Origin of the sequence: Rhodococcus cerastii (assembly GCF_033042195.1) — a bacterium.
Classification (GTDB): Bacteria; Actinomycetota; Actinomycetes; order Mycobacteriales; family Mycobacteriaceae; genus Rhodococcoides.
The window spans coordinates 57,672-114,915 of record NZ_JAWLKF010000004.1 but is presented as its reverse complement, the minus strand read 5'-3'; the positions used below and the strand labels follow the sequence as shown (position 1 = coordinate 114,915).

At 65.8% G+C, this 57,244-nt stretch carries 57 protein-coding genes (2 of these 57 only partly in view); 31 read left to right on the top strand and 26 right to left on the bottom strand.

Annotation, left to right across the window (positions count from 1 at the left end):
• The 4 genes from R3P93_RS09835 to R3P93_RS09820 form a co-directional block, all read right to left on the bottom strand.
• Nucleotides 1-937, bottom strand: the 5' portion of a protein-coding gene (locus R3P93_RS09835; RefSeq protein WP_317532929.1) for an ATP-binding protein. The gene continues 248 nt to the left of window position 1, outside the view; the window shows 937 of its 1,185 coding nt (coding positions 1-937); its start codon is at nt 935-937; the stop codon falls past the left edge of the window.
• Nucleotides 938-970: 33 nt separating this feature from the next.
• On the bottom strand, nt 971-1,675 hold the full coding sequence (locus R3P93_RS09830) for a TMEM165/GDT1 family protein (RefSeq protein ID WP_068045022.1): 705 nt from the start codon (nt 1,673-1,675) through the stop codon (nt 971-973).
• A 208-nt stretch (nt 1,676-1,883) separates the two neighbouring features.
• A complete protein-coding gene (locus tag R3P93_RS09825; RefSeq protein ID WP_094669704.1) occupies nt 1,884-2,411 on the bottom strand; it encodes a peptidase in 528 nt (175 codons plus the stop codon).
• A 202-nt stretch (nt 2,412-2,613) separates the two neighbouring features.
• The gene (locus R3P93_RS09820) at nt 2,614-3,237 is read right to left on the bottom strand and encodes a superoxide dismutase (protein WP_045197953.1); all 624 of its coding nucleotides are present in this window, start codon (nt 3,235-3,237) and stop codon (nt 2,614-2,616) included.
• Nucleotides 3,238-3,497: 260 nt separating this feature from the next.
• Here R3P93_RS09820 and R3P93_RS09815 point away from each other — a divergent pair, with 260 nt between their 5' ends.
• Nucleotides 3,498-4,637 carry an acyltransferase family protein gene (locus R3P93_RS09815; RefSeq protein WP_068045010.1) on the top strand — a complete coding sequence of 380 codons (1,140 nt, stop codon included), beginning with the start codon at nt 3,498-3,500 and terminating at the stop codon, nt 4,635-4,637.
• Between the two features lie 92 nt (nt 4,638-4,729).
• Here R3P93_RS09815 and R3P93_RS09810 read toward each other — a convergent pair whose 3' ends face one another.
• A complete protein-coding gene (locus tag R3P93_RS09810) occupies nt 4,730-5,656 on the bottom strand; it encodes an LLM class F420-dependent oxidoreductase (RefSeq protein WP_317533076.1) in 927 nt (308 codons plus the stop codon).
• Nucleotides 5,657-5,978: 322 nt separating this feature from the next.
• On the opposite strand from R3P93_RS09810, the gene R3P93_RS09805 reads away from it, so the two are divergent.
• Genes R3P93_RS09805 through R3P93_RS09790 form a run of 4 tightly spaced genes read left to right on the top strand, consistent with a single transcriptional unit; the run spans nt 5,979 to nt 9,050 of the window.
• Nucleotides 5,979-6,329 carry a rhodanese-like domain-containing protein gene (locus tag R3P93_RS09805; RefSeq protein WP_094638519.1) on the top strand — a complete coding sequence of 117 codons (351 nt, stop codon included), beginning with the start codon at nt 5,979-5,981 and terminating at the stop codon, nt 6,327-6,329.
• Nucleotides 6,330-7,358, top strand: coding sequence for a DUF4328 domain-containing protein (locus R3P93_RS09800; RefSeq protein ID WP_317532928.1), 1,029 nt, complete (start codon nt 6,330-6,332; stop codon nt 7,356-7,358).
• On the top strand, nt 7,355-8,128 hold the full coding sequence (locus R3P93_RS09795; RefSeq protein ID WP_068045617.1) for a glycerophosphodiester phosphodiesterase: 774 nt from the start codon (nt 7,355-7,357) through the stop codon (nt 8,126-8,128). Before R3P93_RS09800 ends, R3P93_RS09795 begins: the two co-directional genes overlap by 4 nt.
• A 10-nt stretch (nt 8,129-8,138) precedes the next feature.
• A complete protein-coding gene (locus tag R3P93_RS09790; protein WP_317532927.1) occupies nt 8,139-9,050 on the top strand; it encodes a DUF5926 family protein in 912 nt (303 codons plus the stop codon).
• A 108-nt stretch (nt 9,051-9,158) separates the two neighbouring features.
• Here R3P93_RS09790 and R3P93_RS09785 read toward each other — a convergent pair whose 3' ends face one another.
• From R3P93_RS09785 to R3P93_RS09765, 5 genes are all read right to left on the bottom strand, one after another.
• Nucleotides 9,159-9,713 carry a ferritin gene (locus R3P93_RS09785; RefSeq protein WP_032396487.1) on the bottom strand — a complete coding sequence of 185 codons (555 nt, stop codon included), beginning with the start codon at nt 9,711-9,713 and terminating at the stop codon, nt 9,159-9,161.
• Between the two features lie 112 nt (nt 9,714-9,825).
• Complete coding sequence (locus R3P93_RS09780) at nt 9,826-10,386, bottom strand: ferritin (RefSeq protein ID WP_094638522.1); 561 nt, start codon at nt 10,384-10,386, stop codon at nt 9,826-9,828.
• A gap of 25 nt (nt 10,387-10,411) precedes the next feature.
• Nucleotides 10,412-11,668, bottom strand: coding sequence for an LCP family glycopolymer transferase (locus R3P93_RS09775; protein WP_394855284.1), 1,257 nt, complete (start codon nt 11,666-11,668; stop codon nt 10,412-10,414).
• A 478-nt stretch (nt 11,669-12,146) separates the two neighbouring features.
• A complete protein-coding gene (locus R3P93_RS09770) occupies nt 12,147-12,956 on the bottom strand; it encodes a CPBP family intramembrane glutamic endopeptidase (RefSeq protein WP_394855277.1) in 810 nt (269 codons plus the stop codon).
• 33 nt (nt 12,957-12,989) lie between these two features.
• Entirely contained in the window at nt 12,990-13,760 is a 771-nt protein-coding gene (locus tag R3P93_RS09765) for a DUF2470 domain-containing protein (RefSeq protein WP_094638523.1), read from the bottom strand.
• Nucleotides 13,761-13,861: 101 nt separating this feature from the next.
• Between R3P93_RS09765 and R3P93_RS09760 the strand changes: the two genes are divergently transcribed.
• From R3P93_RS09760 to R3P93_RS09750, 3 genes are read left to right on the top strand one after another with little or no spacing between them, the layout of a single operon-like run.
• Nucleotides 13,862-14,569 (top strand): hypothetical protein, encoded by a 708-nt coding sequence (locus R3P93_RS09760; protein ID WP_068045604.1) that lies wholly within the window; start codon nt 13,862-13,864, stop codon nt 14,567-14,569.
• Between the two features lie 24 nt (nt 14,570-14,593).
• Complete coding sequence (gene pheA / locus R3P93_RS09755) at nt 14,594-15,526, top strand: prephenate dehydratase (protein WP_269596091.1); 933 nt, start codon at nt 14,594-14,596, stop codon at nt 15,524-15,526.
• Nucleotides 15,523-16,188 (top strand): histidine phosphatase family protein, encoded by a 666-nt coding sequence (locus R3P93_RS09750; protein WP_317532925.1) that lies wholly within the window; start codon nt 15,523-15,525, stop codon nt 16,186-16,188. Before pheA ends, R3P93_RS09750 begins: the two co-directional genes overlap by 4 nt.
• On the opposite strand, the gene R3P93_RS09745 is transcribed toward R3P93_RS09750, so the two are convergent.
• The 4 genes from R3P93_RS09745 to R3P93_RS09730 form a co-directional block, all read right to left on the bottom strand.
• Nucleotides 16,185-17,009, bottom strand: a complete 825-nt coding sequence (locus tag R3P93_RS09745; RefSeq protein WP_317532924.1) for an ESX secretion-associated protein EspG — start codon at nt 17,007-17,009, stop codon at nt 16,185-16,187. The two genes, R3P93_RS09750 and R3P93_RS09745, sit on opposite strands and share 4 nt — an antisense overlap.
• Nucleotides 17,006-18,196, bottom strand: coding sequence for a PPE domain-containing protein (locus R3P93_RS09740; RefSeq protein ID WP_317532923.1), 1,191 nt, complete (start codon nt 18,194-18,196; stop codon nt 17,006-17,008). Before R3P93_RS09740 ends, R3P93_RS09745 begins: the two co-directional genes overlap by 4 nt.
• A gap of 63 nt (nt 18,197-18,259) precedes the next feature.
• Entirely contained in the window at nt 18,260-18,571 is a 312-nt protein-coding gene (locus R3P93_RS09735; RefSeq protein WP_032381057.1) for a PE family protein, read from the bottom strand.
• An 88-nt stretch (nt 18,572-18,659) separates the two neighbouring features.
• Nucleotides 18,660-19,226 carry a histidine phosphatase family protein gene (locus tag R3P93_RS09730; RefSeq protein WP_179272057.1) on the bottom strand — a complete coding sequence of 189 codons (567 nt, stop codon included), beginning with the start codon at nt 19,224-19,226 and terminating at the stop codon, nt 18,660-18,662.
• A gap of 261 nt (nt 19,227-19,487) precedes the next feature.
• Here R3P93_RS09730 and R3P93_RS09725 point away from each other — a divergent pair, with 261 nt between their 5' ends.
• Together R3P93_RS09725 and R3P93_RS09720 are read left to right on the top strand one after the other, a co-directional pair.
• The gene (locus R3P93_RS09725) at nt 19,488-19,682 is read left to right on the top strand and encodes a CbtB domain-containing protein (protein ID WP_032396459.1); all 195 of its coding nucleotides are present in this window, start codon (nt 19,488-19,490) and stop codon (nt 19,680-19,682) included.
• A complete protein-coding gene (locus tag R3P93_RS09720; protein WP_094638529.1) occupies nt 19,673-20,464 on the top strand; it encodes a CbtA family protein in 792 nt (263 codons plus the stop codon). The genes R3P93_RS09725 and R3P93_RS09720 overlap by 10 nt, the downstream gene beginning before the upstream one ends.
• 129 nt (nt 20,465-20,593) lie before the next feature.
• Here R3P93_RS09720 and R3P93_RS09715 read toward each other — a convergent pair whose 3' ends face one another.
• Nucleotides 20,594-20,926: a metallopeptidase family protein gene (locus R3P93_RS09715; protein WP_300525071.1), complete on the bottom strand. Its 333-nt coding sequence runs from the start codon at nt 20,924-20,926 to the stop codon at nt 20,594-20,596.
• A 13-nt stretch (nt 20,927-20,939) separates the two neighbouring features.
• Nucleotides 20,940-22,025 (bottom strand): septum formation family protein, encoded by a 1,086-nt coding sequence (locus tag R3P93_RS09710; RefSeq protein WP_317532922.1) that lies wholly within the window; start codon nt 22,023-22,025, stop codon nt 20,940-20,942.
• Between the two features lie 34 nt (nt 22,026-22,059).
• On the opposite strand from R3P93_RS09710, the gene R3P93_RS09705 reads away from it, so the two are divergent.
• Together R3P93_RS09705 and serS are read left to right on the top strand one after the other, a co-directional pair.
• Nucleotides 22,060-22,452 carry an ankyrin repeat domain-containing protein gene (locus R3P93_RS09705; RefSeq protein ID WP_121871792.1) on the top strand — a complete coding sequence of 131 codons (393 nt, stop codon included), beginning with the start codon at nt 22,060-22,062 and terminating at the stop codon, nt 22,450-22,452.
• A gap of 11 nt (nt 22,453-22,463) precedes the next feature.
• Nucleotides 22,464-23,717, top strand: coding sequence for a serine--tRNA ligase (serS, locus tag R3P93_RS09700; RefSeq protein ID WP_317532921.1), 1,254 nt, complete (start codon nt 22,464-22,466; stop codon nt 23,715-23,717).
• A gap of 43 nt (nt 23,718-23,760) precedes the next feature.
• Here the strand turns inward: serS and R3P93_RS09695 are convergent, their stop codons facing one another.
• Nucleotides 23,761-24,630 carry a hypothetical protein gene (locus tag R3P93_RS09695; protein ID WP_317532920.1) on the bottom strand — a complete coding sequence of 290 codons (870 nt, stop codon included), beginning with the start codon at nt 24,628-24,630 and terminating at the stop codon, nt 23,761-23,763.
• 86 nt (nt 24,631-24,716) lie between these two features.
• Between R3P93_RS09695 and R3P93_RS09690 the strand changes: the two genes are divergently transcribed.
• Together R3P93_RS09690 and R3P93_RS09685 are read left to right on the top strand one after the other, a co-directional pair.
• On the top strand, nt 24,717-25,457 hold the full coding sequence (locus R3P93_RS09690) for a lysophospholipid acyltransferase family protein (protein WP_317532919.1): 741 nt from the start codon (nt 24,717-24,719) through the stop codon (nt 25,455-25,457).
• Between the two features lie 9 nt (nt 25,458-25,466).
• The gene (locus R3P93_RS09685; RefSeq protein WP_317532918.1) at nt 25,467-25,952 is read left to right on the top strand and encodes a GNAT family N-acetyltransferase; all 486 of its coding nucleotides are present in this window, start codon (nt 25,467-25,469) and stop codon (nt 25,950-25,952) included.
• Here R3P93_RS09685 and R3P93_RS09680 read toward each other — a convergent pair whose 3' ends face one another.
• Nucleotides 25,953-27,371: a HAMP domain-containing sensor histidine kinase gene (locus R3P93_RS09680; protein WP_317532917.1), complete on the bottom strand. Its 1,419-nt coding sequence runs from the start codon at nt 27,369-27,371 to the stop codon at nt 25,953-25,955.
• Nucleotides 27,368-28,051, bottom strand: a complete 684-nt coding sequence (locus tag R3P93_RS09675; protein WP_317532916.1) for a response regulator transcription factor — start codon at nt 28,049-28,051, stop codon at nt 27,368-27,370. The genes R3P93_RS09680 and R3P93_RS09675 overlap by 4 nt, the downstream gene beginning before the upstream one ends.
• 127 nt (nt 28,052-28,178) lie before the next feature.
• On the opposite strand from R3P93_RS09675, the gene R3P93_RS09670 reads away from it, so the two are divergent.
• On the top strand, nt 28,179-28,793 hold the full coding sequence (locus R3P93_RS09670; RefSeq protein ID WP_317532915.1) for a hypothetical protein: 615 nt from the start codon (nt 28,179-28,181) through the stop codon (nt 28,791-28,793).
• 64 nt (nt 28,794-28,857) lie between these two features.
• Here the strand turns inward: R3P93_RS09670 and R3P93_RS09665 are convergent, their stop codons facing one another.
• The 6 genes from R3P93_RS09665 to R3P93_RS09640 all read right to left on the bottom strand — a co-directional run bounded on the left by R3P93_RS09665 (nt 28,858) and on the right by R3P93_RS09640 (nt 34,747).
• The gene (locus R3P93_RS09665) at nt 28,858-30,276 is read right to left on the bottom strand and encodes an HNH endonuclease signature motif containing protein (protein WP_317532914.1); all 1,419 of its coding nucleotides are present in this window, start codon (nt 30,274-30,276) and stop codon (nt 28,858-28,860) included.
• 140 nt (nt 30,277-30,416) lie between these two features.
• A complete protein-coding gene (locus R3P93_RS09660) occupies nt 30,417-30,992 on the bottom strand; it encodes a DinB family protein (protein ID WP_317532913.1) in 576 nt (191 codons plus the stop codon).
• Nucleotides 30,993-30,997: 5 nt separating this feature from the next.
• The gene (locus R3P93_RS09655) at nt 30,998-31,741 is read right to left on the bottom strand and encodes a CPBP family intramembrane glutamic endopeptidase (RefSeq protein ID WP_317532912.1); all 744 of its coding nucleotides are present in this window, start codon (nt 31,739-31,741) and stop codon (nt 30,998-31,000) included.
• Nucleotides 31,742-31,760: 19 nt separating this feature from the next.
• A complete protein-coding gene (locus R3P93_RS09650) occupies nt 31,761-33,032 on the bottom strand; it encodes a YhgE/Pip domain-containing protein (RefSeq protein WP_317533074.1) in 1,272 nt (423 codons plus the stop codon).
• A 113-nt stretch (nt 33,033-33,145) separates the two neighbouring features.
• The gene (gene msrA, locus R3P93_RS09645) at nt 33,146-33,658 is read right to left on the bottom strand and encodes a peptide-methionine (S)-S-oxide reductase MsrA (protein WP_317532911.1); all 513 of its coding nucleotides are present in this window, start codon (nt 33,656-33,658) and stop codon (nt 33,146-33,148) included.
• Nucleotides 33,659-33,715: 57 nt separating this feature from the next.
• Nucleotides 33,716-34,747 carry an NADP-dependent oxidoreductase gene (locus R3P93_RS09640; protein WP_317532910.1) on the bottom strand — a complete coding sequence of 344 codons (1,032 nt, stop codon included), beginning with the start codon at nt 34,745-34,747 and terminating at the stop codon, nt 33,716-33,718.
• A 75-nt stretch (nt 34,748-34,822) separates the two neighbouring features.
• Here R3P93_RS09640 and R3P93_RS09635 point away from each other — a divergent pair, with 75 nt between their 5' ends.
• Nucleotides 34,823-35,659: an HAD family hydrolase gene (locus tag R3P93_RS09635; RefSeq protein ID WP_094638937.1), complete on the top strand. Its 837-nt coding sequence runs from the start codon at nt 34,823-34,825 to the stop codon at nt 35,657-35,659.
• Nucleotides 35,660-35,738: 79 nt separating this feature from the next.
• Here the strand turns inward: R3P93_RS09635 and R3P93_RS09630 are convergent, their stop codons facing one another.
• Nucleotides 35,739-37,973: an N-acetylmuramoyl-L-alanine amidase gene (locus tag R3P93_RS09630; protein ID WP_317532909.1), complete on the bottom strand. Its 2,235-nt coding sequence runs from the start codon at nt 37,971-37,973 to the stop codon at nt 35,739-35,741.
• A gap of 181 nt (nt 37,974-38,154) precedes the next feature.
• On the opposite strand from R3P93_RS09630, the gene cobM reads away from it, so the two are divergent.
• From cobM to pks13, 15 genes are all read left to right on the top strand, one after another.
• A complete protein-coding gene (gene cobM / locus R3P93_RS09625; RefSeq protein WP_317532908.1) occupies nt 38,155-38,898 on the top strand; it encodes a precorrin-4 C(11)-methyltransferase in 744 nt (247 codons plus the stop codon).
• Complete coding sequence (cobF, locus tag R3P93_RS09620) at nt 38,892-39,644, top strand: precorrin-6A synthase (deacetylating) (protein ID WP_317533073.1); 753 nt, start codon at nt 38,892-38,894, stop codon at nt 39,642-39,644. The genes cobM and cobF overlap by 7 nt, the downstream gene beginning before the upstream one ends.
• A 55-nt stretch (nt 39,645-39,699) precedes the next feature.
• Entirely contained in the window at nt 39,700-40,932 is a 1,233-nt protein-coding gene (gene glf / locus R3P93_RS09615; protein WP_317532907.1) for a UDP-galactopyranose mutase, read from the top strand.
• Entirely contained in the window at nt 40,929-42,836 is a 1,908-nt protein-coding gene (locus R3P93_RS09610; protein ID WP_317532906.1) for a glycosyltransferase, read from the top strand. The genes glf and R3P93_RS09610 overlap by 4 nt, the downstream gene beginning before the upstream one ends.
• Nucleotides 42,814-43,350, top strand: coding sequence for a phosphatase PAP2 family protein (locus tag R3P93_RS09605; protein ID WP_052049813.1), 537 nt, complete (start codon nt 42,814-42,816; stop codon nt 43,348-43,350). Before R3P93_RS09610 ends, R3P93_RS09605 begins: the two co-directional genes overlap by 23 nt.
• Nucleotides 43,347-44,252 carry a decaprenyl-phosphate phosphoribosyltransferase gene (locus R3P93_RS09600; protein ID WP_068054311.1) on the top strand — a complete coding sequence of 302 codons (906 nt, stop codon included), beginning with the start codon at nt 43,347-43,349 and terminating at the stop codon, nt 44,250-44,252. The genes R3P93_RS09605 and R3P93_RS09600 overlap by 4 nt, the downstream gene beginning before the upstream one ends.
• Nucleotides 44,230-46,095: a flagellar motor control protein ZomB gene (zomB, locus tag R3P93_RS09595; protein ID WP_094638931.1), complete on the top strand. Its 1,866-nt coding sequence runs from the start codon at nt 44,230-44,232 to the stop codon at nt 46,093-46,095. The genes R3P93_RS09600 and zomB overlap by 23 nt, the downstream gene beginning before the upstream one ends.
• Before the next feature lie 219 nt (nt 46,096-46,314).
• The gene (locus R3P93_RS09590; RefSeq protein ID WP_176460222.1) at nt 46,315-47,325 is read left to right on the top strand and encodes an alpha/beta hydrolase; all 1,011 of its coding nucleotides are present in this window, start codon (nt 46,315-46,317) and stop codon (nt 47,323-47,325) included.
• Between the two features lie 327 nt (nt 47,326-47,652).
• Nucleotides 47,653-48,666, top strand: coding sequence for an alpha/beta hydrolase (locus R3P93_RS09585; RefSeq protein ID WP_068054320.1), 1,014 nt, complete (start codon nt 47,653-47,655; stop codon nt 48,664-48,666).
• Between the two features lie 216 nt (nt 48,667-48,882).
• The gene (locus tag R3P93_RS09580) at nt 48,883-50,784 is read left to right on the top strand and encodes an alpha/beta hydrolase-fold protein (RefSeq protein WP_094687485.1); all 1,902 of its coding nucleotides are present in this window, start codon (nt 48,883-48,885) and stop codon (nt 50,782-50,784) included.
• 83 nt (nt 50,785-50,867) lie between these two features.
• On the top strand, nt 50,868-51,413 hold the full coding sequence (locus tag R3P93_RS09575; protein WP_068054323.1) for a DUF732 domain-containing protein: 546 nt from the start codon (nt 50,868-50,870) through the stop codon (nt 51,411-51,413).
• 12 nt (nt 51,414-51,425) lie between these two features.
• Entirely contained in the window at nt 51,426-52,379 is a 954-nt protein-coding gene (locus R3P93_RS09570; protein WP_094638929.1) for a cutinase family protein, read from the top strand.
• Between the two features lie 207 nt (nt 52,380-52,586).
• Nucleotides 52,587-53,585 carry an LLM class F420-dependent oxidoreductase gene (locus R3P93_RS09565; protein WP_068054330.1) on the top strand — a complete coding sequence of 333 codons (999 nt, stop codon included), beginning with the start codon at nt 52,587-52,589 and terminating at the stop codon, nt 53,583-53,585.
• A gap of 181 nt (nt 53,586-53,766) precedes the next feature.
• Nucleotides 53,767-55,665 (top strand): long-chain-fatty-acid--AMP ligase FadD32, encoded by a 1,899-nt coding sequence (fadD32, locus tag R3P93_RS09560; protein WP_149407724.1) that lies wholly within the window; start codon nt 53,767-53,769, stop codon nt 55,663-55,665.
• Between the two features lie 43 nt (nt 55,666-55,708).
• On the top strand, nt 55,709-57,244 hold the 5' portion of the coding sequence (gene pks13, locus R3P93_RS09555) for a polyketide synthase Pks13 (RefSeq protein ID WP_317532905.1). 3,525 nt of this gene lie beyond the right edge of the window; 1,536 of the gene's 5,061 nt are visible here — the first part of the coding sequence; it begins with the start codon at nt 55,709-55,711; its stop codon lies off the right edge, out of view.

Below are 57,244 nucleotides of genomic sequence, written 5' to 3'. Positions count from 1 at the left end.
CTGCCAGTGCCGCGGCGATGGCGCGTACCGTCTCGGCCGGGTAGTGCTCTGTCCGCTCGAGCGCGCCCTCGTGCACGGTGAAGTCGATCGCTTCGTCGACTGTCGTTGCGGCAGAACGAAGCTGAGCCAGAGTCTCGTCGGCCGAGAACGCTTCCGAGACGGTGCCGGTGGTCAGGTCATCGAGATGTAGCAGAGTCGAGCGCGCCTGACGCGCCAGGCTGGGCGTGCGGCCATGGCGGGCAACAGCCAGCAGCGAAGACATGACCTCGTCGTGGATCAGCGCGTCGAACCGTTCGCGCTCGACTTCACGCGCGGTGGCCGCAGCCGCCCGGGCTGCGTCGTCGTGTGTGGTCGAGATCGTCGCGTCGAGAATGCGTCCGGTGCGCACCGCGGCGAGTGTCGCGGCAACGAACACCGTGCAGAACATCATCGCGAAGAAGATCTCCGCAATGATGTTGCTGCGGGGGAACGGTTCTCGCACAGCCTGGTTGGCCAGCTGCACAAGAACGACGCTGACGCTCATGTGGATGAACGCCGGGACGGGGTGCCACACCGTGGCGGCGGCGAGTGCCGCCAGGCCGGGAAACACCGAGAGAAACGTCCCGGCTTGATCGAAGGTGGCACCGTCCCACGCCACCCACCACAGCAGGGCCATGATCGGGAACGCCAACGCGGCCACGGAACCGGCAACGCGAATGACCCCGATGCGCGGGTGAAAGGTGGAGGCCGCGAACGCGAATCCGGTGCCGAACACGACCGCAACGGTGACCGGAGTCCACCAACCGGGAACCACCTCGCTGCTCCGTTCGATATCCGGGATCAACAGCAGCAGATAGATGAGATAGCCGGTACCGACGAAACGGCCGAAGATTCTGATCAGCCGGTCGGTCGAGTGGTGCGCCGCGTCGGTCGTACTCACCTGCTGCTCGTTGTTCATGCACCCCTCCCGGGAGAGGAGTGTAAACCAAGGTCAGGCGTGTTCGGTGCTGGTCTGCTGCGCCGATTCCCGCGCTGCCCTGATGCGGGAGCGTCGAACGAACACGGCGACGACGACGGCGGAGATCGCGACAACTGCTCCGGCAGCGATGTAGGGAGCTGCGGTGCCGGGCATCAGGCCCTCGAAGAACAGGACAGCACCGAAGACGAAGAACAGGATGGCCGCGCCGTACTGGATCATGCGCTCCGGCAGGTGCTTTCCGAGTACCGCGCCGACCACGATGGCGAGTGCATCGGCAGCGACCATGCCGACGGTAGAGCCGATCCACACGCCCACCCAGTCGTTGTCGGCGGCGAGAGTGACGGTGGCCAGCATCGTCTTGTCGCCGAGCTCGGCCAGGAAGAACGCCGACGCGATCGCGAGGAACGCAGATTTGGTGACCCGAGAGGCCTTCGCGCCCTCGTCGTCGGACAGGGAGTCGCCGCGTAGCGTCCAGAGGCCGAAGATGACGAACGCGATGCCGCCGACGATGGAGATCGCCTCGGTGGGGATCGATACACCGAGGAAGTGGCCGACCGCGACCGAGACCAGGTGCACCACGGTGGTGGCAACGGTGATGCCGCCGATGACGACGTACCACTTGTAGCGCAGGGCGAACGTCATGGCCATGAGCTGGGACTTGTCACCCAGCTCGGCGACGAAAATGACAGCGAAACTCAACAGTAATGCGGACAGCACAGCGGACTCCTCGGTCGTCGACAGGACCGAAGGTCTCGCCCACCGGAACTGGCCGGTTCAGGTGCCGGGTTGCATTCGAGCAACCAGTATGTCGACACGGTGATTGGGGGCTACTCCCCTTCGCTGCACACGACTGTAGGGGCGTCGTCGTGAATTGTCCAATGCGACAATAAGTTTGGGTTCCCGAAAATTCGTGTGCGGACAGCGGTCAGGATGCGAGGAGCATCGCCAAAACTGCGGTGTCGGGATCGCTGATGGGATCGAGACCGACCCGACTGACCATCGACGTCACGGTGCCGTCGGACTCCGCCTCCACCCAGGCCGCCCGATGGTCGAGTCCGAGATGTGGAAGGCCGGGGAGCAGAACGCAGCCGGACGCCGCGCCGACACATTCCGGGAGCGTCGGTGTCGTCTCCGACGGTGGATGCAGCATCAGCAGGGCGGCAGGTTGATGCGCGGCGAACCGTCCGGGAGCCAACGCGAAGTCACCGATCACCGGCCCCTCGGCGACGACCAAGCCGACCGTCCCCGGCGCGGGGTCGTCGGGCAATTCCTCACGCACCCCGAACACCGTCGACGTCGCCAACAGGCCCGGCATCGACGCCACCCGTACAGCGAGGGCGAGAAACTGCGCCCATTCCTTGGTGGTGTCCGGCCAGCGCCCGGAAATCACGAAACCGCGCAGCAGACCGGCGGCATGAAACGGTGAAACACCGATGAGATCTCGCTCGTCCATCTCGATTGTTCCTCCCAGACAGGTACAGGGCTCGAAGCCGGGTACACGACGTTGGGTAGGAAGAGAATGACGCGAAAACGGCTGGCACACAAGATGGGGAGAGTGCCAGCGAACTCCCTTCGAAGCGTGAATGGACCACTGCACCCGTCTGAGCGGGGCAGTGGTCCATCGACGCTGTCGGTGAAGCCGGTGGTGCGAGGACCTACGGGAAGATCAGACCCGGGGTCTTCGACGTTGCGGCCTCGAAACGAGCCTGGACGTCGGCCCAGTTGACGACGTTCCAGAACGCCTTCACGTAATCGGCCTTGACGTTCTTGTACTGCAGGTAGAAGGCGTGCTCCCACATATCGACCTGGAGCAGCGGGATGATGCCGAGCGGCACGTTGGCCTGCTGATCGTAGAGCTGGAAGGTGAGCAGCTTCTTGCCGAGCGAGTCGTAGCCCAGAACTGCCCAGCCGGAGCCCTGCAGGCCGTTGGCGGCAGCGGTGAACTGTGCGCGGAACTTGTCGAACGAACCGAACTGGTCGTCGATCGCGGCAGCGAGCTCGCCCTCGGGCTTGTCGCCACCGTTGGGCGAGAGGTTCTTCCACCAGATGGAGTGATTGACGTGGCCACCGAGGTGGAACGCGAGATTCTTCTCCAGCAGGAAAATGGCTGCATGATCGTCGTTGTCACGCGCGGCGGCGAGCTTTTCGACCGCGGTGTTCGCGCCTGCGACGTAGGTCGCGTGATGCTTGGAATGGTGAAGCTCGTTGATCTCGCCCGAGATGTGCGGCTCGAGGGCGGAGTAATCGAAATCAAGGTCGGGCAAGGTGTACTCGGACACGTGGTTCCCTTCTCTAACGACGCCGTACCCATCGTGTGATGCGGGCACGTTCGTCCTACTGCGGATCTTTCGTAGGGTTCAACCCAATCTCATTCCTACCCCCAGTGCAACAGTTGTAACCGAGATGCTTTTCTCGGAATAAATTCGTGTGAACGAGACAGGCAAATAATTCGGCTGTGAATCTGCTCCGAATATCACGAATCAGTTGCGGAGCGGCCGCGGATTGGTCCTACAGATGAACGGAACCTAAACTCGCGGGTGTGGAAGGGGACCGACCGAGCCAGAATACGGTCGACAAGTCCGCCGCCACGCAGCCGGTCGACGCGCCCCGAGTCCAGATGGACGGTGCCGACCTCCTCCGCGTCATCGCCGTCCTCGCGGTGCTGTACTCACACATTTCGTTCTATCTGCTCGACGACATCGGCGGTGGCTGGTGGATGATCGACGTCGTCAACACCGTCCTCATCGAGGACGCGGGCCTCAACATGCACCTCTCGTTCGTCGGAGTCAGTATCTTCATGCTGCTCACCGGCCTGCTGATCACCCGATCCGCCATGCGGCAATCGCGTCGGGACTTCATGGTCGCGCGCCTCGCCCGCCTCGTCCCGGCGCTCTGGTTCGCCGTCGCCATGGCCGTCATCCTGGTCAAACTCGGCCTCAACGGAATGTTCAGCGGCCAACCCGGCATCACCAACGGCGAAGCGTTCCTCAGCTTCTTCCTCGGCGGCTTCTTCCTGCGACCCGAAGTCGCCGTCCTCGGCGTCACCTGGACCCTCGTCGTCCAGATCGTGTTCTACCTCTACTGCATCTCGATGCGCGGAACGCTGAACACCAGACCCATCGTGGTGCCACTCGTCGGAGCTGCACTGTGCGCCCTGGTGATCGTCTACAACCTCTACCTACCGCAGCCCTACACAGTCCCGTTCCTGACCAAGGTCGCGGGCGTACTCCCCACGCTGTTTCTCGGCCAGATCGCCTACCTCGGATGGGCACGACTGATCACCTGGCGATGGGTCGTCGTCGGCGTCATCGCCCAGATCGAAGTGATCCGACTCGCCATCGAAGTCCACACCTTCTGGATGGGCGACACCTACCTCTGGACACTGCTCGTCGTCACCGGAACGGTCCTGATACTCGCCCGATACAACGGACCCATCACTCGCTGGCCCGTCATCCGATGGATCGGCACCCGCAGCTACGCGATCTACCTGATCCACACCCTCGTGCTGTACCGCATCTACGCAACCGTCGAACCACACCTGGGCCCCAGCGCCGCCGTCCTGGCATTCCTGGCCGGTACCGCCGCACTCGCCGAAATCATGTACCGATGGATCGAACTGCCCGCGGCACGACATATCAGCACTCACTACGCCCGCCTGCGCGCCCGATCCGCCACCTGACCGACCCCCTGGGTACTCAATGTGACATTCAGTGGACTTTTGGGCAGTCAATGTCACGTTGAGTGGACTCAGGGGGCGGGTTTCGGCGGGGGTCAGAGCTGTGGGAGAACTTCGGATGCGACGAGTTCGAGGTGATCGAGGTCGGTGAGATCCATGGTCTGCAGGTACACGCGGGTGGCTCCGACAGCTCCGAAGCGACCGATTTTGTCGACGAGTTCAGCGGGGCTTCCAGCGGCACCGTTCTCGCGTAGTTCGGATACCTCGCGGCCGATGGCAGCGGCGCGACGTGTGATTTCTTCTTCGGTGCGGCCGCAGCAGAGGACGAGGGCGTTGGAGTAGACGAGGGAGTCGGGATCGCGATCGGCTGCTGTGCAGGCTGCGCGGACGCGACCGAACTGTGTCTCGGTATCGGCCAGCGAGGCGAAGGGGATGTTGAACTCGTCGGCGTATTTCGCGGCGAGTGCCGGGGTGCGCTTCTTGCCTCCGCCGCCGATGACGATGGGCGGGTGCGGCGTCTGCACCGGCTTGGGGAGCGCGGGGGAGTTCGTGACGGGGTAGTGCGTGCCCGCGTGTGAGAACGTCTCGCCGGCGGGGGCGTCCCAGAGTCCGGTGATGACGGCGAGTTGCTCTTCGAGGCGGTCGAAACGTTCACCGAGCGGAGGGAACGGGATGCCGTAGGCCTTGTGCTCGTCCTCGAACCAGCCGGCACCGAGACCGAGGTCCACGCGGCCGCCGCTCATGGCGTCGACCTGGGCGACGCTGATGGCCAGGGGGCCCGGGTAGCGGAAGGTCGCGGAGGTGACGAGTGTGCCGAGCCGAATGGTCGAGGTCTCGCGGGCCAGCCCGGCCAGGGTGATCCACGCGTCGGTGGGCCCTGGGCCGCCGTCACCGCTCATCGCGAGGTAGTGGTCGGATCGGAAGAATGCGCCGTAGCCGAACTCCTCGGCAGCTTTCGCGACGCGCAGCAGTTCGTCGTACGTGGCACCCTGTTGCGGTTCGGTGAAGACGCGTAGCTCGATGGACGGGAGGGGAGCCTGCGGAACGACCTGCGGTGAGTTAGTCATGTTCGCCAGCCTAAACAGCGGCTTCGCAGGACCGCAGACGATGGCTGTGTCAAATCACCATCGATCCACAGGCCGAGTTGGTATTCGATACACCGGGGGACCGACTCGACGCTCTGACCTGTGGATAGAAACCGGCACAGACCCCGATTCTGTGGATCGATCTGTGGATACTGTGGATAACTTCTGTGACTGCAGTGACGTAGGTCATAGCGAGGTGGCGCTTCGGTCGCGAGGACACGGGTGGCAGCCCCGCGCGGACGCGTGACAAGATCGAGGTGTGTCGCATCCCGAGCAGCCGCCTGCCGTCACCGTCGATCGCCTGCCGGTGCCGTTCCCTACGACGGCCATCCTGCTCGACGTGCGCGAGGACGACGAGTGGCAAGCCGGACACGCTCCGGACGCAGTGCACATCCCGATGGGCGACATTCCGTCCCGCGCCGGTGAGGTCGACAACCAATCCGAGGTGTACGTGGTCTGCAAAGCCGGTGGTCGCTCGGCTCGCGTCGTCGAATATCTCAACCGCGTGGGCTACGACGCGATCAACGTCGACGGTGGGATGCTCGCCTGGCAGGCCGCTGGTCGACCGATCCAGAGCGAGAACGACGCCCACGAAGCGAGAATCATCTAGATGTCGGCACCGCAGGGGCGCGCTCAGGCGTTCCAGGTCTGTGCCCGCTGCAGCACCCGTTGGGCTGTCGGCGCACGGCCTGGCATCTGGTGCCCCCGCTGCCACGGCGTGCTGCTCTCGCCGGTGTCCACCAGGGCACCCGCGCAGGGTGCCCGAAACTTCCGATGGGTAGCCCGACCGGCGACCTCGTCGACGAAAGCCGCACGCCGCGGCCGATCCGCAGCACCGACCCCGACGCCGCACTACGCCTCGACGCCCACCTGGGGATTGCGCGACATCCCGCGCGATCCCGAGGCCGATCGCCGCGTAGGTCGCGTCGAGCGGTACGCCGCGAACGCGCAGAACCTGGTCCTCGTCACCGCGATGTTGCTGGCGCTCGCTGCGTTCGCCGAAGTGTTCCGGTACGGCATCCTGCTGCACAACCGCGTGCGACTGATCTCGCCGATCACCCTCGCCGTGTCCGACGCGTTGGTGTATTTCGCCCAGGTCGGCGCGCTCGTCATCGGTCTGGCCGCGCTGATCACTTCGTCCTGCTGGCTGATCGACCAGCGCAGACTCGCCTTCACTGCCGCCGGCTCCACCGACCCGCGATCGGTGCGCCCGATGCTGCTGTTGTCGATGCTGCCTCTTGTCCGCATCGTGATGCCGGGGGTCTACCTCACCGAGGTGGTCCGTCTCCGCGGCGGTGCCGATGCCGACGTGCACCGCGAGCTGACACTGGTTCGGATCTGGTGGGCGGTCTGGGCAGCGAGCAACGCGCTGGTCATCGTCCAATTGCTGTGGAACCTGCGCGATTCACTTCAGGCCCGCGCCGACGGAGTTCTGCTGTCGGCAGTCGTGGCCTTGGTGGCCGCGGTCTCGGCCGTGCTGACCCTGGCCGTGATGCGCCGACTCGAAGGCCGCACACTGCGCGGCTCCGCGATGTCGCGTCCGACCCGCTGGGTGATCGCCACCGGCACCGCGTCGAAGTCGAACCAGCGCGAACAGAACCAGCCCGAACACGAATCCGAGACGGTGACGGCGTCGTGAGTCCCGATCGCCGTGGGCCACTGGTTGTCGCGCATCGAGGTGCGTCGGCGGCGAAGAAGGAGCACACTCTCGCGGCCTACGACCTCGCGCTGCGCGAGGGAGCGGACGGCGTCGAATGCGATGTGCGGCTCACCAGGGACGGCCACATCGTGTGCGTGCACGATCGCCGCGTCGATCGCACCTCGAACGGCACCGGCATCGTCAGCGAGATGGACTTCGCCGATCTGGCACGACTGAACTACGGCGACGACGACGAACCCGCCGAACTCCTGACGTTGCACGACCTCATTGCTCTCGTCCTGGACTGGACCAGCAAGCCGGTCAAACTCTTCATCGAAACCAAGCATCCCGTGCGATACGGCTCGCTGATCGAAAGCACGGTGCTCGCCGAGCTGCACAAGTTCGGCATCGGCGCGCCCGCGTCGGCCGACCACTCGCGGGCGGTCATCATGTCGTTCGCGCCCTCGGCCGTCTGGCGCGTACGGAGGTCGGCTCCGATGCTTCCGACGGTGCTCCTCGGCGACAGCTCGCACTACCTCGGTGGGGGAGCGGCGACGACCGTCGGGGCCACCGCAGTCGGCCCGTCGATTCGCGCGCTGCGCGAGCACCCGGCCATCATCGACCGCGCAGCCGCGTCCGGCCGGGCCAGCTACGTGTGGACCGTCGACGAGAAAGAGGACGTGGACCTGTGCCGCGAGCTCGGCGTCGGGTGGATCGCCACCAACCATCCCGGCCGAACGCGAGCCTGGCTCGAATCGAAGAACGTGTAGGTTTTCGGGCGTGGGTAAGAGCAAAAGAAACAGTGGACCGAAGCAGGACAGCAACCGAGCAGCGAAGCTCGCGCAGCGAGAAGCGGAACGCGCGAGCATCGAATCGGCGTCGGCTCGCCCGTTCGAGGGCCTCGCCGCCGAATGCGACCTGGTAGCGCTGCGCGAGTTCGTCCCGTCGGCGACGGCCACCGCGCCGATCACCGTGGACGGTCGCACCATCACGCTGGCCACGGTGCTACCCGGTGCCGTCGCGGCACTGGTGCGCGAAGACGCCGATACCGTCGAGGGATTCGTCGGCCTTCAGGTGCAGAATCAGTCGAAAGACGTTGCGGCAGATATCAGTAGCGCGCTCGGCTGGGCGTCCACCGCGTCCGCGGGCGAGTCGCTCGAAGCCGCGAAGATCACCGACAGCACGCCCGCGTTGACCGAGGTGCTCGACGCCTCCGCGCTGCTCGAGATCACCGTTCATCAGGACTTCAACTGGTGGATTCCCGAAAGTGCCACTCCCGCAGCCGATGTGACTGCAACCGTGGAACGTGCGAACCAGGCGATCATGCCCTCCGCGCGGATCGAGGCCGACGGCGTCGTCGCGGCCTGGTGGGTGGATGCAGGCGACAAGGCACACATCCGGTGGGTTCGTCCGGAGAACGAAGACGACGTGATGCTCGCGTTGGCGCGCCTGCATGCCGCGGGTTATCTGAACCTGGGTGAAGGTTCGCGCTACGCCGGTTCGTTCCGCACGCACGGGCTGCTGGTGCCGGTGTTCGATCTCGATCCCGAGATGCATCCCACCGAATGGGCAGGCCCTACAAAGGAATTCGGCGAGAAACTGAGCGAGGCACTGGCTGTCGACGCTCCGCTCACGGCGGCGCAGTTGCGTTCGCGTGACGGCTTACGCGGCCGCCAGGTCACTCTGCGCTAGAACTCACTCTGCGCTAGAACGCGAAACGGGTGGCCACTCGAACAAGGAATCCTCGTTCGAGTGGCCACCCGTATGAGCGCGTCATCCGCGCAGAGTTGCGGTGCGAACCTACAGCGATCCGCCGGCGACGGTGGGTGCGCCCGAGTCGGCGGTCACGCTGGTGTTCATCTCACGGGCGACGAACTGCTCGAGGTCGAACAGGTTGTGGCCCGCACGATCGGCGATGTTGAGCAGCGTCTTCATGCTGGCAACTTCCTCGACCTGCTCCTTGAGGAACCACTGCATGAACTGCTCGCCGAGGTAGTCGCCCTCTTCGCGTGCGGTGCTCGCCAGAGCGATGATCTGCTCGGTGACGGTCTCCTCCTGTGCCAGCGCCAGGGCGATGGCCTCACGCGGATCGGTGAAGACGGACTTCGACGCGTCGACGCCGGTCAGCTCGACCGTGATGTCGCGATCGAGGAAGTACTGCACGATCATCATCGCGTGGTTGCGCTCTTCGACCGACTGCGCATAGAAGTGCTTGGCCAGCTGCGGCAGATCGACATTCGCGAAGTAGACCGCGGTGGCGATGTACTGCTGCGAGGCGTTGAACTCGTTGCGAATCTGGTCGCGGAGAAGTGCGTGGAACTTGGTGTGGCTGGTTTCTTTGATGTCTACGCTCATGCTCAGGACAATATGCCTGGTCAGAAGCGTTGTCATCCAAGTCGATCCTTATTGAGGCGAACGTTGCCTAATACAGTCGATCCTAAATGTCCGCTCTGAGCAGGGCTGCAAACTACGCTCTTCCGGCTTCTTTGGGGGCATTGGTGGCGCGGATCACCGTGGAACCGATCTCGCGAGCGACGTACTGCTCGATGTCGAACAGGTTCGATCCGGCTCGGCGGACGATGTTGAGCAGGCTCTGCATCGCCGCCACCTCCTCGACCTGCTCGGTGAGGAACCAGTGGGTGAACTGCTCGCCGATGTAGTCGCCCTCGGCCCGGGCAGCACGTGCCAACGCGCTGATCTGCTCGGTCACCGTCGACTCCTGGGCCAACGCCAGTTCCACCGGTTCGACGACCGACTGAAACTCCGTCACCACGTCGTCGATGCCCGACGCATCGACCTCGAGTCGGTTGTCGATGAGAAAGCGGATCATCATCATGGCGTGTCGACGCTCCTCGGCGGACTGAGCGTAGAAACGCGTGGCCAGCTGTGGCAGATCGTTGCGGTCGAACCACACCGCGATCGCGACGTACTGCTGCGAAGCAGTGAACTCGTGCCGCACCTGGGCGCGCAGCAGATCGTGGAACGACGTACCGGGTGTTGCGGCGGGCTGGGCAGACGGCGATGTCATGGTCCACAACTTACATTCAGGGTCGTCAGGGCCCGCCGGTCAGCAGTTCCGGAGGTATTTCGCGATCCTGCGCGATGGCGTCGAAGAACGCCGGAGCGCGAGTGTCGTCCCACAGCAGTACGTTTCCGACGTCGGAGTCCTGGAATCCGCCGACGGGAACCGTCGTGGTCACCGGACCGCTGCGCATCGCCCAGGCGAGTGCGGCGAGGTTCCAGATGTGATCTCCCTCGTCGACGCTCAACGACGACGCGGTATCGGACACCAACGGCCACAACTTGAACGGGTTGAGGAAAGTCGAAGCGCTGGTTGCCTTTTCCAAGAGGGCGGACATGAACGCCCGCTGATTGTTCATCCGGTCGATATCGGCCAGTGCCGTCGCGCGGGAGCGCACGAATCCGAGCGCCTCGGCTCCGGTGAGATCCTGGCAGCCGGCGGCGATGTTGATGCCCGCCAACGGATCGTCGATCGCATTCTGCACGCACACGTTGACTCCACCGACCGCGTCGACGATACCGGCGAAGCCGCCGAATCCGATCTCGGCGTAGTGATCGATGTGCACACCGGTTGCACCCTCGACCGTCTGGACCAGCAGTGGCGGCCCGCCGAATGCGAAGGCCGCGTTGAGCTTGTCCTGGCCGTTGCCCGGAATCGACACGTACGAATCGCGCGGCAGGCTGACCATCGTCGGCGCGCCGCTGCCCTCGGGGATGTGGATGAGAATGATCGTGTCGGTGCGGCTCGGGCCCACCTCGCCGCCGGTTGCGAGCGCGGCTTCCTGCTCCGGCGTCAGGCCCGCTCGCGAATCCGACCCGACGAGAAGCCAGTTGGTGCCGGGGGTGTCGCCGATGCGCCCGGGATACGAGGTGAGGGCGTCCACGCGCGTCAACGAGCTGTCGACGTAGTAGACGACGCCGCCGATTCCCAGCACCAGGACCAGCAACACGATCAGGAAGCGTCGACCCCAGCGTCTGCGCTTCCGCGGCTTCGCGACCTTCGGCGGCCGAGAGTCACGTTGCGGCCGAACGGGTTCGGGTCGACGCAGAGCCCGCTGCGCCGGTGCTGCCGGTTGCCTGCGCTCCTCGGTGAACGGCTCCGGTTGCTGCCGCGGGGCGTACCCGGTGCGGCCCGGTGGACCGTCCTGGGAACGCGAGTACTGACGCGTCGATTCGGATGGCGTGGGTGTGTCGGACTTCGCCGATCCGGGTTCGGGAGCCTGCGACCACGCCTGCTGTGCGGCGGCCGAGCGCGCCGGACCGGCAGTGGGCCTGCCGTCGCGGCGGATGAACTCGGTGCCCTCCGGCGGCGGACCCTGTGGGCGGGGACGGTGCTGTGCCGGACGCTCGGGCGGAGGTCCCTGACGGCGCGGGGGCCCAGGTTCGTACTGACGCGGGCCCCGATCCGGTGGCGGCTGGCCGGGACGATATCCGCGTGGGGGTGGCTGCTGTCGGCCGGGCGGCACCTGACCTGGGGGCGGCTGCGGTGGTCGCGATTGGCTCGGCGGTTGCGGGCCTCGTGGTTGCTGGCCGGGCGGTGGTCGACGAGGCGGTGGTTGAGAAGGCGGTGGCTGGCGCGGCGGTTGGCCCCCGGTCGGGCGCGGTGCGGGTCCTGGCGCTGGGTCCGGCCGACCGTGACGACTCCGTTCTGATCGGTCGGGCGGCGTTCGCCGTTCCGGCGCGCCGTGCCGTCCGTAGCGATCGTCGTCGTTCACGGGTCGACTGTAACCGTCGCCACGGAAACACCCGGGTTCCTCGCGTGCCGATTCACGGGAGCCACGACAGATGTTCGCGCAGGAGGGCGTACCCGACGAAGGCCACGATGTCGATAAGAGCGTGTGCGATCAGCAGTGGCCACAGTCTGCCGGTGCGCTGCCAGTAGCGGCCGAACACCAGACCCATGAGGAAGTTTCCGACCCCACCGCCCACGCCCTGGTAGAAGTGATAGCTGCCGCGCAGCAGCGACGAGCACAGCAGGGACGCGTTCTCGCTCAGTCCGAGTCTGCGTAGGCGAGAGATCAGGTACGCCACGACGATGATCTCCTCGGCACCGGAGTTGGCCAGCGCGTACAGAATCAGTGCCGGGACGCGCCACCAGTGGTCGTCGAGGGCGCTGGGAACGACGTTGAGGTTGAATCCGAGGGCGTTGCCCACGAGGTACAGCGCCAGGCCGGGCAGCCCGATCAGTGCGGCCAATCCGACGCCGTGACCGAGGCCGATCTTCAGCCGCGGCCGGGCCAGCCCGATCGCGCGGGGTGCCAGATCTGCTCGCCACAGCAGGTACAACCCCAGTGCGCCCCAGGCGCACAGACGCAGGATGCTCAGCAGCTGGAACAGCAGATCGATCAGGCTGAAACTCGACCGTGACGAGTTCAGCGCCACGGTCTGATCGGACAGGGCAGCGGTCTGCAGCGCGTCCTCGACGAGCGAGAGGATGCTGCTCATACCGCTCAGCCCGAACGTGACCAGAAGGACGATCGCGATCTCGACCTTGATCGTGGTGCGTTCGCGGGCATCGGGCGGTGGAGCCGTGCTCGCGGGCGGCGGTGGCGTCAACCAGCTCTTGAAGTCGATCACCGCACGAGTCTGCCCTGTTTCTCCGAACGTGCGTCAGCCGCGGGCGCGTAGTCCGTTCAGAAACGGGCAACCGGCGAGCACGCGCAGCGCGCGACTGAGCGAGAGGACGTCCTCGACGGGCTCGGCGAACCCCAGCCGGACGTCGTTGTCGCCGCATTCGCCTTCGATCCGCAGCCGAATGCCGTAGCGATCGATGCCGAGCGGCCGGATTCGGCCCTGCCGGAGCGACGGCGGGAGGCGTCGGGCCAATTGGGCGAGCAGGTCCGGGTGGTCGGAGTCGAGGTGCTCGAGCCAGCTGGTCTCCATCTCCCAAAAGGGATCGGGTTCGGCTTCCAGCAGCGTGTCGACGTCGACCGGCTCGGCTCCGGTGCTGTCGGCGACCACGGCGGAGGTGACGATCAGCCGCATCAGCGAGGTGGTGTGCCCGACGTCGAGGAGAGCGGGATGCGGATGTTCGGCGGCCACCGCTCCGGCCATCGGGCGCATCAGCGAGTCCGGGACCGGGCGTAGATCGCCGCGAAGCCACACCAGCGAACGCACCGGTTCACGCAGCGCGAGCGGCGCGTGATCGGTGAGTTCGAGGACGGCGGGGATGCCGGCACGGGAGGACTGCCAGGTGTGCGCGTCGTCGAGGGAGTCGGTGGGGACGGCCAGGATCATCTCGCCGTTGGGTCGCAGATGATGCAGGGACGTGATCACCGGGTCGCTGCCGTCGATGGCCAGGGCGGCGCCCTCGGCGCGCATGCAGGCACTGCGTACACGTTCGGCAGTGGTCGGTCCGGTGGTGGTGGTTGCGCCGAGCATGGGCTCCTCCGATGCGATCGGTCAGGCGAGTAGGTGAGGCAAACCTAAGTTAGCGTGGTGTGGCGAGGATCGCAAGACCGTCCCGGGTCTACCGTGAAGGCGTGCCGATTCCGCTGACCCTCGGTGTGCCCCACCGACCCGACCCGAACGCGCTCGTCCACGAGCTGCTGCAGCCGATATGCGCCGACGCATCCTCGCTGGCCGCAGCTCCGCGTGGAGCCGAGTACGGACCGCCCGTCGTCCGGGCATCGACCCTGCTCACGCTGTCCGACTCGGACGACCACGGACGCATCGTGGTGGACCTCGACATCGACCCCGACGAGCTCCGAGCAGGGAGGACCTGCGGTTACGAGGCCGTCCGGTTCGACGTCGACGCCCCGGCCGAGCACCTCGCCGACGCGCTCGGGCTGCGATTGCCCTCGCCGCTGGTCGTCTTCCCGATGTTCGACGCGATCGACGTGGCCGAGACCGCGGAGGCCGTCGTCCTCGCCCACCGGACCCCGGGCATCCGCGTCGGAGACACCCCGCGGCGCATCGCCGACGTACTCGCCGTGGTCTCGCATGCAGATGTGGGCCTCGTCGCCCGCGCCGACTCCGGCGACGAGGTGCTCGCGATCCTCGCCGCGACGGTGGCGTCGCTACGCGGAGACGACATCGCCGCGGCGCTTGCTGCCCCGAACGTCGCCGCACTGCGAGCTCTCATCCCCGAGGCCGCCGAGGCGGTGCGCGAGGTGCTGCTCGGAATCGAGATCGTCGACGCCGCCCGCGCCCGCGCCCGGCTCGTCGACGTCGGTTTGATCGCTTCGTAGGCGTCCACAACGTAACCTCGAGACGTGCCTCGCATCGCTTACTTCGGCCCATCGGGAACGTTCACGGAGATGGCGCTGGCGCAGTTCGAAAAGCTCGGAACCTTCGGCGCGGTCGGTCTGGACGGCGCGGTCGAGCGGGTGTCGGCGTCGAACCCACCCGCTGCGCTCGAGGCCGTGCGATCGGGCGCGGCCGACGCCGCCGTGGTCCCCATCGAAAGCTCCATCGAGGGAGCGGTCCCACCGACGCTCGACGCGTTGTCGGAGGGCCGCCGGCTGCAGATCGTCGCCGAGACGGAGATCGAGGTGGCCTTCACCATTCTCGGTGGTCCCGGCGTCACCCTCGACTCGGCCCGCACGATCAGCGCGTATCCGATCGCGCTCAATCAGGTGCGCCAGTGGCTGCAGACCGCCATGCCCGACGCCGTGGTGCAGTCCGCGTCGTCCAATGCCGGTGCAGCAGAAGACGTTGCAGCCGGAATGGTCGATGCTGCGGTGTCGACGCGGCTCGCCGGTGAGCGCTTGAAGTTGTCGCAGTTGGCCGACGGGGTCATCGACGTGGAGGGCGCGCGGACTCGTTTCGTGCTGGTGACGGCGCCGCAGTCGGTGCCTGCGCGCACCGGTGCAGACCGAACGTCGGTGGTCCTCGAGCCGCCGAACGATCCGGGCACGCTGCCGGCAGCGTTGGCCGAGTTCGGAATTCGCAACATCGACCTGACCTTCATCGAATCACGGCCCACCCGTTCGCGATTCGGAACGTACAGGTTCTTCATCGACTGCGCCGGGCACATCGACGACCCGCTCGTCGCGGAGATGTTGGCCGCATTCCACCGCAAGATGCCCCTCCGGTTCCTCGGATCCTGGCCCACCGCAACAGGAACGGGCGGTTCGGTGCCGCCGCCGATCGACGAACACGTGCAGTGGGTCGCAGACATTCGTGCCGGACGCGGTGATCTGTGATGGGCAAATTGATTCTGGTTCGGCACGGTCAGACGACAGCGAACGTCGCGAAGATACTGGACACCTCGCCGCCGGGAGCCGAGCTCACCGAGCTGGGGCACCAGCAGGCCGACGCGTATGCGCAGACCTGGATCGGACGCCCGCCCGCGGTGCTGGTGTCCTCGGTTGCGTTGCGTGCCAAGCAGACTGCGGGTTACATCGAACGAGCGACCGGGGTTCCCTTGGTAGTGACCGAGGGAGTTCAGGAGACCTTCGCCGGAGATCTGGAGGACCGCGACGATGCGGATGCGCACCGGCAGTTCACCGATATCTTCAGTCGCTGGCACGCCGGAGATCTGGCGGCGACCGTGCCCGGCGGCGACAGCGGACATTCGGTGTTGGAGCGTTACGTCCCGGTGCTCGACGGCCTCCGCGCGCAGTATCTGAGTGACGAGACAGCGGGCGACGTCGTTGTCGTCAGTCACGGTGCCGCAATCCGACTGGTTGCGGCGGTACTGGCAGGTGTCGAGGGCACGTTCGCGGCCGACAACCACCTCGACAACACGCACACCGTCGAGCTGCTGCCACTGCCCGACGGTGGATGGTCCTGCACCAGGTGGGGCACGTTCCTGCCGCCGTTCGAGGGCAAGGGCAGCAACAAGGCGGACAACCCGATCAGCTAGCGCAGATGCTCACCGGCCGATGCGATCAGCTCGGTCAGGGCAGCGGTCACTCTGCGATCCGTTGCCCCGGTCAGTGAGCTCCACGAAGTGCCGTCGGCGGCGAGGGTCGAGGTGGCGAGAATGCGTCCGGCTCTGGTGTCGAACAGGGCCACGGGTCTCCCGGCCATGTGACGGGTGCCGTGCCTACGGGCGACGACGGTGATCTCGGTTCTGCCGGCGCAGGTGGCCATCGCCGACGCCAGAGCCACGGCGCGCTCGTGCGCTACGCCGATACCGCGCAGCCGAGACGCGGTTGCTCCGACGTCGGTCGGTGCCGCGTCGAGTGCTTCGGCCAGCAGATCGGTCGGCGCGTTGATGCTGCCCGGGTCGAACGACGCGGCCGAGCCGATCGCCGACGCGAGGTCCCGGGCCGGATCACCGTGGACGGCGCGGATGGTGACCACGTCGTCTCGCCGCACCGCCGACACCGCGATCCGATCGTCGGATGCAACGCAGATGCGAATGGTCGGAACGGGCTCTGGGTTCTCGACGTCGAAGACACGAGCCGAGACGTACCAGTGAGGTTGTTCGAGAACCCGCAGCCACTGCTCGAGATCCTCGTGGACGCGGCCCTCGGTGATCAGGCCGGCGTTGTTCAGTGCGCTGCGCCCGTGCTCGAGCGCACGATCTCGGGCACCGACGTCGTCGAAGCGCGGGAACACGTCCAGGACCACGGGTAGTTCGGCGATCGACAGTTCGTCGACCAGGAAATCCATCTCGTCCACACCGAGTGCGGCGATCGGCAGTGTGTGGCCCACCGGCACGGTTCCCAAGTCGATCAACGGCCGTTCCCGCTGGTATCCGTGTGCGGCAGGGTCGGGTCCGCGCCGATGACGGACGGTGCCACGGTCCGACCGTCGGAGAAGTGCTCGAATTGCTTGAGGTAGTCCGGGGTCTCGTGTTCGTCGTCCTCGGCCTGCCCGCGCGGGCCGGAGGCAGGAGCGCCTGCCGCGCCCGTTCCGCGCTGAGCGAGGCCGGCATCGGCCGAGGTGGTTGCGCCGAACGCGGACGGACCGCTTAGGCCTGCACCGGCCTGCATCGAGCCACCACCGGCGGGACCCAACGCCGAACCGGGCATTCCGACGCCGCCGCCGATGCCACCGGGCCCGGCTGCTCCACCTGCCCCGCCGCCGAACGACACCGGACGCGTGGACGCCGGACCGACAGCGAGAGATGCCGAACCACCGGGTGCGAAACCGTTCCCGCCGCTCGCTCCCGATCCACCGGACAACGCACTCGACCCGATGGTGGACGCAGCGGTGGCGACGGTCGAGACGCCGGTGCTGGCGATGGAGGTGGCAGCACTACCGATCTGACCGGCCGCCGCTGCCACGCCGGGGTTCTGGGTCGCGGCCATCAATCCGCCGATCGCGGCCTGGACCGGAGACGTCATCAGCGCTCCGTTCGCGAACTTGCCGAGGCCGCTCCCGGAATCGGAGACGATGGCCGGCGGCTGATCGAACGTGGTCTTGACGATGCGGTGCGAGGAGACCAGCTCGAAGCCCTCCATCACCATCGCAGCTCGGATGTCGAGCAGTCGATCGGCCACCTCGGCAGCCTCGTAGCTGCCGTTCATCACGCCGCCCGTCGAGGCGGCGGTGACCTTGGCGGCCTGAACGGCTCCGATTTCCACGAGCGAGGGCATGGTCGCCAACGCGACACCGTACGAGGTTCCTGCGGCCGGGGCCTCGACCGAGAGCGCCGCCGCCTTGACTGCCGTGGCGGCGGTCCAGGTCGCGAAACGGCCGAGCGCAGCCTGAGCCAGCAGTGCCGACTCGCCCTCCCAGCCTGCGGTCAGAGCCGCGGTGACAGCCGCAATGCTCGCCGATGCCTCGGTGAACGCCGCAGCGACCGAACCCCACGCGCCGCCGGCGACGTGCAACGGCACCGGTCCCGGCCCGAGCAATCGCGTCGAGTTTCCCGTCGCCGTGCGTGGCAGCCACACCACACCTGTCACTCCGAGCGTCATCCTCTGGCCCCCATGATGTTCGAGCGTTGTGTCGAATTTTCTGTTGCGGTCGAGTTCGGTGCGTCAGATTCCGGGTAGACCGGGCAGCCCCCCGGCCGTGTCGTCGTCGGTGGCCACGTAGTCCGCGGCTTGTTTCCGTAGTTCCTCGGCCGCCCGGTGCAACTCCGAAATGCCCTGCGCTGCAGCAGGTCCGAAGGTATCGGCCGCGGTGCCGAAGAACCGTTCGGTGAGCAGCGAGACCTCGTCGGTACCGGGCGGCAGTGGCCGCACGGGGATTGCCGTTGCAGTGACAGCCGCCTGCAAGCGAGCGGCGACCGCATCGAGTTCGGAGGCAGCAAGCTGTAGGGCCACCGGATCCACCTTGATGACGGTCATGAGCCACGCTCCCTGATCGAAGAACTTTGCGCTGTCGGTAGGTAAGACGCCGCCGTGTTCGGTTCGGTTCCCTCCGCGCGAGAAAAATTCAGACGAACTTCTGGGCCACCGCGCCGACAGTCCAGACGCCGCCCCGATGGCTGACGGACGTGCGCGTCAGCGGGGAAACGTCGATTCGCCAAAACGAGCGGATCGGGGCGTCCAACACCAGCACCACCACGGCTCGGACGACGGCAGGAGAGGTCACCGCCAGAGTGCGGCCCGGCGTCGATCCAACAGCGCTCAGCCACTTCTCGACGCGAGAGAACAACGCGTCGAGGGATTCTCCGCCCGGAGGAACGAACGCCGGATCGCTCAGCCAGGCCATCGCGTCGGCGTCGGGCAGGTCGGTCATCTCGAGACCGGACCACCGGCCGTAGTCGATGTCGGCCAACGCGGGCTCGACGGAGATCTCTGTTCCGAACACCTGCGCGGTGGAGATCGAGCGGGTTTCCGGGCCGGACAGGACGCGGTCGGCGCGGGGAAGGTCGGTTACCGCCTCGAGATCGCGCAGGCCCGCGTCGTCGAGTGGTTCGTCGCCGGGAAACCGGCCGGTGCGCATGGCGTCGGTTCGCGCGTGAGCGACCAACATCAGTCGGGTCACGGGAGCGGGCACTGCGTCATTGTGGCACCGCAGCTTTGTGGCATCGAGCTGCAGTCGGTCGGGACAGCGATTGACACAGAGTCCGGAGCGATGCCACAGTTCGCTGGTAATACGCGATGTACGCAGGTAATCCGGTGAAAATCCGGAGCGGTTGCGCCACTGTGATCGACGTCGGCGAAATGCCCGAATTCGAGAGTCAGAAAACTCGTTCATCGCATGGCCGTCCCCGTTTTCGAGCGGGGACTACGGGACGCACAATCCCAGGAGGACACCATGGCAATCATTCACGCACCCAGTAATACGACGGAGTCGGCTGCTCTTGCCGTCATCGTCGCCGCAACGATTCTGCTCGCTTTCGTCGTGCTCTACCTCGTCGGTTTCGATCAGGGCGCGATCTCCCGCAGTGGCATGTACATGCACGAGTTGATGCACGACGGCCGCCACCTGCTGGGCCTGCCATGCCACTGACCGACATCCACGGCCCGACGCTGCAGGGCACATTCGTCCAACTACTGGTGCGAGGTCTGCTCGCCGGACTTCTCGCAGGCCTGCTCGCCGGAGCAGTCGCCTACGTCGTCGGTGAACCGCACATCGACTCGGCCATCGCCATCGAGGAAGCGGCCGGAGCCGACGCTCATCACGCCGACGCCGATGCGGCCGCGCACTCCCACGGCGAGGACGCACTGGTCAGTCGAGACGGACAACGCGTCGGACTGTTCCTCGCCACCGGACTCGCCGGCCTGGCGCTCGGCGCGATCTTCGCCTCGGCGCTGCACTACGGGCGACGCTTCACCGCACTGCCGGGCTCGATTCTCGCGCTCGTCGGAGCCGGTGCCGGATGGTTGGCCATCGAAGCGGTGCCCTTCTTCAAGTATCCGGCCAACCCACCGGCCGTCGGCGATCCCGAGACCATCACCCAACGCACTTGGCTGTGGTTGGCGTCGGTGATTCTGGGTCTGCTGGCGGTCGCATTGGCCGTCTACGCGGCGAAGGCGGTGGCATCGCAGCATTCGGTGGCGATTCGCGTCGGAGCGCCGTTGCTGGCGTTCCTGGTTGTGGTCGGCGTCGGCTACGCGCTGCTGCCCACCGTCAACGAGGTGGGCGCGGACTTCCCGGCAACCCTGCTGTGGGAATTCCGACTGTCGTCCCTGGCCACCCAGGCAACCCTGTGGCTGGCCTTGGGATTGGGATTCGCATTACTCACCGATCGCGCTGCTCGATCCACTCGCCGAGAGACAGTCGCGGCGTAGCCCGGCGTTCGCTTCGGCCCCCACGTTGGGATGAATGCGCCATTCAGGCCATCTGAGTGACTGAAACCCACATTCATCCCAACCTGGGGGTGCGTTCGGGGTGAGCGGGCGGGCGACGAGTGAGTGCTGTCAGCCGAATCCGAGTTGATGCAGTCGCTCGTCGTCGATGCCGAAGTGATGTCCGATTTCGTGGGCGACGGTGATCGCAATTTCCCGTCGCGCCTCGTGTTCGTCGTCGACCATTTCGAGGATCGGTTTGCGGTAGATCGTGATGACGTCCGGTAGGTGGCCGCTGTATTCGTAGCGCTCGGTCAGTGCGATGCCCTCGTACAGTCCGAGGATGTCCTCGGTCGGGTGCTCTTCCTCGACGAGAACGACCACGTTGTTCATGAAGTCGGTGAGCTCACGCGGCAGAGTGTCGAGGGCGTCGGACACTGCTTCCTCGAAGTCGACGCGCGTCATGTGCGTGGGAATGTCACCCTCCGGTGGTGATCGGTGCGGCACCGGGCAGCGGTGTCGGCAGTGCGCGGCCGTCGGGAGCGGAGGGCGGCGGGACGGGGGCTGCACCGTTGATGAGGATGTCGCCCTTGGCGGTGCCGACGATGGTCGCGAAACCGCCGGAATCGAGTTCGGCACCCACCGAGCACGTCACCTGGCGACTTCCGGCCAGCCAACTCGCGACATCGATCGTGTCCCAGAACAGGGTCAGCGTCTTGTCGCGCAACGCGGTGTCCGAGCCGAGGTAGCCGTTGACCGCGTCGGTGCACGTCCGCTCGAGGTACGCATCCTGGTCGCCCTCCGACGGGTGCCCGCCGGGGAACTGCTGCGTCAGGTTGATCACCGACGCCACCTCGTACGCGTGCGGAGCGGCGCAGTCCACCGGATCGGCAGGCACGTTCTGGTTGATGCCGACGCAGGTGCCGGTGGGCCAGACCTTCGACTGGTCCTGGTCGAGAATCGAGCCGGTCATCTCCATCAGCGCACCGGTGTTCGACGGCATCTGCACCCCGCAGCGCAGCGTCCGCTCACCCTTGGCCCACCCGGCCTGGCTGGGGAACATCAGCCCGACGCCGAAGCGCCCGTTGGGATCGAACTTGGCTCCGACGTAGTCGTCGACGGCTGCCGCGCAGTGTTCGTCGCGCAATTCGCTGAACCGGATGGATCCGGGATACGGCGAGCCCGGTCCGAATTCGACGCCCGGGTAGACGCTCATGTCGATGTCGCGAGCCACCTCGAAGCGGTGGGGATCGGCGCACGATACTTCGGCGAGATCCTGTCGGTCCGTCTCCGGATCGTCGGTGGGCGTCCACTGCAGGCATGCGCCCGGATCGGCAGCACCGAAGGAGGACGCCGAAACGGGCCCATCGGTCGCGGGCCCACTGGCCGTCGCATGGGTGGTGATCTTCTCGGGCGTCGAGAACCCGTCGGAAAGAAAAACCGTCGCCCCCGCGGCCAGCACCGCACCGACCGCAACCATGGCGAGCCCACGTCGAGCTGTGGTTGCAGACAGTGTTCGCCGAGACTTCTCGCTCGGCGGGGAGTCTGTTTCGTATCCGGACATCGCCCTCCATCATGCCCGAGTATGTTCGGTCCTCATGAGCGACCCAACAGGTGACGACGACCTCAGCGAGCTCGCCGGCCGACTGTTCGCGATGGCCCGCACCGGTGACGCGGCCGCTCTGGCGAGTTACGTCGACGCCGGTGTTCCGGTGAATCTGCACAACGAATCGGGCGACACGCTGGTCATGCTCGCCGCCTACCACGGGCACGCCGACGCAGTGCGGGTGCTGGTCGAGCGCGGTGCCGATGTGAACAAGCCCAACGACAAGGGGCAGACCCCACTTGCGGGCGCGGTCTTCAAAGGTGAGGACGACGTGGTGCGCGTGCTCGTCGACGGTGGAGCCGATCCGCACGGCGGCCACCCGTCGGCAATCGATGCCGCCACGATGTTCGGACGCGAGGACTACCTGGGGTTGCTCGGCAAGTAAGGTTCCCTCTCGTGATCGACCTGAAATTCCTTCGCGAAAACCCCGATGCCGTGCGTGCCTCGCAGCGCACCCGAGGCGAGGACCCCGCTCTCGTCGACGCACTTCTCGATGCCGACGCATCCCGCCGGGCCGCGGTTCTGGCCGGCGATCAGCTGCGTGCCGAGCAGAAGGCGTTGGGAAAGCAGGTCGGTAAGGCTTCCGCCGAGGACCGTCCGGGTCTGCTCGCCGGAGCATCGGAGCTGGCTGCCAAAGTGAAGGCGGCCCAAGCTGCCGAAGCCGAGGCCGACGCGGCTCTCGACACCGCCCACCGCGCGATCTCCAACATCGTTCAGGACGGCACGCCCGCAGGCGGCGAGGACGACTTCGTGCTGCTCGAGACCGTCGGGCAGATCCCGGAGTTCGATTTCGAGCCCAAGGATCACCTCGAGCTCGGTGAGTCGCTGAACCTGATCGACATGGAACGCGGAGCCAAGGTCTCGGGCTCGCGCTTCTATTTCATGACCGGCTACGGCGCTTTGCTGCAGCAGGGATTGCTCCAGCTCGCCGCGCAGAAGGCCGTCAAGAACGGTTTCACCATGATGATCCCGCCGGTGCTGGTGCGGCCGGAGATCATGTCGGGAACCGGTTTCCTCGGCGCACACGCAGACGAGATCTATCGCCTCGAAGCCGACGATCTCTACCTCGTCGGAACCTCGGAAGTCGCCCTCGCGGGCTACCACTCGGGCGAGATCATCGACCTCGCCGACGGCCCCAAGCGGTACGCCGGATGGTCGTCGTGCTTCCGCCGCGAAGCGGGCAGCTACGGCAAGGACACCCGCGGCATCATCCGAGTCCACCAGTTCGACAAGATCGAGATGTTCTCCTACATCAAGCCCGAGGACGCAGCCGCCGAACACCAGAAGCTGCTGGAGTACGAGAAGGAAATGCTCGCAGCCGTCGAGTTGCCCTACCGCGTCATCGACACCGCAGGCGGCGACCTCGGCTCCTCGGCCGCTCGCAAATTCGATTGCGAGGCATGGGTTCCCACCCAGAAGGCCTATCGCGAGCTGACCTCGACCTCGAACTGCACGACCTTCCAGGCCCGACGCCTCGGCGTGCGCTACCGCGACGAGAACGGCAAGCCCCAGACCGCGGCGACCCTCAACGGAACCCTCGCCACCACCCGCTGGATCGTCGCGATCCTCGAAAACCACCAGCAGGCCGACGGCACCGTCCGCGTCCCCGAGGCGCTGGTGCCCTTCGTCGGGACGGACGTTCTGCGCTGACCCCCGGGTCGTTCCGCAGGCTCCACTCCTGCGTAGAACAGGCTCAGGCGATGTCGCCGATGCAGTAACCCTCGCCGCCGATGGCCAGCACGAACGTGCGGTTCTGGTACACCCCGGCTGCGTCGATGATGTCTGCGTTGACCTGGGTGTAGATGCCGTTCTGCCCTGTGACGAACACGCTGTCGGGATCGAACGAGGTGATGCCGGGCAGGATGTTCGGATTCTCCACCAACGGCGGGACAGTGGGAACGCCGGTGCCGAGAGCATCCCAGGTCTGACGGGCGTCGCACACGAGTGGATTAGTCTCTTCGACGTCGCTGGGGTTGACCGGAATTCCGGCGAGACGCCCCAGGTAGCGATCGACTGTGTAAACCGCGTCCGCCGCGTCGAACACGGGGGCGGTGCCGGTGGGGTAGACGGTGGGGCACGCGTAACCGGACGCGATCTCACTGCGCTTCACACTGACCGTCGCGGTGGGCCCGGTCCACGTCACCGCGTACTGGCCGTCGACGCCGGGGGCGGCAACGGCAGCGAGGATGGCCGCGGGGTCGACGTACATCGTCGGAATGTCGGTGGGCGGAACCGTCCAGCACCGCGCCGTGACGACGCCGATTCCGCCGCCGGTGAGGTCGCCCACGAACGGTCGCAGCGCCATCGCGGCATCGGGGTTACCGGGAACCTCGCCGACGGGTGGGCCGGGCGGAATCGGTGGGGGCGTGGTGGTGGTCGCGGAGGCCGTGGTCGGAGTTGTCGTCGACGTCGTTGCCTCGGGGGTGTTGCTCGTCGCCCCGGATTGTTCGGACGGCAGTCCGACTGCGGAATCGCAGGCCCCCACCAGGGCGAGCGTTGCGATCAGCGGCAGCGCGGTTCGGACGACCCTGGTCCGCCGTGGTGATGCCGCACTGTTCTTCACTTCGTTTCTCCCCCGTTGCTTTCGACCGGACCTGTCATCTCCCGGACCTTTTCTCCGGCATCGTCCACCGACTACGCTAACGGACTGTGGAACCCGTCTACCGATCAGTCATCGGCATCGCTCGTGCAGTGTTCGCGTTCGAGGGCCTGAAATTCGACGTCGAGGGCGAGGAACACATCCCTGCCACCGGCGGAGCCGTCATCGCCGTCAACCACACCGGATACATGGACTTCACCTACGCCGGGCTACCGCCGCGACGGGTGAAGCGCTACATCCGGTTCATGGCGAAGAAGGAAGTCTTCGACAACAAGATCTCCGGCCCGATCATGCGTGCGCTGCGGCACATCCCCGTCGATCGTGGAGCAGGTGCAGAGTCGTACAAGTCGGCCGTGGAGAGCCTGCGCAACGGCGAGCTCGTGGGCGTGTACCCGGAGGCGACCATCAGCCGCAGCTTCGAGATCAAGGAATTCAAGTCCGGCGCAGCGCGCATGGCCATCGAGGCAGGCGTGCCGATCATCCCGACGGTCATCTGGGGTGCGCAGCGCGTGTGGACGAAGGGATACCCGAAACGGTTGGGCCGCACCAACACTCCCATCTCGATCGCGGTCGGTGAGCCGTTGCCGCCGGTCGGTCCGCCGAACGAGCTGTCCGAGAAACTGCGGACAGTGATGCAGAAGATGCTGCTGGAACTGCAGGAGAGCTACCACCACGAGCCGGGCGCGTACTGGGTTCCGGCACGATTGGGCGGCAGCGCACCGACCCTCGAAGAAGCAGACAAGCTCGACGCCCAGGACCTCGCGGCACGTGCGGCCAAGCGGGCCGAGTAGAGCACGGCGATGAACCTCCGCGGTGAACGGGTCGTGTTGCGACCCGTCACCGTCGAGGACGTGCCGGAGCTACGCCGAATACTGCACACCCCCGAGGTGTACGCGCGGTGGGGCGACGAGGACGCCGACGAGAACTGGCCGTTCGACAACCCCGACGAGAAGCGTCTGATCGTCGAATTGGACGGCGCAACAGTGGGATTGATCCAGTACGGCGAAGAGACCGATCCGATGTACCGGCATGCGTCGATCGACATCTTCTTGGACCCGGCAGTGCACGGCCGCGGCGTCGGAAAGGACGCCGTGGGCACGCTGGTGCGATACCTGACAGTCGACCTCGGACATCATCGGTTGGTGATAGATCCGGCCGCCGACAACGCGGTAGCGATTGCCTGTTACAGCGCAGTCGGATTCGAGCCCGTCGGGATCATGCGCAAGTACGAGAAGGGCCCGACCGGCTGGCACGACAGCCTGCTGATGGATCTGATCGTCGAGTAGCTATCGATCTTCTCTCGGCAGTGTCAGGCGGAATCTCGCGCCCGTAGGCCCTGCGGCACAGACGAGTTCGCCTCCGTGCGCTCGCGCCAACGTCCGCGCGATCGACAACCCGAGCCCGACGCCACCGGAGGAACGGTCGCGCGCGGAGTTGAGTCGAACGAGCCGCTCGAAGATGCGCTCACGGTCCGCCTCGTCGACCCCGGGACCGTCGTCGTCGACGGTGACGAACGCCTGTGAATCGGCTCCTGTCGTCACTCGGACGGTACCGCCGGGCGGTGTGAAACGAGCGGCGTTGTCGAGGACGTTCGAGACAATTTGCTCGACGCGGCCCACGTCCACCCTGACCGGCACCGGTTGCGATCCGTCGACCTCGAACCGGACCTGCGGGGACAGCAGGGCCGCGCGATCGACGGTGCGTCGAACCACGTCGGCGAGGTCTGCGTCGGTCAGCTCCAGCTCCGAAGTGTTCTCTGCACGAACGGAATCGAGCATATCGCCCACCAGACGCGACGCCCTGGCAGATTCGCCGACCAACAGCTCGCTCCATCTCCCGACCCGATCGGGGCGGTGCTCGGCGTCGCGCTGCAACGACTGAGCCAGCGCCGAGATCCCGGCCACCGGGGTACGCAATTCGTGGGCCGCGTCGGCCAGGAATCGGCGCATGTCCTCCTCTGCTCGACGCGCCGACTGCGCTGCAGCAGCCTCTTTGCTCTCGGCGTTCTCGAGGGCGTCGAGCATCTCGTCGACGGCCGATGCAGTTTGCCCCAGATCGGTGTTCGGCTTCGATGGAAGCAGGCGACGTCCCCTGTCGCCGTTGGTGATTCGGCGTGCGACCGACGTCATCGAGTCCAGCGGTGACAACGCGCGCCTCACCGCGTAGATCAGCGCGGCGGCGGCCAGCAGCAGAGTGACGGCACCGGCACCCACCATCAGAATGCGCAATTGTTGGCGGACATCGGCGATCGCGGTGGTGTCGCCGAGGAGTGACAGTGTCGATCCGTCGGGTAGGGGCTTCGTGATCTCCAGCGAATCGGAACGTGGGGCAGGCGGATTGGGCGGTCCCGGGGGAGTGGGCGCATTCGACGGGCCGGACGGAGGGTTGGGTGCCGCGGGCCGATCGCCCTGCGCGGGAGGCTCGCCACCGGGCACACCGTAGACCGTTCCGTCGGCGGTGGTGATCCGAACTCGGATAGCGTCACCCTGCAGGGCTTGCACCAAGTCCTGCGCGCTGACCCCGCTGTCGACCAGTTCGACCGCTCGGTCGGCCCGATCGCTCAAGCGAGCATCGAGATCGCGTCGAAGCTGCTGGCCCAGAACCACATCCACCGATGCACCGACCACAAGTAGCAGCACCGCGAACAAAACGACGACGGTGGCGACCACCCGGGTGCGCAACGAGGGCGTGGGTGTGCGGTTCACTGCGGTGCCCGCAGGGCGTATCCGAGGCCACGGACAGTGTGGATCAACCGCGGACCGTGCGCTTCCATCTTGCGACGCAAGGCACTGATGTGCACTTCCACCAGATTGCCGTCGTACGCGCCGTAACCCCAGACCGACTCGAGGATGGACGTTTTCGAGACAGTGCGACCGCGCTGCACGACGAGGAAGGTTGCCAATCGGAGTTCGGTCGCCGTCAGGTCGAGGACGTGGCCGGCGCGGGTGACCACCCCCGCGGATTCGTCCACGAGTAGATCGCCCACTTGGATTGCGTCCGACGACCTGCCGCGTCTACGCAGCACCGATCGCGCTCGGGCAACCACCTCGTCGAGTTGAAACGGCTTGACCACGTAGTCGTCGGCACCGTCGCTCAAACCGCGCAGTCGGTCCTGGAGCTGGTCCTTCGCGGTGACCATGATGATCCCCGCGTCACTGCTCTGACGGACGACGTCGATGAGCGCGAACCCGTCCCGCGCACCGGGCAGCATGACGTCGAGGATCACCACGTCAGGGCGGAAGCCTGCCATCGTGGTTTCGAAGCCGTCGCCGTCGGGCAAGGACGCGGCGGTGAATCCCGCGTCCTCGAATGCCGCCATCAGCGCTTCCCGGATGGGCAGCGAGTCCTCCACCACCATCACCCGGGGAGCGGAACTGTATGTCATTCCTCGATTGTCACTCACCAGCTGAAGTGATCCTGAAGATGCGCCCAGCTTCAGGGTGACTTCAGCTAGCGGCGGCAGGGTCGGTGACAGAACGAATCGAACGAGACAGTGCGAACAAGGAGTGAACGTGAACGATCAGACCCAGCCGATCCCCGCCGCCTCGAACCCGGCCGAGCCCGCTGCTCCCCAGCAGAACAAGCCGAAGCGATCGAAGGGCCGTGTGCCACTGGTGGCAACAGCGGCGGCGGGACTCGCAGTAGGGGCGCTTGTCGCGTCGGCAGTATTTGCTGCCACCGGGCCGGACGTCTCGCCCGGAGTGTCCACGGTCGCGTCGTCGTCGACGCTCGGGGAGCGGACCGACGGCGGTGGCGGGTCGGATGCACCTGCGGTGCCGGCCGCTCCGGACTCCGGCGACGGATCGACGGCTCCCACCCCGTCCGATGATGCGACGCCGCCTGCTCCGGGTAACGGCGAAACCCCGCCTGCTCCGCCCGCGGGTGGTCCGGGCAAGGGTGGACCGGGAGAGGGTGGCCCAGGTCCGAGTGGGCCGGGTAAGGGTGGACCGGGTGCCCTGTGCGCACCGGAAGACGGTGCGACGCCGCCCGCTCCGGCTGATGGTGCGACGCCGCCTGCGCCGCCGACTCCGGGTGCTGAGGGAGACGGCGCGACTGCGCCTGCACCCCCGGCTCCGGCAGATGGCGCTACTCCTCCCGCACCACCTGTCGCTCCTTCTGGTTCCTGATCCAACCTTCTCCAGCTCCGCACCGGTGTTCTCGGTGCGGGGCTGGAGTGGTCTTTGGGCGGGTTCAGGCGATGTGGGGGCCGGCTCGGGCGTGGGATGGTCGGGGTTGTCGGTAGGGGTCGACGGTTGCGGGCGGTACGAACCAGGGGTGGTTGTCGGTGCCGATGAACACTTCCCAGTCACTGTGGTGGATCAGTCGGTGGTGGAACCCGCAGAGTAGGACGAGGTTGTTCATGTCGGTGGGGCCGCCGTCGCCCCAGTGCCAGATGTGGTGTCCTTCGGTCCAGGCGGCAGGTTTTCCGCAGCCGGGGAACGCGCATCCGTGATCGCGGGCGGTGAGGGCTCTGCGTTGTTTGGCGGTGACGGTGCGGGCGGTGCGGGCGAGGTTCAACGGGTTGCCGTTCTCGTCCATCACGATCGCGGTCAGGACACAATCACACGCCAACTGGCGGGAGGTGTTGCGCGAGAGCGGCCCCATCCATGGCAGCCACCCGACCGAAGCGCCGTCGCCGAACAGGTCCCGATACGCGCCGCGATCAGCGGCAGCTCCCGCAGCCTTGCCGGCCTCGGGTTCATCCGCCGCGTCCGGTTCTGCCGTGTCGGGGTGCATCGGTGCGCCGGTGTTGATGTCGACCGGATCGACGGGGTCCGTGTCGGTATCGGATTCTGTTGCTGCGCGTGAGGTTTCGTCATCGGTGATGTCGTCTTCGCCGCCGCAGTTCTGGAGGTCGGTGAGGTCCTGCAACCGGATGTGCAGGTTCAGGTGTGGTCGTTCACCACCTTCGATGGGGCGATCACTGGAGGCGAGGTATTGGTCGAGGATGTGTCCGAAGGCGTCGGCTCTGCGCTTGGCGGGGCTGCGGTCGTCTTGGGTGCCGTCGGCGGCGGGGTGGGGTTCGGTCAACGGGGAGAGTGCGGTGAGCAGCTTCTCGCCGGTGATCGCATCGAAATCACCTTGCAACACCAGCCGACCGTTCAAAGTCTTGGAGGCGAAGAGTTCGTTGCGGTCGGGGTTCTCGGCGGGTGGTTTCTTGGTGCCGAAGCTGTCTTCGAGTCTGGTGATCGCTGCTCGGATGCGGCCGGTGCGTGCGTCGGGCCCGGTCGCAGCCTTGATCAAGGCGGCGCGGGCCATATCGCGACCCTTTTCCGGCAGGTTTTCCGGTGGGGTTTCGGCGAAGGTGAGGATCAGCGCGGCGTGATCGACGGACATGACACCGGTGTTCACGGCGTCGGCGATGTCGGGAAACGCAGACATGCCGCGGGCGAGGGCGACGATCTTGGTGGCCTTGGACGGTGAGAGCAGGGTGGTGGAGGTCAGCCATCCGGCGGGTCCGGGGAAGCCGAGTTTCTCCCGGCTCACGCGGGTGTCGATCTCGGCGACGAGAGCGATCCGCCGGGCTTCGAGCAACTGGATTTGATGGGAGACCGCGGCGGCGTCGGCGAGCAGTTCGCTCTCGCTCAGTTGCCAGATCTCCGTGGTCATGGAAGCCAGTGTATCGAACGCGCGTTCGACTGGCAACCAAAGTTGAACAGAAAAATGTTGTCCTGCATAAGGATTCGCGAATCGGAACCTGTCGGTGGGGTGTGATAGGCGTTGGTGGACCCTGACGTCAGGCGATGCGCTCAGTCGGCGTCTCTGGCAACGGTTTCCAGCTCGGCTCGATATGCGGCCCACCAGGCTTCGTTGCCGTCGGTCATATTTTCGTTGCCGAGTCGTAGGCCTACGGCGTTGTCGATGAGTTCGCGCACGATGTCCGCATGCCCAGCGTGCCGGTTGGTTTCGGCCACGAGGTGCACGAGCACGCGGTGCAGGGTTACTTCCTGCTTCTCGACGGGCCAGTGCAGGACGCGTCCGACAGTGTCGAGGTCGTTCGTTTCGATGGTCCTGTCTGCGTACTTCCAGGCCTCGCGATACAGGGCGACAATGGATTCGGTCGATTCGTCGGCAGTGGCCCACATGTCGGAGTTCAGCCGGGCCATGGCCGCTGCCTCCAATTCCGCGAACCGAGCTGGAAACTCACGTCCGAAGGTGGGGCCGAAGTAGCCGTATTCGACGATCGACAGGTGCTTGATCAAACCCAACAGGTTCGTACCGGTCGGCGTCATCGGCCGCCGTTTCTGGTATTCGGTGAGGCCGTCGAGCTTCCACAGCATGTTCTCGCGGGCGATCCGCAGGTACTGGTGCAGCTCGTCCTTCATGCCGTTCAGCTCACCGACGCGTGCCAGACGAGAGCGGCAGCCAGCGCACCGAGTCCGTTCAACGACCAGTGCAGGGCGATGGGCGCTATCAAACTGCCGCTACGACTGCGCAGCCACGTGAACACGACACCCGCCGCCGCAGTGGCCACGACGGCCAACGCGATACCAACGATCTGCCCGAACAGCCCGCCACCGAGAAATCCGCTCAGCCCCACGTTGCCCGCCGTCAGCCCCAGCGACGACGCGATATGCCACAGACCGAACAGCAGAGACCCTGCAGCGAACACACCCCGAGCCCCATAGATGCGGCCCAAGGTGCCGTGCAGCACCCCGCGGAACGCGAGTTCTTCCGGGATGACGGTCTGCAGGGGGATGACGATCATCGATGCGACGATGGCGGCGGAGACGGTTGCGTATCGGTCGGCCATGAAGAACGGGCGAGTCAGTGGCAGCAACGCGCCGATCGCGACGACGGTGAGGACGACCCCGACGGCTCCGAGTGCGTACAGGGATCCGGTCTTCCACTGCTTCGGAGACAGTCCCAGTTCGGCCCATCCCAGACCGCGTCGGTTCGCCAGGACGACCAGCAGGACAGCGGCGATCGGAACCGTCGCGATACTGGCCCACACCGTGGTGAAGTGCGCGATGAGGTTGGTGCCCACGAGTACGAGGACGACGATGGCGACGTCGAGGTAAGCGTGGAAGGTGCGTCGGGGTGCCACGCTCCCGGCTGGATTCACAGCAAGCATTGGGTCGAGTGTACTGGCGTCAGCTGTGAGCACCCGATGAATCGAGGCTTCGGTCGAGGCCTTTGCCGTCGTAGATGCGGGTGAACACCACGCCGAACACGAGTCCGATGAGCAGCCCGAGAGACGTCATGCCCACCGAGTGCAGCAGCCCTGCGTCGAGTGAGGCATTGAAATACAGGATCGAGCGGGTGCCGAGGAAGATCTGATGCATCGGTTCGAACTGCGCGAGCCAGGTGAAGATCGGCGGGCTCGCTTCGAGGGGAATCGTGCCGCCCGACGACGGTAGCGCCAGGATGATGAAGACGATCAGATTGATCAACAACCCGGCCGTGCCGAACGCGGACATCACCGCCAGCGCAGTGACACCGACGGCGGTGATAGCGAATGCGCCGTACATCCACAGGGTCCATGCGTGCGTGATGGGCATGCCCAGAACATGGCTGATCAGTAGATACAGGCCCGAGACGAGCATGGCGAGTACGAACATCACGAGCCATTTGACGAGCAGGGTCTGGAAGCGGCTTATCTCCGTCAGTCCGCGGTGGATGTATTTGGGGCCGATCTCCGTCGGGGTGAATCCGAGCAGGCCGTCGATGAGTGTGCTGACAATGGTCGCACCTGTGAATCCGGCCAGGACGAGCAGTAGCGCGTAGTAGAACGCAGACAGGCCACCGCCAGTGCCGTCGGGCAGTGGATCATGCTGGGCAACAATCACATCGATCGGCTGCGCCAGGGTGAGTGCGCTGGCACCCGCCAGAGGGGTATCGCCGAGCTCCCGGCGAACTTGATCCGAGATCTGTTGACCGACGGTCTGATTCACCGACTCGAATGCGGGCGTGGCCACTCCGGTGACCAGTGACATCCCGAAACTGCCGGCCCGTGGGTTGGTGTAAACCGTGATGATCGGCTTCTCGACGTCCCCGGGAATCACACTTGCCTGCGCCAGGATTCCCATTCTCTTGGTGAAATCACTGGGAATGACGATGGAGCCGTAGACCTCGGCCGTCGACAGCAGTGATTGAGCTTGCGCCGGACCGACTTCCCGGAAGTCAACCTTCTCCGAATCGACGTTCTGCAGCAGACCCTCGACGATGTCGTTGCCGATGTTGCGCTGCTCGCCCGCGAGGGTGTCGCCCTCGTCCTGGTTCACGATCGCGATGGGGAGGTCGTGCAGATTGCCCCTGGGGTCGAGCACGCCGCCCAGGTACATCGCGGCGAGGAACGACATCAGTGCCGACACCACCAGAATGGGCGCGAGCCAGAAACGCGGCGAACGAAGGACGTCGGCCATCGACCGAGGAGTTCTGTCGGAGGTCACCGGATCAGTGTCGCAACTTCGGCTCCCATGTGCGCGTTTATTCGTAGCAGGCTACGAGTAAACGCGCACATGCGGCGCAGCCGCTCCTAGGCGTTGGCCCGACGCGGCAGCTTCCACTCCGGACGCACCCAGTGGCAGGTGTATCCCTCGGGGTACTTCTGCAGGTAGTCCTGGTGCTCGGGCTCGGCATCCCAGAAATCGCCGGCCGGGGTCACCTCGGTGACGACCTTGCCGGGCCACAGTCCCGACGCGTCGACGTCGGCGATGGTGTCCTCGGCGACGCGCTTCTGCTCGTCGTTCAGGTAGAAGATCGCCGAGCGGTAGCTGGCTCCGATGTCGTTGCCCTGACGGTTCTTGGTGGTGGGGTCGTGGATCTGGAAGAAGAACTCCAGCAGGTCCCGGTATGTCGTCTGGGTGGGGTCGTAGACGACCTCGAGGCCCTCGGCGTGATTGCCGTGGTTGCGGTACGTGGCGTTGGGGACCTCGCCGCCGGTGTAGCCGACGCGGGTCGAGATCACTCCCGGGAGCTTGCGGACGAGCTCTTCGGCTCCCCAGAAGCATCCTCCGGCGAGAATGGCGGTTTCGGTGGCTGCAGACATCGTTGCTCTCCTAGTTCGTTATCGGTCGATACGTGGGGTTCAACGAACGAGGCGGCGTCATAATTCCGAGTCGTGGGTGCGTTCGCCGACCTCGAGAACCAGCTTGCCGGTGTTCGCCCCGTCGAACAGCAGGTTCAGGGTCGACCCGAAAGCGGGGACTCCGCCGATCTCGATCTGCTCGCGCGCGGTCATCTTGCCGCTGGTGAGCAGTTCGGACAGGGCCTCGATGCCCTCCTGGTAGCGATCGAGGTAGTCGAAGATGATGAACCCCGTCATCGATGCCCGATTGACCAGTAAGGACAAGTAGTGCGCCGGGCCGGGCTGCGGGTCCGTCGCGTTGTAGCCGGAGATCGCTCCGCACAACACCACTCGCGCTCCCTTGCGCAGTCGGGAGAGGGCCGCGTCGAGGATTTCGCCGCCGACGTTGTCGAAATACACGTCGATGCCCTTCGGTGCAGCCGCCTTCAGGCCCTTGTACACCGACTCGTTCTTGTAGTCGATCGCCGCGTCGAAGCCCAGTTCTTCGGTGAGCCACGCGCACTTCTCGGGTCCACCGGCAATGCCGATCACAGTGGCTCCCTTGGCTTTCGCGATCTGTCCCGCGATACTGCCCACGGCACCGGCGGCTCCGGAGATCACCACGGTATCGCCTTCGGTGAGCTTGCCGACGTCCATCAGACCGAAATAGGCCGTGAGCCCGGGAAATCCGAGTGCTCCGAGCCAGGTGGGAGCAGGCGCGATGGATTCGTCGACCTTCTGTACCCCCGTGCCGTCCGACAGTGCATGCTCGGTGACGCCGAACGAACCCGAAACGATCTCTCCGACTGCATAATCGGGATGGTGGGATTCCAGCACCCGGCCCACGGCGTGCGCTCGCATCACCTCGCCGATGCCGACGGGCGGCACGTACGAGCGCGCATCGTTGAGCCAGCCGCGCATGGCCGGGTCGAGAGAGACGTAGTCGACGGTGACGACGAATTCGCCGTCGCCAGGAGTGGGAATCGGTTCCTCGGTGAGGTTCCACGTCGATTCGTCGGGTCGTCCCACCGGGCGGTGGGCCAGCCGGATCTGACGGTTCACAGATGTCATCTACCGTTCCTTCCACATCGAAGACGTGCATGTCGAAAACAGGGTGCTTCGACACTAGGGCAGAATGACGTCACGATGACCAACGCGCCGAACACCACCCGCCTCGCCCCCCGACTCGTCGCAAGCGACGTCGACGGCACCCTGCTCGACCAGCATGAACGTGTCACCGAGCGCACCAAGCGCGCCGTCTCGGCCGTCGTGGCCGACGGAGTTCCGTTCGTGCTGTCCACCGGCCGGCCGCCGCGGTGGATCCACCCCGTCGTCGATCAGCTGGGATACGCGCCGATGTCGGTGTGCGCCAACGGTGCGGTGATCTACGACGCCGCCAACGATCGCGTGCTCAGCGCCGAGACGCTGTCGGTCGAGACGCTGCAGTGGTTGGCCGACGTCGCGTATCGCGCGCTGCCCGGCTGCGGACTTGCCGCCGAGCGAGTGGGCCGGACGGCGCACGACTCGGCCACACCGCAGTTCGTCAGCTCCCCGGGATACGAGCACGCCTGGCTGAACCCGGACAACGTCGAGATGACCGAGGACGACGTGGTCGACGTTCCGGCCGTCAAGCTGCTGATCCGGTTGTCCGGCTCCACCAGCGGACACATGGCCGACATCCTGTCCCCGCTGATCTCCGGTCGAGCCGACCTGACGTTCTCCACCGACAACGGACTCATCGAGCTGTCGGCACCGGGCATCACCAAGGCATCGGGCTTGGCCAAGGTCGCCGAGACGCTGTCGGTGGACGTCAAGGACATCGTGGCCTTCGGCGATATGCCCAACGACGTGCCGATGCTGTCGATGGTGGGACTGGGCGTGGCGATGGGCAACGCGCATCCCGCTGCCGTCGCGGCGGCGAACGAGGTGACCGTCACCAACGCAGAAGACGGAGTGGCACAGGTTCTCGAACGCTGGTGGTGACCCTCGGGTCTCCCGGCATATCCGAACACGACAAGGGCCGAGTCACCGTGGTGACTCGGCCCTGGTCGACTGTCGGAACTCAGCCCGCGGGTGCGGGCTCCGGTGCGGGAGCAGGCTCAGGCACAGGAGCCGGTTCCACCGGCGCCGCGACGGGGTTCTGCATCTCCGCGTTGTAGGTGTCGTTGTACGTCTTGATCACGGTGGTGACGATTCCGGTGAGCTCGTTGAAGATCAGCGAACCGTTCTCGAAGTCGGTACGGAAGCCCTCCGGCACCCGGAACTCGTCGGTGATCGGCAGGCCGAGGATGCCGTCTACGCCACCCTGCTGCACGTACTGCTGGAAGATCTTGCCGATGACGGCCACGGCCTGACCGGCCAGGTTGGTGATGATCTCGCCGTTGGCGAACTGCGCCTTCTCGCGGCCGCCGCTCACCTGCACCAGGCCGCTCACCGGAACGCCGAGCGAGCCGGTTTCTCCGCCCGATTCCAACCACTTCTGTGCGACGGGACTGGTCGACGCCAGTCGCTGCAGCTCGGCGACCAGGGCCGGGATGTTCTCGCCCAGAGTGGAACTGGCGTCGGTGCCCGGGCGTGACGGTGCCGGGTCGGTCACCGCGGTGTCGGGTGCGGTATCGGGAGCGTCGGGCGATACCGGAGTGGCATCTCCGCCGCCGCCGAGGTTTGCCGCAGCGATGTCGCGGATTTCTCCGAGTCGTGCGTATCCGGCGTCACCGGGGCATTCGGTGTTGCCTACATCGCGGTGGCCGAAGATCACCGGCAGGTCGACGCTCTGGCCGCGGCCGACAAACGTGAAATCCGTTCCCTCCGAGGTCATCGTGGTGGTGCCCTTCGGGTCGAGACCGGCCTTGCCGAGTCGCCATCCGAGGAACTTGCCGACCGAATCGATGGTCTCCTGCGAGGGATCCTCGTTGGAGTAGTCGCCCATCATGGCGATGCCCATCGTGTTCTCGTTGAACCCGCCCGAGTGTGCGCCCTGGACCGGCTTGTCCAAGCCGCCCGCGCGGCCCTCGAAGATCTGGCCGTACTTGTCGACGAGGACGTTGTAGCCGATGTCGCACCAACCGAGTGTCTGCGCGTGGTAGGCGTAGATGGCGCGGACGATCTCGGCCGATTCGGACTTGGAGTAGTCGTTGCTGCCTGCGGTGTGGTGCACGGTGGCACCGCCGAGGAAGTCGTCGACAGTCGGTGTGGCGCAACGGATCGACTCGTCGGCACCCCACTGAGCGCGGGTGATGACCTTGGGGCCTGCGTCACCGGCGACGGGCGTGGCGATGTCGTTCAATGCCGAGTCGACCGGCGACGTGCCGGGGGTGATGAGTACGGCACTGATGTCATCGACCGCAGCAGCCAACTGATCCACCGTGCCTTCCGGCGCGGCTTCGGGCTGGGCGGGATCTGCTGCAGGTGCCTCGACTGCAGGTGCCGGTGCCGCGGGATCGACAGGTGCCGGATCCTGTTGACGCAGAGGCGTGCTCGACGACGCCGGGGTGTAGCCCAACGGCTGTTCGGCAGCAGCGGGCACCTCGGCCGGGGCGTCGGCAGCAGGCAGCTCGACGACCGGAACCTCGGGAACCGGTGCAGTTGCGAAGCTTTCGGGAGCTGCACTACTCGTCAGCGGCGTCAGCAGCACCTGCACTGCATTGGTCAGTCCGACGAAGATCGGTTCGGTGCCTTGCTTTTCCGCAGCTGGAACGGCGTCGCTCGCAGTGGTGTCCACCGGCGCGGTCTCGAGCCACGGGCCCCAGGATCCGTCCTCGAGTTGCCGGCGAACCTGAGCGGCTGCACCGTCGAGCTGCTCGGAGGTCAGGGCCACCATGCTGAAGGGAGTGTCCTGCTTGATTTCCTTGACGGCGGCACCGAGCGGCGGGCCGGTCGGATCGGCAGCTTCCGGATTCACGGGCAGGGGACTGACCGGCGCGGATGCATCGACCCGGGGAACGGGTGCCTGTGCTGTCGCGTTACCCGGCGCGGGCGTGGTCAGGCCCGGGATGTCCGGGATTTCGATCGGCGGGATCACGATGGAATCCGGCAGCGGTAGGTACCTCAGATCGGAGAGCCGCAGATCCGGCAACGGCAGTCCGGTGAGTTCCTGCAACGGAATGACGATGTCCGGTGCGGAGCTCAGCGCGGTCTCGACGATCTTGGTCGGCACGGTGACCGGGGTTGTCTCGTTGGCCGGTCGAACTCCGGTTGTCGTGCTGTCGGTGAGGCCTGCGACCGCAAAGGGGGTTGCGACGGCCAGTAGTGCGACAGCACCGAGAACGATCGACGGCTTCGTTCGACGGTTCGGCAAGGCGGTACTCCCTGGTTGTTGGTAGGTACGCGTCGTAGGATCTCCAGCTACTGAACAACATGAATCACATCAGCAACATGAGTCCCATCAGACACAAGGCTAAACCTTAGCTTGACAGTTAGCCATCGGCGGGAAGTTCGAGTGGCGCGGCGCGTCGGGCGCGTCACCTACGCTTTCCGCTGTGACTGTGCACTTCATCGGAGCCGGACCGGGCGCTGCCGACCTGCTCACGCTGCGAGCCGTCGAGCTCCTGCGATCGAGCCCGGTCTGCGTCTACGCCGGCACCTACATCGACGACGCGATCCTCGAACATTGCTCCGCGGGTACCCGGCTGGTCGACACCGCGAAGCTCGACCTCGACGCCATCACCGAAGAGTTGGTCGCTGCCCACGAGCGCGGCGAGGACGTCGCGCGCCTGTGCTCGGGCGATCCGTCCCTCTACTCCGCGTTGGCGGAGATGTCCGCTCGACTCGACGCCGCAGGCGTGCCCTGGGACGTCACCCCGGGCGTTCCTGCCTACGCGGCCGCAGCCGCCGCACTGGGCGTCGAGCTGACGGTTCCGGAAGTGACGCAGTCGGTGGTGCTGACGCGCGCGCAGGCCCGCTCGACGGCAATGCCCGATACCGAGGCGCTGAAGAACTTCGCCGCCACCCGAGCGACGTTGGCGCTGCACCTGGCGATCACTCGCACTCGCATCATCGCTGACGAACTCAGCGGGTTCTACGGTCCCGAGTGCCCCGCCGCGGTGGTCTTCCACGCCAGCAAGCCGGACGAGCTGATTCTGCGCGGCACTCTGGCCGACATCGCCGATCAGGTCGAGGCCGCAGGTCTTCGTCAGGCGGCGGTGATTCTGGTGGGGCCAGCCCTTGCTCGACGCGTCGTCACCGAATCCCACCTGTACGACGCGTGTCGGGACCGATCGTGAAGATCCATCTGATCGGCATCGGCGGCGGACATCCGGATCAGGTGACCGTCCAGGCCGTCCGGACACTGCGGGCCGTGGACGTGTTCATCGTGGCCGACAAGGGCGCGTCGGTCGGCGATCTCGGGGCTGCACGGCAGGCGCTGCTCGAGCGTCACCACGGCGGCAACTACCGGGTGATCGAGGTGCCCGACCCGCCGCGGGACCGGTCGCCGCAGCAGTACGTGAACGCCGTCCTCGATTGGCACGATGCCCGCGCCCGCGCCTACGCCGAGGTGCTCGACGGACTCGCCGAAGGCACCGTCGTCGGGTTCCTCGTCTGGGGTGACCCTGCGCTCTACGACAGCACGATCCGCGTCGTCGAGCGGTTGGCCGCGTTGCGCGGCGACATCGAGTTCGATGTCACACCCGGAATCTCCAGCGTGTCGATGCTGGCGGCGAGTCATCGGCTCGTCCTCAACCGCATCGGCGGACCGATCGTGATCACCACCGGCCGCAACCTGGCGGGCGATGTCGCCGCCGGTCTCGACAATCTCGTGGTGATGCTCGACGGCAATCTGGCGTGCAGCGCGCTGACCGGCGCAGGATGGGGCATCCACTGGGGTGCGAACCTGGGAACGGCGGACGAGAAGCTGGTGGCAGGGCCGCTGGACGACGTGCTGGGCGATATCCGCCGAGCCCGCGAGCAGGTCAAGTCCGAGCACGGCTGGGTGATGGATACCTACCTGCTCCGGCGCCTGAGCGAATGACACCGGGCACCTGGCGGGGTGGAGCGGTCACGATCGTCGGATACCCTGGTTGCCCGTGACTGCTGTAAGCCCCGAGACCACCTCTTCCGACGCCTCCGTGACCGGCCGATACGACCTCGTCGTCGTCGGATCCGGGTTCTTCGGACTGACCGTGGCAGAGCGGGCGGCGTCCCAGTTGGGCAAGCGTGTCCTCGTGCTCGATCGTCGCCACCACCTGGGCGGCAACGCGTACTCCGAGGCCGAGCCCGAGACGGGTATCGAGATCCACAAGTACGGTGCGCATCTGTTCCACACCTCGAACAAGCGAGTCTGGGATTACGTCAACCAGTTCACCGACTTCACGAGCTACCAGCACCGTGTCTTCGCTCTGCACAAGGGCCAGTCGTATCAGTTCCCGATGGGCCTCGGTCTGATCTCGCAGTTCTTCGGCAAGTACTTCTCGCCTGCCGAGGCGCGCGCTCTCATCGAGGATCAGTCGAGTGAGTTCGACTCCAAGGATGCGCAGAATTTCGAGGAGAAGGCGATCTCGTTGATCGGGCGTCCGCTGTACGAGGCGTTCATCAAGGACTACACCGCCAAGCAGTGGCAGACCGATCCGAAGAACCTGCCCGCGGGCAACATCACCCGGTTGCCGGTGCGGTACACGTTCGACAACCGCTATTTCAACGACACCTACGAGGGACTGCCGGTCGACGGCTACACCGCGTGGCTCGAGAAGATGGCCGCCGACGAGAAGATCGAGGTCCGGTTGAACACGGACTGGTTCGACGTCAAGGCCGAGATCGTGGCCGAGAGCCCCGACGCTCCCATCGTCTACACCGGCCCGCTGGATCGGTACTTCGACTACTCGGAGGGCGAATTGGGTTGGCGCACAATCGACTTCGAGACAGAGGTGCTGCCGACCGGTGATTTCCAGGGCACCCCGGTGATGAACTACAACGACGGCGATGTGCCGTTCATTCGGATCCACGAGTTCCGCCACTTCCACCCCGAGCGCCAGTACCCGACCGACAAGACGGTCATCATGCGCGAGTTCTCCCGCTTCGCGAAGAGCGGCGACGAGCCGTACTACCCGATCAACACCCCCGACGACCGGCAGAAGCTCGAGGCCTACCGCGACCGCGCCAAGGCCGAAGCAGCCGCCAACGGAGTGCTGTTCGGTGGACGCCTCGGCACCTACCAGTACCTGGACATGCACATGGCCATCGCGAGCGCGCTGAACATGTACGAGAACACCCTGGCCCCGCACTTCGAGACCGGCGCACCTCTGGGATTGGACGAAAAATGACCGCCAAGCACCTACTGGAAGATGGTGCCGTCGATGCGGTGCCCGTACTCGGAAAGTCCCTGCTGCAGCGCGTGCTGCTGCCGCGTTCCGGCGAGCCGCTCGACGTGCGGACGCTGTACCTCGAAGAAGCCAAAACGAATTCGCGTCGGGCACATTCGTTGTCCCGGACCTCCGTTGCCATCGGTGCCGAGTCCGAGGTGTCGTTCTGCACCTACTTCAACGCCTTCCCGGCCAGCTACTGGCGTCGCTACAGCACCCTCACCTCTGTTGTGCTGCGCGTCGAGGTGTCCGGGCACTGCCGTATCGACGTCTACCGGTCCAAGGCAGACGCGTCGCGCATCCACGTCGAGGGCCGTGAGGCCGTCGACGGCGACGCCGCACAAGAATTCCTGATCGACCTCGCGCCCTTCGAGGACGGCGGCTGGATCTGGTTCGACGTCACCTCCGATACCGAGGTCGTCGTCGAGAGCGCCGGCTGGTACGCGTCCGTGCACGCCCCCGGTGAGGCGTCGGTCGCCGTCGGAATTCCGACCTTCAACCGACCGACCGATGCGGTGAAGGCTCTGGCTGCTCTGGGATCCGACCCGCTCGTACTCGATGTGATCAAGGCCGTCATCATGCCCGATCAGGGCACCCGCAAGGCGAGGGACGAGCCGGGGTTCGAGGAAGCCGCAGCCGTCCTCGGTGACCGTCTCGCGATGCACGATCAGGCCAACCTCGGTGGATCCGGCGGCTACGGGCGCATCATGTACGAGGCCCTCCAGAACACCGACTGCCCGTTCATCCTCTTCATGGACGACGACATCGAGATCGAACCCGATTCCATCCTTCGCTCGTTGGCAATGGCTCGATTCGCCAAGGTGCCCACGCTTGTCGGTGGGCAGATGCTCAACCTGCAGGCGCGCAGTCACCTGCACGTGATGGGCGAAGTGATCAACCCGAAGAACTTCATGTGGACCGCGGCGAAGAACGTGGAATACGACCACGACTTCAGCGAGTACCCGCTCCGCACATCCAAGCTGCTGCACCGCCGCATCGACGTGGACTACAACGGCTGGTGGATGTGCATGATCCCGCGCGTCGTCGCCGAGGAGATAGGGCAGCCGCTGCCGCTGTTCATCAAGTGGGACGACGCCGAATACGGTCTGCGGGCCAAGAAGGTCGGCTACCCGACGGTGACGCTCCCCGGAGCTGCCATCTGGCATATGGCGTGGACCGACAAGGACGACGCCATCGACTGGCAGGCCTATTTCCACCTGCGCAACCGTCTCGTCGTGGCTGCGCTGCACTCCAAGACCAACGGCCGTGACCTGGTGCTGGACACCGGCAAGGCGACGGTCAAGCATCTGCTGTGCCTCGAGTACTCGACCGTAGCGATTCAGAACCTCGCCATCCGCGACTTCTTGGCCGGCCCCGAGCACATCCTCGAGATCCTGCCGACGTCGCTCGGCGACGTACACGCGCTGCGCAAGACCTACTCCGACGCAGTGGTCATCGGGTCGTCCACCGATCTCCCCGTCCCGTCGCAGGAGGACGTGGGCAACGTGAGCCTGCCCACCAACGTCGGCGCGATTGCGGGTCGCTTGGTGAGGGGCCTGTACAAGAACGCACGGCCTGCGCGCGCGGAACACCTCGAGCGTCCGCAGCTCAACGTGCCGACTCTCGACGCGCGCTGGTTCCTGCTGTCTCAGGTCGACGGCGTCACCGTCACCACCGCCGACGGCCGGGGCGTCGTGTACCGCAAGCGGGATCGTCAGCAGGCGGCGGCGCTGCTCAAGGAGGCTCTGTCACTGCGCAAGCAGTTGGCAGCCGAATTCCCCGCCCTGAAGGCTCGGTACCGCGATGCCGTGCCGCACCTGACCAGTAAGGAAACGTGGGAACGTGTCTTTCGTTACCAGGCGTAAGGGCCAGACCGAGGCCCCGACGGAAGTCCGGATCCTCGAGAAGGTGCAGAGCACCGTCGGCAGTGCCCCCGGCGCGATCACCGTCGCCCGTGGCATGTCGCACTTCGGCGAGCACGCACTCGGCTGGGTCGCGATCGCCGGAATCGGTGCTGCACTGGACCGGCCCCGTCGGCGCCAGTGGGCATCGGTTGCCGTCGGGGCAGTCGGCTCCCACGCCGCGTCGATCGTCATCAAGCGCATCGTGCGCCGGCCACGCCCGCACGACCCGGCCGTGCGCATCAACGTCTCCACGCCCAGCAAGCTGAGCTTTCCGTCCTCGCATGCGACATCCACCACAGCCGCCGCGGTTCTCCTCGGCCGGGTGACCGGGCTACCGTTACCGGCGGTCCTCGTCCCACCCATGCTGCTCTCGCGCTTGGTGCTCGGAGTCCACTACCCCACCGATGTGCTGGCAGGATCTGCACTCGGCGCGTTGACGGCTGCGGCCGTCGTGAAGTTCGAAGGAGACAAATGAGCGAGGATGCCGCACCCGTAGGCGCGCCGCCGAAGAACCTGGCGGACGGCATCGTCAAGGCGCTTCGTCCGCGTCAGTGGGTCAAGAACGTCCTGGTGCTCGCTGCACCGCTGGCGGCGGGCTCGGTCACCGACCCCGACGTGCTGCTGTCCGTCGCGCTCGCGTTCGTCGTGTTCTGCTTCGCCGCGTCCGGGGTCTACCTCGTCAACGACGCCCTCGATGTCGAGGCCGACCGCGCACACCCCACCAAGCGGTTCCGGCCGATCGCCGCGGGCGTGCTGCCCGTCAACATCGCCTACGCGATGGCCGTGGTGTCCTTCGCCCTCGCCATCGGTCTGTCGTTCCTCGCGAACTGGAAGCTGGCGCTGGTCATCGGCGTCTACATCGTGATCCAGCTGGCGTACTGCTTCGGTCTCAAGCACCAGGCCGTGCTCGACATCTGCATCGTGTCCTCGGGCTTCCTGTTGCGCGCGATCGCCGGTGGCGTCGCCGCGTCGATCCCGCTGTCGCAGTGGTTCCTGCTGATCATGGCGTTCGGATCGCTCTTCATGGCTGCCGGCAAGCGCTACGCCGAGCTGCAGCTCGCCGAACGCACCGGAGCGAAGATCCGCAAATCGCTCGAGAACTACACCACCACATACCTGCGATTCGTCTGGACGCTGTCGGCAACGGCCGTCGTCATCTGTTACGGCCTGTGGGCGTTCCAGGAAGACGCGGGCACGGACGCCAACTGGTTCGCGATCTCGATGATTCCGTTTACCATCGCAATCCTGCGATACGCAGTGGATGTCGATGGCGGCGAGGCAGGCGAACCCGAAGAGATCGCGTTGGGAGACAGGGTTCTCCAGCTACTCGCCATAGCGTGGATCGGAGTGGTTGGTGTCGCTGTCTACCTCGCCTGACCAGCGAGACGCGCGAGAAGAGAAGTCCGCTCGGGCATCGATCACCCGGCCCGTCTTCTGGATCGGGACCGTGGTCACCGGGGCGTTGTTCCTCTGGGGTGCGTGGGAGCGCCGCTGGATCGCCGACGACGGGCTGATCGTGCTGCGCACCGTCCGCAACCTGCTGGCCGGCAACGGACCGGTGTTCAACGCGGGCGAACGAGTCGAGACCAACACCAGCACCATCTGGACGTACCTCGTCTACGCAGGCAGTTGGCTGAGCGAGGGACGCCTCGAGTACGTCGTCCTGACGATCGCGCTCGTGCTGTCCACGGCCGCCGTCGTCATCGCGATGATCGGCACGTTCGCGCTGCGAGGACGTACCGCATCGAAGACCCTGTTCCTGCCCGCAGGCGTCCTGGTCTACATCGCGGTTCCTCCTGCCCGCGACTTCGCGACGTCCGGCCTCGAGACCTGCCTGGTCATCTTCTGGCTGGCGATGCTGTGGCTGCTGATGGTTCGCTGGGGCCAGCGCCGGAGCGGTGGCGCCGAGCTGCTGCTGCTGGCGTTCTTCGCCGGCCTCGGCCCGCTGGTGCGTCCGGAACTGTCCATCGTGGCGGTGCTCGCGCTGGCGATGATCTTCCTGGCCCCGCAGAGTTGGTCGTCCAGGCTCCGAGTGTTCGTTTTCGCCGGAGCCGTGCCGGTGCTCTACCAGATCTGGCGCATGGGCTACTACGGCCTGCCGTACCCCAACACCGCGGTGTCGAAGGATGCCGGCGGAGCCAAGTGGTCGCAGGGGTTCGAGTACCTGTCCAACCTCGTGGGCCCGTACCTGCTGTGGCTGCCACTCCTACTGCTCGTCGTCGGTGCCGTTCTGTCGGCCTCCCGAGTGCGGTTGTCCCTGCCCCGCACCGTCGGCGGCTGGCTCGCAGCGCTACGGACGCCGACCGCCGTGGTCGTCTTCGTATTGATCAGTGGCCTTCTGCTGGCTTTGTACGCGATTCGCGTCGGCGGCGATTTCATGCACGGCCGCACATTGTTGCCGGCATTGTTCACGCTTTTGTTGCCGATTTCGGTGCTGCCGGTCGCCCTTCCGAAACGATGGTCTGCAGACCGCGCCACCGCGATATTCTTCGCCGATCTTTTCGTCTGGGGCGGCATCGTGGTCTGGGCCGTCGTGGCTGCCAATACGACGGGTATGCCGCAGGGTTCGATCGTCGGCCGCAGTGGCATCGTCGACGAGCGGGCGTTCTACTCGCTCAACACCGGGCACGCCCACCCGATCCTGGCCGCGGACTACCTCGACTACCCGCGGATGCGCGGGATGGTCGAGGCGATCGAGGACACTCCGGACGGCGGCCTGCTGTTGCCGTCGGCGCAGTTCACGTACTGGGATGTCGTTCCCCCACCACTCCCCATCCCGGAAGGTGGCTTCGGTCACACCGTCTTCTTCCTGAACCTCGGAATGACCAGCATGAACGTCGGCCTCGACGTGCGGGTCATCGACCAGATGGGACTGGCGTACCCGTTGGCGTCGCACACCGAGCGGCTCGAGAACGGCCGGATCGGACACGACAAGAATCTCTATCCGGACTGGGTGGTGGCCGATCTCGGCCTCGTCGCCGTTCATCCGTACCTGCCCTGGTACATGGACGAGGACTGGGTCACCGAGGCTCAGGTTGCGCTGACCTGCCCCGACACCCAGGAACTGCTCACCTCGTATCGAGCGCCGTTGACGAAGGATTTGTTCGTCCGGAATGTCAAGCGTTCGCTCTTCTACGCCGGATATCGGTTCGATCGGGTGCCGAAGTACGAAATACAACGATGTGATCTTCCGGCTCCGATATTGAAGGCGGACAATTAGGTGTCCGAACACGAAAAGGTCACCGGGTTGCGCCGAATTGGTGTCGACGCCAAGATGAGCTATCTCGATCATGTAACGGGGGTCGTCCTTCGCGCGATAAGTGCGGAGGATGTGTATGCGTCCGACCTGTGTGGTCGGGCGGCAGACATGATGGACTTGCGAGATCAAGCGTTGATTGCGTAACCGATGTGACGACGAAGCAGCTGAGAGGTCGAGTGCATGCTGGGTAGAAGGAAGAGCCGGTCCGAGGACAAGCGGGGTGGGTCCTGGGGACGCCGCGCCGCCACGTCCATGCTGATGGCAGTGGTCCTACCACTGGGATTGGCTGTAGCCGGCGGTGGCGCGACTGCAAACGCGGCCTTCGACGGCAATGCCATCGACGTGTGGACGGACTCGTCGATGGGTCCGATCAAGAGCCGCGTCTGGCGCGCCGCGGACGGTAACACCGACCGCGTCGTCTACCTCCTCGACGGGCTGCGGGCCACCACCGACATCTCCGGTTGGGAGCACGAGACCGACGCCGGTGCCGTACTGGCCGGATACAACATCAACGTCGTCCAGCCGGTCGGCGGACAGTCGAGCTTCTACTCCGACTGGTACGCACCGTCGAACTTCAACGGCCAACAGACCACGTACAAGTGGGAGACCTTCCTGACGCAGAACCTGCGTGAGAACCTGCGCGCCAACTGGGGCTTCAACCCCAACCGCAACGGCGTCATCGGTATCTCCATGGGCGGATCGGCAGCTCTGACGCTCGCCGCCTACCACCCGGACCAGTTCAGCTACGCGGGCTCGCTGTCCGGCTACCTGAACATCTCTGCTCCCGGCATGCGTGAAGCGATGCGTCTGGCGTTGCTCGACTCCGGTCGCTACAACATCGACGCGATGTGGGGACCGCCGTGGGATCCGGCGTGGCTGCGCAACGACCCGTTCGTCTTCGCGCCTCGTCTGCGCGACAACGGAACCCGCGTATGGGTGTTCGCAGGTAGCGGTCTGCCCGGCGGACTCGATCGCCCGCAGAGCTTCATCGACTACTACAACACCGCCAACGGCATGGGCCTCGAGGCCATCGCGTTGGCGAACAGCCGGGCGTTCCAGATCCGGATGGCAAGCATCGGCGCCAACAACGTCACGTACGCGTTCCCGGCCGTCGGTACCCACCAGTGGGGTTACTGGGGCGAGCAGATCCGCATCATGGCACCGGACCTGAGCGCCAACATCGGTGGCTGACCAGCCGCACTTCGTTTCGGTCGTTTCGCCCGCTTTTCGGCCCTTCGTGAAACTTCACGACTTTTCAGGCCTGTTCAGCGGGGGCCGAGCAGGATAGTCTCCTGTTTCAAGGAAACGTCGAGGTGAAACTGGGACGCTGATCACAGTTTTGCCTTGGAACCGCTCGATGGAATAACCTCCATCGAGCGGTTCGCCTGTTTTCACAGCAGAACCTCAGTTTTTCGGGACCACATCGTCCCTGGCCTCGAGGGGCCACCCAGAAAGCCCTGTTCGATTGCCGGGGGCCGCATGTCGCGGAGACCGCGTAGATGAGAGAGAGCACGATTCATGCGATTTGCCGGCCTCAGCAGAACCCCGAAGGCGTCTTCACGCTGGCGTCAGCGCCTGCTCGGCGTCGGTGCTGCCGCGCTCGTCCTTCCCATCGCAGCCGGTGTCGTCGGTGGAGCGGTCGCTGTTGCAGCGCCTGCTCCCGTCGTGCACCAAACGCCCGCCGGTGGCCGTGAGGACCTGATCGTTCCGTCCGAGATGGGCCCCATCAAGGTTCAGGTCCAATGGGCGGCCCGCGGTGGCAACGCTGCTCTCTACCTGCTCGACGGACTGCGCGCACGCGACGACCGCAACGCCTGGACGTTCGAGACCAACGCGCAGGATCAGTTCGCCAACGACAACGTGACCCTGGTCATGCCCGTCGGCGGTCAGTCGAGCTTCTACAGCGACTGGTACACCTCGTCGAACTTCAACGGCCAGGAAGTCACCTACAAGTGGGAGACGTTCCTGACCCAGGAGCTGCCCGCGTTCCTCGAGAACTACGGCGTCTCGCGCAGCAACAACGGCGTACTCGGACTGTCCATGGGTGGCTCGGCCGCTCTGACGCTCGCCGCGTACCACCGCGATCAGTTCAAGTTCGCCGGTTCGCTCTCGGGCTACCTCAACATCTCCGCGCCCGGCATGCGTGAGGCCATCCGCGTCGCCATGCTCGATGCCGGACGCTTCAACGTCGACTCCATGTGGGGACCGCCCTGGAACCCGGCGTGGCTGCGTAACGACCCGTTCGTCTTCGCACCGAGGCTCGAGGGCATGTCCCTGTACATCTCGGCCGCCAGTGGTCTGCCCGGCGAGTTCGATCGACCGGCCGCGCCGATCGATTTCTACAACACCGCTAACGGCATGGCGCTCGAGGCCCTCTCGCTCGCCAACACCCGTGCATTCCAGATCCGCATGAACACCCTCGGCATCCCGGCCACCTACAGCTTCCCGTCCAACGGCATTCACGCATGGCCGTACTGGGGAGCCGAGCTGTGGAAGGCTCGCGGCCAGATCCTGGAAGCCCTGAACGCCTGACGTTCACCATCGTCATGTTTTCCGGAAGTGCCGCCCGCGTCCCTACGCCGGGCGGCATTTCTGTTCCAGCGGATCGTTAGCGGCACCTCTGTTCACAATTGCACCACCAGTCACAGCGCGTCTGCTTCTCGTCGGCAGCGGGCACGTGTAGAAAGACATACGAAGCATGTCTCGATAGGAGACCTTCGAATGTCACGTCGAAAGAGAGTCACCATCATGCGCACTGAGCTTGTTCGGTTCGGTCGGACTACATCGGCCGGTACACGGGCTCGGCGAGCGGCAGCAGCATTGACCGTCGCTTCCGCGCTGATGATCCCCTTCGCGACGACGACCGTTGCCTCCGCTGCCCCCGTCGCCAGAACGGCCCCTGTTGCACTGGCCGGCCCCGCCTACACGCAGACATCCGGTGCCACCGTCACTTCGGTGGACTGGCTCTCCGATCGTCGCGTCGCGCTGTGGATCCAGTCGCCCTCGATGGGAACGCCCATCCAGGTTCAGCTGCTGCTCGCGCGTGACTGGAACATCAACCCGCAGGCCACGTTCCCGCAGGTGTACATGCTCGACGGCCTGCGCGCGACCGACCAGGAGAACGGCTGGACGGCCGAGACCGACGCCGAGTCGTACTTCGCCGACAAGAACGTCAACGTGGTCCTGCCCATCGGCGGCCAGTCCAGCTTCTACTCCGACTGGGTCGATCAGGACAACGGCAAGAACTACCAGTGGGAGACGTTCCTGACCGAGGAGCTCCCGCCGATTCTCGAGCGCGACTGGCGCAGCACCGACAACCGCGGCGTCGTCGGACTGTCGATGGGCGGCACGTCCGCGATGTTCCTCGCCGCGCGCAACCCCGGCTTCTTCAAGTTCGCCGGATCGCTCTCGGGCATCCTGAGCACCACCTCGCTGGGTATGCCGCAGGCAATCCAGTACGCGATGACCGACGCCGGTGGGTTCAACTCCAGCGCCATGTGGGGACCGCCGTCGAACTCGCTGTGGGCTCAGCACGATCCGTACGTGCTGGCCGACAAGCTCGAAGGCGTCAGCCTCTACATCTCGAGCGGCAACGGCTCGGCCGGACCCTACGATCAGCCGTCGCCCATTCCTGGTGTGAGCACCAACTACGCAGGTATGGGTCTGGAGATTCTGTCGCGACTGACCTCGCAGACGTTCGCCACCAAGCTCAACCAGCTCGGCATCCCCGCTCAGGTCAACTACCGGCCGTCGGGCACGCACTCGTGGCCGTACTGGCAGTTCGAGTTGCATCAGCTGTGGCCGCAGCTCGCCACCGCGCTCGGCGTCGAGGTGGACAAGCCCGCATGCAGCGCCGCCGGACTGATCGGAAACGCGAGCGGTGCCAATTCGTGGCTCGGCCCGTGCTTGACCGCCGAATACAACGTGGCAGGCGGACGCGCACAGGACTTCACCTTCGGTCGGGTCTTCTTCACTCCCGACACCGGTGCGCAGGTCGTCGCCGGTGCCATCGGTGGCATCTATCAGGGCAACGGGGGCCCCGAGGGTGCTCTCGGCTTCCCGACGACCGGCGAGATCGGAACCCCCGACGGTCGCGGACGGTTCAACGCCTTCCAGAACGGCATGGTCTACTTCACGCCGCAGACCGGCGCGCACGCGGTCAAGGGTGCCGTGCTCGACGAGTGGGCCGCCCAGGGTTACGAGGGCGGACCGCTCGGCTACCCGGTGCTCGACGAGGTGGAAACGCCGACCAAGCCCGGATCGGTGCAGGGCTTCGAGATCGGTGCCATCTACACCTCGCCCGAGGCCGGTGTGCACTCGGTGCAGGGCATGATTCTGGGCAAGTACGGCGAATTGGGTTGGGAGGGTGGACCTCTCGGGTTCCCCAAGTCCAACGAGCTCGGTCCGATCAGGGACGGCGGACGCTTCAACCAGTTCGAGACGGGCAACATCTACTGGAGCCCTCTGAGCGGTGCCTGGTCCACTCCGTACGGTCCGATCTTCGACGCGTGGGGATCGGTCGGCTACGAGGGCGGCCGGCTCGGCTACCCCACCAGCGATCAGTTCGACATCGACGGTGGCGGCAAGCAGCAGAACTTCCAGTTCGGCATCATCACGCTGAAGGACGGCGTTGCCACGATCGCGCCGTAGAACCTGCCGACAGCAGCTCAGAGTCCTCACAGAGCGCGGCGGTACTCTCGCCTGCGAACCCGACGACCGAAGGATTTCGATCGATGACGCGTAATTCCCTCACCAGGACTCTGTCGCTCGGTGTGTTCGCCGTTGCGGCGAGTTCGATGCTGGTGGCCTGCGGGAGTGACGACTCGACGGCGACCGGAGCTCCGACGAGCACCACCTCGGCCGTCGAGACGACGACCGAGGCGAGTTCGACGACGTCCGCTGCAGAGACCACCACCGCTGCGCCGACCACGAGTCCGGGGGAGGCGGCCACCGCGCCGCCCGAGCAGCCTCAGCCCGTCCCGGACGATTTCCCGGGGCCCACGGAAAGTCAGATCGACGACCGCGGTCAGAGTTTCCTGGACGAGTTGAGGAAGCAGGGCGTCACCCCGGCGGGCAACGGCGACATCGCGGTCTCGACGGCCAACTACATCTGTGCCGCGCAGGCGCAGGGCGTCACGGCCGAGGAGATCTCGACCTTCGTCACGGCGAACGTCGGCGTCGAGGCCAGCGCCTCCGGAACCCAGATGAGCGAGACGCAGGCTCAGCAGGCGGCTCAGACCTACATCGCCGCCGCGCAGGCGACGTACTGCAGGCCGTAGAGATCCACGGTGATGGCCAAGCGTAAGCGCAGAATTCTTCCGGTGATCGCCGTTGCGGCGATCATCGGTCTGATCATCGTCGCCCTCTGGTACCTGCTTGCCGGAAGGCTGCCGAAGGAACCGGGAATTCCGGTGCCTCCGGGCCCCGAGGAGCCGACGTCGCAGCCGGCCGATTGCCCCGACGTTCAGGTCATCGCCATCCCCGGTACCTGGGAGTCGTCTGCCACCGACGATCCGTACAACCCGACGGCCAACCCGGTGTCGTTGATGCTCAACGTCACTCGCCCGTTGCAGGAGCAGTTCCCCGGCTCGCGAGCGGACGTCTACACCGTGCCGTACGTGGCGCAGTTCTCGAATCCCATCGCGCTGCCGCCGGACGGCCAGGAGTCCTACAACAACAGCCGCACCCAGGGCAAAGCCGTCGCCGTGCAGAAGATGACCGATGTCAGCGCGCGTTGCCCGTTGACCAATTTCGTCCTCGCCGGCTTCTCTCAGGGCGCGGTCATCTCCGGCGACATCGCAGCGGACATCGGAGCGGGCAACGGTCCCATTTCCGCCGATCGTGTTCTCGGCGTCACCCTCATCGCCGATGGCCGACGCGACGGCGTCTCCGGCACCGATGTTCCGGCCCCGCTCGACGGCGTCGGTGCCGAGGTTGCGCTCGGCGGACTCGACCTGCCCGGTATCACGATGACGGGGCGTCGGGAAGGTGGCTTCGGTGCTCTCGACGACCGGACCAATCAGATCTGTGCTCCCGGCGATCTGATCTGCTCGTCGCCGTCGGATGGATTGTCGCTCCGCAACATTCCGCAGAGCATCCAGATTCTGATCGGTGCTGCAGGCAACCCCGTTCATGCGTCGTACAACAGTTTCGTCGTCGACGAATCCGGTACGACGGCTACTCAGTGGACCGCTTCGTGGGCCGCCGGACTGATCGAGAACGCCCCGACGCCCCCGCATTCGTGAGCGCTGACGCTTTTATAACGGAAACGTCACAACGCGACGTGTGGCGATCTATTGCCGGGCACAAACCTGGGTCGGGAAACCCCCAGCCGGTGTGATCGACTCGGGCCAGCGGCTAGAGTGGCGCCTTGGACCTGCGCAGATCGGCCCCGGCCGGGCTGCTCTCGCCACCCGAAACAAGACCGCTCCACACTCCGAGGAGAGCAATAGATGAGTTCCGCCGAGGCCGCGACCGCAGGGCCGCGTAAATTCCGATTCGCTGCGGGCGGAGAGGGAAACGCCGAGGAGGGCGGGGCTCGGAAGTTCATCAAGCTGGCGCAGCAGGCCGAGGAACTGGGCTACGACAGCTTCATGATTCCCGATCACCTGGGCAACCAGGTCGGTCCCATCGCAGCACTCGGCGCGCTCGCCGTCGCCACCGACAAGATTCGGCTCGGCACCGCTGTGTTGGCCAACGGCTTCCGGCATCCCGCGGTGCTGGCCAAGGACGCGGCCACCATCGATGTGCTGTCGGGCGGGCGGCTCGAACTCGGTCTCGGCGCAGGTTGGATGCGTGAGGAGTACGACAAGGCGGGCATCACGTACGACCGCCCGGGCGTGCGCATCGAGAAGTTGGAAGAGACGCTCGAAATTCTCGACGTGCTGCTGCGCGGTCAGGAATGCAATTTCGAGGGCAAGCACTACACGATCACCGGTCTCAAGGGCAGTCCTCGGCCGCGGCAGGGACCGCGTCCTCCGATCTGCATCGGCGGTGGCGGTCCGAAGATGCTCGCGTTGGCGGCCAAGTATGCCGACATCATCTCCGTGGTGCCGAGCACCTCGAAGGAGGGCAAGCTGTTGCTCTCGGGCATGACCATCGAGAAGACCCTCGAGCGAGTCGAGCTCATTCGCGCGGCCGCGGGCGATCGGTTCGACGACATCGAACTGAACTGGGCCATCACCACGATCGTGGTCACCGACGACCGTGAACAGATGGCCGAGATGGCGCTGGCGGCACTCGACAACGGCTATCCGCCGAACGTGGACGTCGACGTCAAGCTCACCGTCGAGGACATCCTGTCGTCTCCGTACCTCGCATTCGGGACATACGAGGAAATTGCCGATCAGATCCGTAACGTTCGCGCGCGGACGACGATGTCCTATGTCGGGGTTTTCCCTACTCAAATGGAAGCATTCGCGCCGGTTGTCGACTTGCTGAAAGGCGAGTGACGCGGGCGCGTGTCGGTACCATGTAGCTGGCCTTTCAAACCAGGTGCCAAACCGACACCGTAAGAGCTACTAGTCAGTAACATAAAACGCTGTTCGGTGTCTGCATGCACGCAGCCGGTGGTGCGGGCCCAGGTCACGCAGGCTGTGTGGCAGCGGATTCGTGTCGGAGGAGATTGAAGTAATGAGCCACACGTTCGATGATTTCATCGATGAAAACGGCCACATCACCATCGGGGAAGGGCAGACGCTCGTCCGCCACGTCGAGGTGAACGTGCAGGAGAATTCCGACACGCTCGCGTACCGGTTCGTCGACTACTCCCGGGAACGTGACGGCGAGGCTCACGAGCTGACCTGGGCCGAGTTCGGTACTCGCCTCAAAGCGGTCGCGGCTCGCCTGCAGCAGGTCACCCAGCCCGGTGATCGAGTGGCGATCCTGGCACCGCAGGGCCTCGAGTACGTCATCGCCTTCTTCGGTGCGATCTACGCGGGCACCATCGCGGTGCCGCTGTTCGATCCCGACGAGCCGGGCCACACCGACCGCCTGCATGCCGTCCTCGGTGACTGCAAGCCGAGCGCCATCCTCACCGCGAGCAACTCGGCCGCAGGCGTGCGCGCGTTCTTCCGCGCTCTGCCCGCCGCGGAGCGTCCCCGGATCATCGCCGTCGACGCCGTCCCGGACAGCGTCGGTGAGACGTGGGTCGAGCCCAAAGCCGGGCTCGACGACATTGCGTATCTGCAGTACACCTCCGGCTCGACGCGGACGCCGGCCGGCGTCGAGATCACGCACCGCGCAGTGGGCGTCAACGCACTGCAGATGGTCGACAGCATGGAGATCAACCACGACTCCCGCGGCGTCACCTGGCTGCCGATGTTCCACGACATGGGCCTGCTGACCGTCATCCTCCCGGCCCTCGGCGGCAAGTACATCACCATCATGAGCCCGCGTGCCTTCGTGCAGCGGCCCTGGCGCTGGATCAAGGAACTCGCAGCTGTCTCCGACGGCGCAGGCACGTTCGCGGCAGCACCGAACTTCGCGTTCGAGCACGCCGCCCAGCGTGGATTGCCGAAGAACGGCGAGCCCCTCGACCTGTCCAACGTCATCGGCCTGATCAACGGCAGTGAGCCCGTCACCACGTCGTCGATGAAGAAGTTCAACGAGGCGTTCGGCCCCTACGGACTGCCCAAGTCCGCGATCAAGCCTTCCTACGGCATGGCGGAGGCGACCCTGTTCGTCTCGACCAGCAAGCACGCCGACGAGGCCAAGGTCGTCTACGTCGACCGCGTCGAGCTCAACGCAGGCAACTTCGTCGTCGTCGCCCCCGACGCCCCCGGTGCCATCCCGCAGGTGTCCACCGGAACCGTCGCACGCAGCCAGTGGGCTGCCATCGTCGACTCCGAGACCGCCACCGAGGTTGCCGACGAGCACGTCGGCGAGATCTGGTTGCACGGCGAGAACATCGGCAAGGGCTACTGGGGCCGCGAGACCGAGACCACGGAGACCTTCCACAACAAGCTCGTCCACCGCAACTCCGAGGGCTCGCACGCAGAGGGCGCTCCCGAGGGTGGCAATTGGATGCGTACCGGCGACTTCGGCGTCTACCACGACGGCGAGCTCTACATCACCGGTCGCGTCAAGGACCTCGTCATCGTCGACGGCCGCAATCACTACCCGCAGGACCTCGAGTTCTCGGCTCAGGAAGCCAGCAAGGCGCTGCGTCCCGGCTTCGTCGCGGCGTTCGCCGTCCCGCTCAACCAGCTCCCGGACATCGTGTTCGAGTTCAGCGGCGCAGCCCTGACCAAGGACTCCGACGACAGCTCCGAGCAGCTCGTCATCGTCGCCGAGCGTGCTCCCGGCTCGGGCAAGGCAGACCCGGCTCCGATCGCCGACGAGGTGCGTACCGCGGTATCGGCACGGCACGGGGTCACCGTGCGCGACGTCCTGCTCGTCCCGGCCGGTTCCATTCCGCGTACGTCCAGCGGCAAGATCGCTCGACGCGCCTGCAAGGCCGCGTACATCGAGGGCACGCTGCGTGGCGGTTACCAGCAGACGGCCTTCCCGGATGCAGAACTGCCCGACTGACGGACGCATCCTCCGTTCTTCCTCCGATACGACTTGGTGAGTAATGGCTGAACAAGAGACAGACAAAATCGAGCGCGTGGACGGCGGAGACCTCACGGTCGCGCAGCTGCGGGACTGGCTGCGCAACTGGGTAGCGGACGCGACCGGGCAGCCGGCGTCGGCCATCTCCGACGACCGCCCGATGGAGGAATTCGGTCTGTCCTCTCGCGATGCCGTCGCACTGAGCGGCGAGATCGAGGAGTTGGTGGGGGTCACGCTGACCGCCACCGTCGTCTATCAGCACCCCACCATCGCCTCGCTGGCCAAGATCATCATCGAAGGCGAGCCGGACGAGCCCGTCGGCACCGTGGACGACGCGTTCTACACCAGCGGCGTTCAGTCGGGCGATGCGCACGACGTCGCGATCGTCGGCCTGTCCTCCCGGTTCCCTGGTACCGGACAGACTCCCGAAGAGATGTGGTCGCTGCTGATCGAGGGCCGCGACGGCATCACCGATCTGCCCGACGGCCGCTGGCAGGAATTCACCTCCGATCCCGTCATCGCTGCCGCGGTGGCCGCGACGGTGACCAAGGGCGGTTACCTCGACGACGTCAAGACCTTCGACGCCGAGTTCTTCGCGATGTCGCCCAACGAGGTCGTCAACGTCGATCCGCAGCAGCGACTCGCGCTGGAACTGACCTGGGAAGCGTTGGAGCACGCGCACATTCCGGCCAGCTCGATCAAGGGCAGCCAGGTCGGCGTCTTCATCGGTAGCTCCTCCAACGATTACCAGCTCATCGCCGTCAGCGACCCGGCCGTGCACCCGTATGCCCTCACCGGCACGTCCACCGCCATCGTCGCCAACCGAGTGTCGTACTTCTACGACTTCCGCGGGCCGTCGATCGCCGTCGACACCGCGTGCTCGTCGTCGCTCGTCGCCGTGCACCAGGCGGTGCGCAGTCTGCGTACCGGAGAATCCGATCTTGCCGTCGCCGGTGGCGTCAACATGCTGCTCGCACCGCCCATCACCGTCGGATTCGGTCAGACGGGTGTGCTCGCGCCCGACGGCCGGATCAAGGCCTTCTCCTCCGACGCGAACGGCATGATCCGCTCCGAAGGCGGCGGACTCGTCGTGCTCAAGCGACTCGAAGACGCCGAGCGCGACGGTGATCAGGTGCTTGCCGTCATCGCCGGCTCCGCGATCAACCAGGACGGCCGCTCCAACGGTCTGCTGGCACCGAACCCGGACGCACAGGCCGACGCGCTGCGGTTCGCCTACCGCGACGCCGGTATCAACCCGTCGGGCGTGGACTACATCGAAGCGCACGGCACCGGAACCATTCTGGGCGATCCGATCGAGGCCGACGCTCTCGGTCGTGTGGTCGGCCGTGGTCGCGACGCCGACAAGCCGGCCCTGCTGGGATCGGCGAAGACCAACTTCGGACACCTCGAATCGGCCGCAGGCGCAGCAGGTTTGATCAAGGTCGTCCTGGCGATGCAGCAGAACAAGCTGCCTGCGTCGCTGAACTACGTGGGCCCCAACCCGTACATCGACTTCGACAAGGCGCACCTGAAGGTGATCCCGGAGGCCACCGACTGG

What these genes read in the sequence shown, in the direction of transcription:
- R3P93_RS09675 (WP_317532916.1), bottom strand. Translation starts at nt 28,051, where the DNA reads ATGACATACAGTTCCGCTCCCCGGGTGATGGTGGTGGAGGACTCGCTG.
- R3P93_RS09785 (WP_032396487.1), bottom strand. Translation starts at nt 9,713, where the DNA reads ATGAGCGTAGACATCAAAGAAACCAGCCACACCAAGTTCCACGCACTT.
- R3P93_RS09600 (WP_068054311.1), top strand. Translation starts at nt 43,347, where the DNA reads ATGAGCGAGGATGCCGCACCCGTAGGCGCGCCGCCGAAGAACCTGGCG.
- R3P93_RS09635 (WP_094638937.1), top strand. Translation starts at nt 34,823, where the DNA reads ATGACCAACGCGCCGAACACCACCCGCCTCGCCCCCCGACTCGTCGCA.
- R3P93_RS09570 (WP_094638929.1), top strand. Translation starts at nt 51,426, where the DNA reads ATGGCCAAGCGTAAGCGCAGAATTCTTCCGGTGATCGCCGTTGCGGCG.
- R3P93_RS09590 (WP_176460222.1), top strand. Translation starts at nt 46,315, where the DNA reads ATGCTGGGTAGAAGGAAGAGCCGGTCCGAGGACAAGCGGGGTGGGTCC.
- R3P93_RS09685 (WP_317532918.1), top strand. Translation starts at nt 25,467, where the DNA reads ATGAACCTCCGCGGTGAACGGGTCGTGTTGCGACCCGTCACCGTCGAG.
- R3P93_RS09800 (WP_317532928.1), top strand. Translation starts at nt 6,330, where the DNA reads ATGTCGGCACCGCAGGGGCGCGCTCAGGCGTTCCAGGTCTGTGCCCGC.
- R3P93_RS09660 (WP_317532913.1), bottom strand. Translation starts at nt 30,992, where the DNA reads ATGAAGGACGAGCTGCACCAGTACCTGCGGATCGCCCGCGAGAACATG.
- R3P93_RS09650 (WP_317533074.1), bottom strand. Translation starts at nt 33,032, where the DNA reads ATGGCCGACGTCCTTCGTTCGCCGCGTTTCTGGCTCGCGCCCATTCTG.
- R3P93_RS09575 (WP_068054323.1), top strand. Translation starts at nt 50,868, where the DNA reads ATGACGCGTAATTCCCTCACCAGGACTCTGTCGCTCGGTGTGTTCGCC.
- R3P93_RS09640 (WP_317532910.1), bottom strand. Translation starts at nt 34,747, where the DNA reads ATGACATCTGTGAACCGTCAGATCCGGCTGGCCCACCGCCCGGTGGGA.
- R3P93_RS09665 (WP_317532914.1), bottom strand. Translation starts at nt 30,276, where the DNA reads ATGACCACGGAGATCTGGCAACTGAGCGAGAGCGAACTGCTCGCCGAC.
- R3P93_RS09720 (WP_094638529.1), top strand. Translation starts at nt 19,673, where the DNA reads ATGCCACTGACCGACATCCACGGCCCGACGCTGCAGGGCACATTCGTC.
- R3P93_RS09715 (WP_300525071.1), bottom strand. Translation starts at nt 20,926, where the DNA reads ATGACGCGCGTCGACTTCGAGGAAGCAGTGTCCGACGCCCTCGACACT.
- fadD32 (WP_149407724.1), top strand. Translation starts at nt 53,767, where the DNA reads ATGAGCCACACGTTCGATGATTTCATCGATGAAAACGGCCACATCACC.
- R3P93_RS09825 (WP_094669704.1), bottom strand. Translation starts at nt 2,411, where the DNA reads ATGGACGAGCGAGATCTCATCGGTGTTTCACCGTTTCATGCCGCCGGT.
- msrA (WP_317532911.1), bottom strand. Translation starts at nt 33,658, where the DNA reads ATGTCTGCAGCCACCGAAACCGCCATTCTCGCCGGAGGATGCTTCTGG.
- R3P93_RS09735 (WP_032381057.1), bottom strand. Translation starts at nt 18,571, where the DNA reads ATGACCGTCATCAAGGTGGATCCGGTGGCCCTACAGCTTGCTGCCTCC.
- R3P93_RS09655 (WP_317532912.1), bottom strand. Translation starts at nt 31,741, where the DNA reads ATGCTTGCTGTGAATCCAGCCGGGAGCGTGGCACCCCGACGCACCTTC.
- R3P93_RS09710 (WP_317532922.1), bottom strand. Translation starts at nt 22,025, where the DNA reads ATGTCCGGATACGAAACAGACTCCCCGCCGAGCGAGAAGTCTCGGCGA.
- R3P93_RS09705 (WP_121871792.1), top strand. Translation starts at nt 22,060, where the DNA reads ATGAGCGACCCAACAGGTGACGACGACCTCAGCGAGCTCGCCGGCCGA.
- R3P93_RS09565 (WP_068054330.1), top strand. Translation starts at nt 52,587, where the DNA reads ATGAGTTCCGCCGAGGCCGCGACCGCAGGGCCGCGTAAATTCCGATTC.
- R3P93_RS09610 (WP_317532906.1), top strand. Translation starts at nt 40,929, where the DNA reads ATGACCGCCAAGCACCTACTGGAAGATGGTGCCGTCGATGCGGTGCCC.
- R3P93_RS09725 (WP_032396459.1), top strand. Translation starts at nt 19,488, where the DNA reads ATGGCAATCATTCACGCACCCAGTAATACGACGGAGTCGGCTGCTCTT.
- R3P93_RS09780 (WP_094638522.1), bottom strand. Translation starts at nt 10,386, where the DNA reads ATGACATCGCCGTCTGCCCAGCCCGCCGCAACACCCGGTACGTCGTTC.
- R3P93_RS09740 (WP_317532923.1), bottom strand. Translation starts at nt 18,196, where the DNA reads ATGACGCTCGGAGTGACAGGTGTGGTGTGGCTGCCACGCACGGCGACG.
- R3P93_RS09580 (WP_094687485.1), top strand. Translation starts at nt 48,883, where the DNA reads ATGCGCACTGAGCTTGTTCGGTTCGGTCGGACTACATCGGCCGGTACA.
- R3P93_RS09765 (WP_094638523.1), bottom strand. Translation starts at nt 13,760, where the DNA reads ATGCTCGGCGCAACCACCACCACCGGACCGACCACTGCCGAACGTGTA.
- R3P93_RS09585 (WP_068054320.1), top strand. Translation starts at nt 47,653, where the DNA reads ATGCGATTTGCCGGCCTCAGCAGAACCCCGAAGGCGTCTTCACGCTGG.